Source organism: Bacillus sp. BS3(2021) (assembly GCF_021043345.1).
GTDB lineage: Bacteria > Bacillota > Bacilli > Bacillales > Bacillaceae > Bacillus > Bacillus paralicheniformis.
Window position 1 is genome coordinate 114690 of sequence record NZ_JAJNDM010000002.1, and the last position, 57671, is coordinate 172360.

The following is a 57671-nucleotide window of genomic DNA, read 5'->3' on the forward strand; positions in this document are numbered from 1 at the left end:
TCTTCAAGCGCGCCTGCTACCGTTTGACGGACCTCCGGGTGATGAATGGCGTCTTTTATCGTCTTCAAACCTTTCTTATAGCCGGCATACGCCGCCATGGCATGTCCGGTATTGACCGTAAACAGCTTTCTTTCGATGAATGGCGCGAGATCCGGTACATATGTCACACCTTCAATATCCGGCACTTTTCCGGCGAATTCCGTTTGATCGACGGCCCATTCGAAAAAAGGCTCCACCGTTACTTTCAACAGATCATCATGATGCTGGATCGGCACAATTCTGTCGACTGCCGAGTTCGGAAAACCAACTGAATCGCTGATTGCGGCGCGATCTGTTTCAGTTAAGCGGGCAAAAATCTCCTCGCGAAGATGAGCGCTGCCTCCGATCATATTCTCGCAAGCTATGATATTTAAAGGCTGTGTATTTAGTTTCATACGGCGCTTCAAACCTTCTGCAATCGGCTCTGCGATCAGCTTAAGAACCGCAGGGCCCACCGCTGTAGTGACAAGGTCGGCTTTCGCTATGAAATCATACAATTCGTCAAGCTGGGTCGCACTGTTGATCGCCCGAACCGGGCCAATCGTTTCCTGCTTCCTTCCGGCATCGGCCAATTCGACGATATAGCGGCCCTTGTCGTTCAGTTCCTTGATCACGGCATCGTTTACATCGGCGAACACGACATCATACCCCGATTTGCAGAGCAAGGCTCCGATAAATCCCCGGCCGATGTTCCCCGCACCGAAATGCAGTGCAATCATATTTGGTCACCTTCTTCAAAAACCGCCATTAACTCGTCTTCATTTTTCGCATTGATGATCCGTTCGACGTTGTCCGCTTCTGAGCAGACGATCGCAATCTTTGATAAAATGTCCAAATGCTCATCATTTTTCCCGGCAATGCCAAAGATCACTTTAGCGATATTGCCATCGCCGTATTCGACACCTTCCGGAAGCTGGATCACGGATATTCCGGAGTGAAGAACATCCCGCTTGCTGTCTTCCGTACCATGCGGAATAGCGATTGCGTTCCCCATGTAAGTGGAAGTGAGGCCTTCCCTCTCCAACATTTTCTCGATATAATCCGCGGTCACATAGCCGGCGTCAACCAGCGCCTTTCCGGCCAGCCTGATCGCTTCTTCCTGCGTTGCGGCAGATTGATTGAGATGAATGTTTTCTTTTGCAAGTACTGGTTTCATTGGGAAATCACTCTCTTTCATACATGTTGTGTGAGCCTGATTGACAGGCTCACGGATTCTCAAACTTTACTTTTTAAGCTGATTGATCAGTTCATCGTATTTTGGACTGTTAAGGAAATTTTCCACTGATATGTGTCTAGCGTTTGGAAGCTTCGCTTTTGCGCGTTCCGTTAAGTCTTTATGCGTAATGACGATGTCGGCATCTCCAGGCAGATTATTGATCGATGTATTGGATACGTCGATATCGAGTTCTGCTTTTTTGACTTTGTTTTTCAAAATCGATGCCCCCATCGCACTGGAGCCCATTCCGGCATCACACGCGAAAATGATCTTGCCGACATTTTCATAAGTTGCCTCTGATTCTTCCGCTTCATCAGCCGAAGTCAATGCAGAAACGGCTTGGCTCTTCTTACCTTTCATTTGCTGCATTTTTTCCGCTGCGGCCGTTAAATCTTCATCGCCGGCTTTAGACGTTTTCAAAATCAAAGAAGCTACAATGAATGAAACGGCTGCCGCGACGAGAACACCAAGGATCACACCGATGTGGTTGCCTTTCGGCGTCATCGCCAGCACCGCAATAATGCTTCCCGGTGAAGGAACAGCCGCCAGCCCCGCATTAAAGATGGAGAATGTCAGCACACCGCTCGCTCCGCCCGCTATTGCAGCCAGGATTAACAGCGGTTTCATCAGAATGTAAGGGAAATAAATTTCGTGAATCCCGCCAAGGAAGTGAATCACTGCAGCGCCAGGGGCGGTCTGCTTTGATGTGCCTTTTCCAAAAATCATGTAAGCTAAAAGAATCCCGAGACCCGGACCTGGGTTCGCCTCCAAAAGGAATAAAATCGATTTTCCTGTCTGGGCGGCCTGTTCAATACCAATCGGGCTCAAAATACCGTGGTTAATCGCATTGTTAAGGAAAAGAACTTTCGCAGGCTCTACAAAAATACTTGCCAATGGAAGCAGATTCGCATTGACGATCACTTCCACGCCGGCCGCCAATGTTTTGTTCAAGCCGAGCACCACCGGACCGATCGCAAGAAAGCCGAGCACTGCCAAAATGAAACCGAGAATTCCGGCTGTAAAGTTGTTGATCAGCATTTCAAATCCGGAACGGACCTTATCTTTGAAAAGCCTGTCCGTCAATTTCATCAGGAAGCCGCCCAGCGGCCCCATGATCATCGCGCCGAGGAACATCGGAATGTCCGCACCGACAATAACACCCATCGCTGCAGTCGCACCGACGACGCCTCCGCGGTGGTCGTACACCATCTTACCGCCCGTGTATCCGATCAAGAGCGGCAGCAGAAATTTGATCATCGGATCAACCAATGAAGCAAGCGCCTCGTTCGGCATCCATCCCGTCGGAATAAACAGGGCGGTAATGATCCCCCATGCGATAAATGCACCGATATTCGGCATGATCATTCCGCTCAAATAGCTTCCGAAACGTTGAATCTTTACTTTGAAATCTGGATTTTGTCTTTCTTCCATTTCATAACCCTCCTTTGTTGTCCTTTAAAGCCTGTGATAAAATAATGATGTCGAATAATGTCGGCTCCTTGTCTTTATATTAAAACGCTTACAGATGACTGCTCAATTGAAAGAAAACGGCACTTTGGCAGGAGCCGTGTGACAAAATTTAATAGTTTCATTTTTTAGTCTGGTTTCGGCTGCCGCGGCCGACTCGAGGAAAATAAAGGCTCGCTGAAGAATTGCATAAAAAAAGACCATTCCTGATTGGAATGGTCTTTCCAGATTGTTGACAAAATCCTAAAACGGTTTTCAGTTTTAGGATTTTGTCACCCTTTCAGCGTGATTGAAAACCCTTGCAGTCTAGGAAGGCCGAGCATCGGAGCGCAGCGAATGTTGGAATTCGTGAGCACCGACGCGCAGGCCTGACAACGAATGCGAGGGTTTCTCGACACGCTGAAAAGACCATTCCTGATTGGAATGGTCTTTCTTCATCATATTCAGCTTTTCAGCAGCCCGTAGCCCGCCGCTCGCAAATTTTCCGCCATCGCTTCATACCCTCTGCTGTTTGGATGTACGCGGTCAATTGACAAATATTCTTGTTCGTGTCCTTTAAAGACAGCATAAGTATCGATCACCTTGATTTGCGGAGCGGACTCGAGCTGTTTTAAATGCCTGTTAAAGCCGGAAATCCATTTGTCCGCTAATTCGATCGACGGAAAAGGGTTGTATAAATTGAGAAGACGGACGAGGTAACGCGTATCTTTGTCTCCCTTTATGTCTCCGATTTTCTCAAGCATGCCTGAGTAGTTTTTCTGACAGTGTGAGGAAGCTTCCAAAAAGACGTGTTCATCCTTTTCTTTTTCATATATCTCCAGCGATTGCAGAAGGTCATTGCCGCAGCCCGTTATCGTGATGACGTCCGCTTTTTTGACCTGTTCCATGATGAACGGCTCGTTCAGCATCGCCAGAATGTCCGACGTTTCAAGACCCGATTTCGCAAATACAAGCAAAGAAACGCATTCGTTCAAATCCTCTTCCATTTTCCTTTTATAGCGCTGGACAAACCCCGGCTTAAACAAACCTGCACCGACCCCGACGGTTAGAGAATCGCCGAGAGCCGTATATTGAAGCGTCATATCCTTTCCCCCTCCGGTATGCCGTTTTTTCGCGGCAGCTACCATATATGTACTCGGGAGAGGCTCGAAAGGATACTTTTCTTTTTTCCTAAAAACCTAACTTTCTCGAAATGTCAAGCGCCGCCTTTTTCACTCTTTCGGTCAAATAAGGAAGACGGTCTTTCTGAAAGCGGGCTTCAAACCCGGCGATGCTGATCCCCGCCGCGACTTCGCGCTTATGATTGAAAATCGGCGCGGCGATCGCAGAGGTATAATCTTCGAGCTCCGAATGACTGACCGTGCAGCCGCTCCGGTACGACTCATTCAAAATACGGATCAGCTCGTTCTTATCCCGGATCGTACCGGAAGCGATCGGCACCAGCTCTGTTTTCTTGATATAGGCATCCCGCTCTTCTTCAGGCAAAAATGTCAGAATGCTTCTTGCGCAGGCTCCGGCATATAAAGGGGACCGCCTCCCGATCGCTGTATAGAGGCGAACGGTCTGCGTGCCCTCAATTTTTTCTATATACATCGCTTCATTTCCCTGCCTCACGATCAAATGGACGGCTTCATCCACGTCATCGCGGAGTTCTTCCATGATAGGCAGAGCGATTTTTCGGATATCAAGCCTTTCTGAAACAAGGTGGCCGTATTGCAAAAACAGCAGTCCTAAAGCATACATCCCGTTCTCGTCACGGTCGAGAAAACCCATTTCTTCGAGAGAACAAACCATGCGGTAGACAGATGTTTTCGGCATGCCTGTCAGCTCAATCATGTCGCCCAGTGAGAGCCTTTCTCTCGTCAGGAACAGATTGAGCAGGGTCATAGCTTTGACAACTGTTTTGTTTTTATGTTCCATGCCTTCCCCCTCCTGATACACATCACACCTATCATAACATGTATTCAAGCTTCAATCGGGCGGAAAGTTCGCTGATTTTCGTCTCCCGTTCGATGTAAATGCGCTCTGCTTCCTGAAGGCTGACAAGCTGAAACTGTACCTGCTCGCCCGGCATCATCTGCGTCACCTGTGAAAAATCGGCGGATACGATATGGGCGATTCTCGGATATCCGCCCGCTGTCTGTCTGTCTGCGAGAAGAACGATCGGATTGCCGTCAGGCGGCACCTGAATCGTTCCGAACGATACCGCTTCAGAGATCATTTCCAGCGGCTGAGTGAGTTCGAGCGCTTCTCCTTGAAGACGGTACCCCATCCGGTCGGATTTGGCCGTCACCCGGAATGTATCCGCGAAAAAGCGTTCTTGCGATGATGAGGTGAAGCAAGCGAACTGATCGCCTTTGATGACACGAATGACCGGATTCTTTTTTAACGGGAGAAAATATTTGCGGTCGACAGCCCACTTCGGAGCCCCAAAGCCTAAGCCATCGCCATGGTCTGCAAGCTTTCTGTACATCGCTTCCGACAACGGCGTCGGGCTGCCTAGCGATAACACGTCTCCCTTTTGAAGCGCCCTTCCTTGAAAGCCGCCGAGCCCTGCTCTGACATATGTGCTTTTGCTTTCCATCACAGGCGGCACATCAATCCCTCCGGCCACCGCCATGTATGCACGGCTTCCGCGCTTGCACATGCCGAATGTCAACACACTGCCTTCTTTGATGAAAACCGGACGCCAAAGCGGGACTTCTTCGTCATTTACCATCAGTGAAAAGTCAGCGCCCGTCACCGCTATAAGAGCCGGTTTTTGAAAGCGGAGAGACGGCCCCGGTCCCATCAGCGTCACTTCAAGTGCAGCTTCGTTCTGGCTGTTCCCCGCGAGGAGATTGGCAATCCGCAAAGAATCGGCATCCATGGCCCCGCTGACAAGCACGCCGTATTTTTGAAAACCTGCGCGGCCCAAGTCTTGAACCGTCGTCATCAGACCCGGCTTTAACACTTCTATGCTCAAGATTTTCCCTCCTTCAGCGCGTGATACTCCTCTTCTGTCACGCTGACAAATTTCACGATATCCCCTGCTCTCAGAAGGCTCGGAGGCTGTTCATAAGGCTTGAATAATTCAAGCGGCGTATTGCCGATCAGCTGCCAGCCGCCCGGCGTTGAAAGGGGATAGACGCCTGTTTGCATGCCGGCGATTCCCACGGAGCCGGCAGGAATCGAAGTCCGCGGAGAGGACCGCCGCGGCGCGGCTATCTTTTCAGACATTCCGCCTAAGTAAGGGAAGCCCGGCGCAAAGCCGATCATATAAACGAGGTACTCACCCGAGGTGTGAATATCGATGACTTCCTGTGCAGTCAGTCCGTTGATGTCGGCCACTTCCTCCAAATCAGGGCCGAAACGGCCGCCGTAACAAACCGGAATTTCCACCGTACGCTGATTTGTTTCTTCTTCCATTGTGAGCTCTTGGAGATGATGTTCGATGAGGGCTTTTACCTTTTCATACGGAGAATCAACAGCCTTGCCGCTCTCCATCTTGCGGTATACTTCAAACGGCTGATAGAAAACGGTCACACTCGTGAAAGCCGGCACACACTCAATAAAACCGGGAAACGGATCGTTTTCAATCCGCTTTGTCAGTGCACTGACGACACGATGCGTCTGTTCGCTTATCCCCTCTCCGAGCTGAATGATAACCGCGGAGTCGCCGAGCGGGGACATTGTCACATTCGATAGATTTTTCATTCTGTTTCACCTTGCCTTTCATCCCCTTAAATCAAAAATCAATACAGATAAACCACTCTGTATTGATTTTGAGATCCTATAACACGCCAAATTGTTCGTCCCGAACATCGGTAACCAGCATATGGCCGGGCGAATGCGTGATCATCAGCTCCGGCTTTACGTGCATGGCGACGGCCTGAGGGGTGACGCCGCATGCCCAAAATACCGGAACTTCTCCTTTTTTTATCGTGACCGCATCGCCGAAATCGGGTTTTGCGATGTCTGTTATACCGATGGCTTCAGGACTGCCGATATGGACAGGTCCTCCGTGAACAGCGGGAAACCTTGATGTAACCTGAACGGCACGCACCGCCTGCTCTTCCGGAACCGGCCTCATACTGACAACCATCGGCCCTTGAAAACGGCCTGCCGGGACACAAGGAATATTCGTTTGATACATCGGAACATTTCGCTTTTCTTCAATGTGTCTGACAGGGATTCCGTTATTGATTAACGCTTGTTCAAACGTAAAGCTGCAGCCGATTAAAAAACCGACCATGTCGTTTTCCCATAAAGAATGGATATCGGTCACTTCATCCGCCAATTCGCCGCGCCTGTATACGCGGTATTTCGGAAAATCGGTGCGGATATCGGCATCCGGCGCCGTGATGGACGGAACCGGAGATCCGGGATCTGTGACATCGAGAATCGGACACGGCTTTTGATTGCGCTGGCAAAACAGCAAAAACTCAAAAGCGAGCTCTTTTTTCAAAATCACCAGGTTTGCCTGGGTAAAACCCCCGGCCATCCCGGCTGTCGGACCCGTTATTTCGCCTTTTCGAATCAGGGCCCTGACTTCGTCAGGGCGCATTTCATTTACATGACGCAACGATATCATCCCCATAACTTAGGAATTTCTTTGATTAACGTATAGCCTCCCATGACCGCCATGACAATAACGACCAGAATACCTGGAATTGTAAGCCAGATCGGATGCCTGTAGTCGCCGACGATATTCTTCTTATACGCGCCGATCAAAAGGGATCCGAGTGCGATCGGTAAGATTAAACCGTTTAATGCGCCGGCAAGCACGAGAAGGTTGACCGGCTTACCAATTGTTACAAAGCAAATCGTTGATACGATAATAAAGACAATAATAATGCCGCGTGAATTCTTTTCAATTTTCGGAGAAAACGTTTTAAAGAAAGATACGGACGTATAAGCAGCGCCGATTACAGATGTAACAGCAGCTCCCCACATGACGAGACCGAAGATTTTGTAGCCGATATTTCCCGCAGCAAGCTGGAAGACAGAAGCCGGCGGGTTATCCGGATTAATGTGCAGGCCTTTTGAGACGACTCCAAGTACAGCAAGGAAAAGCGCAATTCTCATGACAGATGTGATCAAAATGCCGGAAACAGAGCTTTTCGTTACTTCAGGAATCGCAGCCCTCCCTTTAACACCCGCATCAAGCAAACGGTGTCCGCCGGCAAATGTAATGTATCCGCCGACCGTGCCGCCGACAAGCGTCACAATCGCAAGAATGTCGATATTATCAGGCATGATCGTTTTTGTTACTGCTTCTCCAACCGGAGGACCGGTCGTAATCGCAACGTACACCACTAATAAAATCATGACAAAGCCCGCGATCAGCGTAAACCGGTCCATCGCTTTTCCCGCTTCTTTAATGACAAAGATCAAAACCGCGATCGCGGCGCTGATGATCGCACCCGTCTGCGGTGTAATGCCGAATAAAACCTGGAGGCCGAGACCGGCGCCTCCGATATTGCCGATGTTGAAAGCAAGCCCGCCCAGAACGACGAGAAATGCGATGACATAGCCGAGTCCCGGAAAGACGAGGTTGGCGATTTCCTGCCCTCTTTTTTCAGAAACCGCAATGATTCTCCATACATTGGTTTGAACGAAGATATCTAAAATGATGGAAACGAGGATGACAAAGCCGAAGCTTGCAGCCAAGCTCTGTGTAAAGACTGTGGTTTGCGTTAAAAATCCCGGCCCGATTGAGGATGTGGCCATTAAAAAAGCGGCGCCCAAAAGCAACGTCCAGTTGCTTGATGACGCTTTTGTTTTTTTATTTTGTTTCAAATGGTATTCCTCCTTTTGTCAACATCATGTAGAAAAAGCTTGTATTTTAATATCTGCTGCTCTGAGTTCACGGCGGATTTTTTTCGCAAACTGAAGCGCGTGTGCACCATCTCCGTGAATGCACACCGTATCTGCTTTAAGGCTGACATCCGTTCCTTGCAGGCTGCGGACTTTGCCTTCTTTGACCATGCGGATCACCTGACCGACGGCTTCATCATCATCATGAATCAGCGCATCATTCTGGCGGCGGGAAGTCAGCGTTCCGTCTTCCTGATATGTACGGTCGGCGAACACTTCGTGAGCCGTTTTCAAACCGGCTCTTTCACCGGCAAGCACAAGTTCGCTTCCCGCCAAACCGAATAAAATCAGTTCCGGGTCTGTTTGATAAACTGCACGCGCGATCGCATCCGACAGTTCCCGGCTTTGCGCCGCCATATTATACAGTGCGCCATGGGGTTTCACATGCTGCATGGTCACACCTTCGGCCTTTAAAAATCCTGAAAGCGCACCAATTTGATACACGACAAGATCGTATGCTTCTTCAGGCGTAATCGCCATATTGCGGCGCCCGAATCCCGCTAAATCGGGAAGTCCCGGATGCGCGCCGATTTTCACGCCTTTTTCCGCCGCCATTTTGACGGTTTTGCGCATGACGCCAGGGTCTCCGGCATGAAATCCGCAAGCGATGTTGGCTGATGTAACAAATTCGAGAATCTCCTCATCGAGCCCGATTTTATAAGCGCCGAAGCTTTCTCCAAGATCGCAGTTTAAATCAACTTGATTCATCAAATCCCCCCTATATATTGATGCACATTCGGTCGAATTTTAGTATATCCCTCATTTTGTTCCGATTTTCGGAACCTTAATTCCGAATAATCAAACTTGAATAGATTATATCAAGGATTTGCCCGCTTGGCATCATATTGTTAGAAAACCTCACATAAAATAAATCATTTTTCCTAAAAAGTTTTAGCTGAAAAACCTGATTTCACAAGGTTTTTTCAACTTGCTTCAGTCCATGAATATTTTTTATTTTGCACAAAAAAAAGAGCCGTAAATCGGCTCTTTTTTCGGCTAGGACAATACCCAATGCCTGATCGCTTTTGCGACTCCGTGTTCGATATTGGAATCCGTGATCCAGTCTGCGGTTTCTTTGACGATTTCCTGGGCGTTCCCCATGGCAACGCCTAAACCCGCTTCTTTGATCATGGCGATATCATTTAAACTGTCTCCGACCGCCATCACGTGTTCCATCGTAAAGCCGAGGCGCTCGCATACTTTTGCCAAAGCGGCCGCTTTATTGATCCCGATGGCGTTGACTTCAATATTGGTCGGGCTTGAATTGCTGACTTCCAATTCTTTGTTCTTTTTCAGCTCTTCCAGGACCCGGTTTCTGACGTCGTCATCCGGAATATCAAAGCCGAATTTCAGCCATTCATACGCCTGAATATCCTCAGGAAACTCGCCTCTCCACACTTTATCGACGCTGGCGGCCCAGAAATCGGTGTTGTGCAGATTGCGCAAATCCCACATCATTTGGACATGATCGGGATGAAGCAGCTGACGCTCGACCAGGTTGAAAGACGAATCCCAAATTTCACTGCCGTTTGCCGTGATCAAAAAAGAAGACAGTTCGAGCGACTCCGCCAACTCCCGGCACGTCATCAGCGTGCGGCCGGTACTGAGCACGACATAAATCCCTTTTTCCTCTGCTTCTTTAATCGCATTTCTGTTTTCATCAGAAATGGTCTGTTCATCATTTAATAGTGTTCCATCCATATCCAGAGCTACTAGCTTCACATCGATTCGATCTCTTTGACTGACTGACACGATATTTAAGATACCTCACTTTTTTTAGGCTTTTATCTATTCTAATATAAAAATCGGCCAGGACAAAGAAATCTTAAACGAGCTGTTCCGCCGCCCGTGCGATATGCTCTGCGGTCAAACGGTAATATTTTTTCAAATAATCGATCGTCCCGACCTGTCCGAAGGCTTCATGAACCCCGATTCTCTTGAGCGGAGCGGGATGATGTTCACTCAGCACTTCCGCGACTGCGCTTCCCAATCCGCCTATGACATTATGGTTTTCTGCCGTGACAATCGCATTCGTTTTTTGTGCATAGCGAATCACGGTTTCTTGATCGATCGGCTTGATGCAATACATATCGATGACCGCTGCATCGATCCCTTTTTCTTTTAGCAGTTCTGCCGCCCGCAAAGCTTCTGCGACCATGATGCCGCTGGCAAACAGCGCCGCATCGCTGCCGTCTTTGAGAACTTTTGCTTTTCCGTCTGCAAATGTTTCATGTTCATCATAAAGTCTGACCGCCTTTTTTCTGATCGTCCTGATATAGTGAATGCCGTACTCTGCCGCAGCCTTTTTGATCAAAAATTGGAGCATTGCTGCATCGCTCGCTTCATAAACAAAGGCATTCGGGATTAGCCGGGCGAGTCCCAAATCTTCAAAGGCCATGTGTGTTCCGCCGTTATGTTCAGCCGTAATTCCCGAATCTGAACCGAGAATCTTGATGTTTGTTTTGGCATAGGCACCTGAAACAAACAGCTGATCAAAGCAGCGTCTTGTCGCAAACTGGGCGAACGTGTGAACAAACGGGATTCTTCCGGTTAACGAAAGCCCGGCCGCAATCCCTATCATATTGGCTTCCATAACCCCGCAATTGATCACTCGCTCGGGAATGCGCCGTTTAATTTTGTCCATGGAAATCGAGCTCATCAAATCCGCTTCCAACGCCACGATGTCCGCGTTTTCCTGAGCCAGTTCATAAACGGCCGAGCTGTATGCCTGCCTCATTTCGACAGCATCCAGCTTGATATTTGCTGCCGCCTCATTCATGCCCTCACTCCCTTTTCTTCAAGCGTTATCATGATCTTTTCGATTATGCGATTTTGTTCATCATTCGCTCTAATGTGGTGGCTGTTCTCCATATTTTCAAAATAAGGGATGCCCTTCCCCTTCACCGTATCAAGGATGACGGCAACCGGCCTTTCCCGCTGGGCTTCTCCTCTTTTGATCGCTTGATAAATCGCATCCGGTTCATGTCCGTTTACCCTTTCGGAATAAAAACCGAAGGCTGAAAATTTGCTGACAAAATCCAGCGGATCAATAATATCTTTAGTCGGACCGTCCAGCTGTTGTTTATTATCATCCACAAACACATAAAAATTGTGGAGCTTATGGTGTGCCGCGAATTGGATCGCTTCCCAACATTGACCTTCATTCAGCTCCCCGTCGCCGACAATGACAAAGGTCCGGTTAGTGCGTCCTGAAAGCTTGTGCGACAGTGCGACTCCTGCCGCAGCCGAGATCCCCTGGCCAAGCGACCCGGTCGTCATATCGACTCCCGGTGTTAAATTCCGGTCAGGATGCGACGGAAGAGCCGTGCCGTTTTGGTTTAGCGTATAGAGCACATCTTCTTCAAAATAGCCGGTAAGATGAAGCGCTGCATACAAGGCGGGGCCGCCGTGCCCTTTTGAAAGAATAAAAAAGTCACGATCTTCCCACGACGGATTGGCGGGATCTATTTTCATCACCTTTCCATATAAAACGGCCAACACATCGGCGATTGACAAGCTGCCTCCATAATGCCCAAAACCGAGGTGATGAAGCTGTTTCAGTGTCAGCAGCCTGATTTGGTCACGAAAACGTTCCATATTGATTTCCTTCACTGACATCATTGCCCACTCCTTTATGCTTCAGCTTTATGATCGGACTTCCCCGCCTTTCCGCGTTTAAAGCCCAGTAAGACCGCACCGGCCACTACCGTTGCAATTCCAATTACAACTCCTCCTGCCCCCAGCAGTTTCAACGCATGCCCAAGCACGATTCCTGTCGCGGCAAAGTCGGTATCGGAAAATGTCGTATTGGCAAAGCCTAAATCACCCATGACCGGCAGCAGAAACACAGGGAAAAACGTAATGATCAGACCGTTGACAAAAGACCCCAAGACCGCTCCCCGTATCCCCCCTGCAGCGTTTCCGAAGACGCCGGCCGAGGCCCCTGTGAAAAAGTGGGGAACCACTCCGGGAAGAACGATGACGGCTCCGGCTGCTCCGAGAATCAACATGCCGGTGATGCCGCCAATGAAGCTGCAAAAAAAGCCGATTAGTACGGCGTTTGGTGCGTACGGAAAAATGATCGGACAATCCAGTGCCGGCTTGGAATCCGGCACAAGTTTGTCAGATATGCCTTTAAAAGCCGGAACGATCTCTGCGAGCACGAGTCTGACTCCCGAAAGAATAATAAACACCCCTGCCGCAAATGTGACCGCTTGAATAACGGAGAAGACAAGGTAATGTGTACCGCCGCTCAACTCGCGCTCCACATAGCCCGCCCCTGCAAATAAGGCAATCAAAACGTACAAGATGGTCATGGTGAGCGCAATGCTGACAGAACTGTCCCTTAAAAATCCGAGGCCCTTCGGAAACCCGATTTTTTCAGTCGAGCGCGAGCCCTTGCCTGCTGCTTTGCCGATTAACCCGGACACAGCGTAACCGATTGAAGAAAAGTGGCCGAACGCGACCTTATCATTGCCGGTTATCTTTTTCATAAAAGGCTGAACCATCGCCGGAAACACACTCATTGTCAAGCCGAGCGAAACCGCTCCGACGCCGATCAAAAACGGACCCTTCAAACCCGCCACCGCCAGTATGACGGCGATTAAACAAGCCATATACAATGTGTGATGCCCCGTCAAAAAAATGTATTTTAATCTGGTAAAACGGGCGATTAAGATGTTGGACAGCATCCCGAAAAACATAATCAGCGCTGTCGCCGTCCCGTATTCGTTGAGCGCCATCGCGACAATCGCTTCATTGTTCGGAACGACGCCGTTCACATGAAAGGCGGCTTGAAACATCTTTCCGAACGGCTCAAGCGAACCAACAAGAATACCCGCCCCGGCTGAAATCACGATAAAACCTAAAAACGATTTCGTCGTCCCTTTCACGATTTCATTGGCCGGCTTTTTTTGAAGCAGAAGACCGATAAAAGAAATGGCTGCAATTAATACAGCCGGCTGGCTTAACACATCCATCATCAGCTTTAGCGCTCTTTCACCCATTTGCAGTTCCTCCTTTTCTGTGATTAAAGCACTCCTTTTTCCTGCAATGTTTTAACCAGTTTTGTTTTCAGTTCATCCATGTCTATAATGCTTTCAAGCACGACGATATCCCGCAGGTGGGCTGCTCCTTCCGCGATATCTTTGGCAACGACAAACAAATCCGCTTGATCAGGAGACGCTGAGCTCAAATCCGAATGATCCACCTCGATCTCCATTAACCCCATTTCCTGCAAAATATCTTTAATATTCATTTCCAGCATAAAACTGCTTCCAAGTCCTGATCCACAAACTGCCAATATCTTCATGTTATCCCTCCTGTTTTTAATTGGATGAATAGGCTTCGATTAAACGTTTGATATGATCCAACGACTCGGTTTCCTTTAAGGAGTCCTGATTTTCTTTATTGCTGAGAAGCCGGGTCAGTTGGGAAAGCGCCTTCAGATGTGTCGTATGGTCAACCGCCGCAATGCAAAACAAAAGCCTTACCGGATACTGTTCATCATCCAAAAAATAGACCGGCTCCTTCAGTTTCAGGAGACTCATTCCCACCTTTCGGACGCCTTTTTCAGGTCTTGCATGAGGAACGGCAATCTCGGGGCCGATGATCATATAAGGTCCCATCTTTTTGACATTGTCGATCATGGCATCTGTGTATTCCTTCAAGATCACCTCCTTATCAAGCAAAGGCTTTGCCGCTGTTTGAATCGCTTCTTCCCAGCTTTTGATTTGGTCAGCCATTTGAATGGTTTCATCTGTCAGCAGATCTTTCAGCACTGGTCGTTTCCCCCTTGTTTCCGTCACTTTTTGAATAAATATAATATTTTTCAATGCTTCTCTTAGGCCTTTTTCGTCTATGATTTTGGCGTGCTTCTTGAGGATGTGAAGAAATTCGTCTGTCAAAAGCTCCTTTTGCTTCACGCCGAACAGTTCCTGATACACTTCATTGACAAGCCTGCTTTTTTCAGCGGGCGTCATCAGCGGCCCGACCATGTAGTATCGTTTTTTGGTTTTAAGCTCAACGGTGGAAAACACGGCATCATAACGGTCAAAGACGTCAGGTGTGAATGCCTGCAAAGACATCGCCTTCTCAACGACAATCTCTGAAAATAGCGATTCAAGCTGGCGCCTGACCATCAAGGATGAGCTGACACCGCTCGGACAAATGACGACAGCTGTCTTTTTCGATGATCCGGACTGTACCGGCTGCTCAAGCAATGCACCAAAGTGAATCGTGATAAAGCCGATTTCTTCTTCTGGAACCGGTTTGTTCAGCAGCGCTTCAAGGTGCCGCATCAGCTTTTGAACGATGGTAAACAGTTCTTTGTGCTCTTTCTTAATCTTGCTGAGCAGGGGATTGTGAATCGGAATGCGGTATTTCATTCTGAAATATGCCGGCTTCAAGTGCCGATAAAGAGATTCCGCCACCTCGCGCCTCCTCGGAAATGTGATGCATGCTCTTGATTCAAATTCAAACACAAGCTTTTCACACAGCTGATAAAGCGGATCATGCGCCGGCTGTTGTCCAAATGAAAGCCCGAGCAGCTGGATCAAAATGTAGCAAAGTTCGGTTTCATAGACGGGAATCCGAAGTTCATTCACAAGCCTTACGGCTGCGTTTTTCAGCGGACTTTGCTTTAAAAGCTCCCCCTCCTCCTGGTGAAAACGAACAATTTTTCCTTCGGCCACTCTGATCGAATACATCATCAGAAAGTAAACAAATTCATTGAGCCTTTCTTCAACGAGTTGAATCCTGTATTCTTTCGAGACAAGTTCAACCGCTCTTTTCGTTTCTTGTTGTGTGTGATCGCACGAGCCGGAAACTTTTAAAATATAATGAAGGATTTCTTTGCCGTAAGGCTTTTGCAGAAAATAAGAAAGGTGGTGCATGACAGGAACTCTTTTATCAAACTCGCTTCCTATTAAATGATAGCCGCGCTGTCTTGTATATCTGATCGCCACCAAAAACGGAGCCAGCGTCTCATTCGCTTTTTTCACATCATTCATGACCGTATTTTTGCTGACCTGCAATAACTGTGTGAGATGAGCGGATGAAATCGGCTCCCTGCGGACAAACAGGAACATGTACAAGGCTTTGATCCGCTCTTCCTGTGTAAAAATAAACGAGCGGCCGATGTCTGAACAGGCTTCGGAGAACCGCAATTCAAGCAATTTTTCCGGAACGGCCAGCCGGTTTTTTCTTTTATATTCGATTTCAGGCAGCTGCTTGCCGGTCAGCCAATGATTGATTTTGTCCAGGTCATAGCAGATTTGCCGTTTTGATAATTGAAAATGATCAATCAGCTGATGCATGGTCGCTTCTCTGACACGCAGCAAATATTGAAGCAATTGAGCCGGACGTTTCTCGTTGATCATTTTTGCGCCCCCCCTTATTGCCATCATATAATAAAGCGTTTTCATTTTGTTTGCCGATTGGGTACAATTCATGGGACTTCCGATCTTCAAGATTGGTCTGATATCCTTCTTTTTATCGTACAAGCATGAAAAAACCTCTCAAAAGGTGTTGAGAGGTTTTTTTCTATCAATCAGCTGTCATGCCAATATACTTTCATCAAATCTTCCGACCACTTCGGCTGTATGATTTGCCCTTTCGGAAGAAACTCTTTCATTACCGGTTTGATATCGATTACAGGTGTTCCGTCAATCGCATCCAACCCTTTCACTACAAGCTTGCTCCCGGATTTTTCAAGGAGTGTCACAACGGTTGCGCCGAGCCTGTTGGGTCTGTTTTTTCCCCGTTGGGCGAAAATGCCTGTCTCAGGATAGTTTTGATTGTTTCTCGGGCGCCTCGCCTGATATTGTATTTGATCCTCTTTTACTTGATGAAAGTAAAAGATAATGTCCAAATGAGAAAATGCTTCGATCCCTTTTAAAGCGTCCGGATGAATATCTTCAGCCAAATTAATTTCAGAAATCACATCGCCCCAATGATCATCCTGCGGCACAGTCCGCAAGTTTTTCACAAACGCGACAGGCTTTAATTCTATCAATTTTATCCCCCGCTTTCACTTCGCTTCCATAAAAATCCCGATCTCCGCTTTCGCTGCCGGTTTTCCGTTTACTGAGGCGGTTCCGTTGCCGAATAAAAACCCTCTTTTAAAGCGGGAAACTTCAAAATAAAGATCAAGTTTGTCTCCCACAAAGACCTTGCCGGTGTATTCAGCTTTTTTCACCGAAGACAGAAAGCCGATCTCAGCCGGGTCTTTGAGCGCAGTAAATGCAGCGGTTTGAGCCAGCGCTTCAATGATAATAGAAAATGGCATTTCCTTTTGGTTTTCCGTGATAAACCAGTCGTTTTCCGTTATGAATTTATATCCTTTCACCCATTTTCCCGGCTCGCTCTCAACAACACGGTCAATGAATAGAAACGGGTATCGATGCGGCAGTAGAGAATTGTTCACGCTGATCATCCTTTTTTACATGATTATACCGCAGTTTCATTTTTTTCTCTTTTATTTAACGCGATGACACAGAATGAAGCTGCTGAACGCTCAAACATTCCACCATGACAAAAAGCCGGGGTCTAAGCCCCCGGCTTTGCTTCATCAATTCGATTTCAGATTGTCCGGGAAGACGGTCAGATCCACTCCCCATAAATTCGGCAGAATGTAGAACACAGCTCCGACGATTAAAATCAGTGTGAAAATATTAATAACAAAGCCGGTTCGAACCATCTCGCTGATCTTCAATTTGCCCGATGCGAAAATAATTGCATTCGGCGGCGTGCCGACCGGCAACATGAAGGCGCAGTTTGCCGCCATTGCAGCAGGCACCATTAATGCGTACGGGTGAACATTCAGCGCTAAAGCGAGCGAGGCCAGTACAGGCAGAATCATAGTCGCCGTAGCCGTATTCGACGTAATCTCCGTCAAAAAGAGAACCAATGCCGCTGAGATAACAACAATGACCACAAAGTTAAATCCATCCAATACCGTAAGCCTTCCGCCGATCCACTCGGCGAGACCCGTTTCTTTAAAACCGGTCGCGAGCGCCAAGCCTCCTCCGAATAAAAGGAGAATCCCCCACGGCAAGTCCTTCGAAACCGACCAGTCCAATACCCTGCCCCCTTTATTGAGCGAAGGGATCAAGAAGAGCAATGAAGCTGCGAATATCGCAATCATTGTATCGTCAATACCGGGTATTTTGTCATCCCATAAAAATGTCCTCGTCACCCACATAAACGCGGCAAACCCGAAGACAAGCAGAACCATTGTTTCTTCAAAGCTCATCTTTCCGAGCTTTCTTTTTTCTTCGAGAATCAATTCTTTTCCGCCCGGAAGCTCCTTCATCTTGATCGGATGCGCCACTTTCGTCAAGTACAGCCATACCGCTACAAGCAAAATGACAACGACCGGAACGGCAAAAGCCATCCAACCACCGAAAGACACTTCAACTCCGTACAGCTTCTTAATATTGGCCGCCAAAATAATGTTTGGCGGTGTGCCGATTAGCGTACCGAGTCCGCCGATCGTCCCCGCATACCCGATGCTGAAGATCAGCGCTTTTGAAAATTTCGCTTCTTCTCCGGCTAAATCTTTTCTTTCAGATTTCATGACGGCTGATACCTGATGAATGATAGCGGTTCCAATCGGAAGCATCATCATGACAGCGGCCGTATTTGAGACCCACATGGACAAAAACCCTGTGGCCGCCATAAACCCGAGGACGATCCTTGACGTGCTCGTTCCCACTACAGAAATGATATTAAGCGCGATCCGTTTATGAAGATTCCAGCGCTCCATCGCAAGTGCAATCAAAAAGCCTCCTAAAAATAAAAAAACGATTGGATCGCCGTAGCTTGACGTGACAGCTGCCCCTTCCAGCGCCCCGGTCAGCGGAAGCAGCACGATCGGCAGCAATGATGCAGCCGGAATCGGAACAGCTTCCGTAATCCACCATACCGCAACCCACAACGTGGTCGCCAATACCATTCTTCCTTCATGGCTCAGACCCTCGGGAAAAAAGAACAAAAGGACGGCGAAAAACAATGCAGGACCTAGCAGCAGTCCGATTTTCTGAGGCGTTTTATAGCTCGGCGGCTTTTCTTCCTTCATGGTTTGCTCCGACTTGATCTTTAAATCAGCATCTTTTCCCGCCCTGACAGGCATGGCGAACAAAAGCAGCCTCTTTGCTTCCCGGTGTGATCTCCAAAGCATATCCCATGCTGACACAACGCTTGATTTCATCAAAAATCCCCCTTCCCCTCTATCGATAAAGCGCTTACAATAGTAAATAAAAAGTAAGCTGCCGACTGTCGACAGTTATAACTTAATTATAACGGACAGCTAATGGCAGTCAACACTTTTTTGTCACAAAATACTCAATATTATGGTAATTTTAGGTTGATGGTATTTCTCTCTTTTTGCTAGACTATTAGTGATTTCCGCAGTGAAAAATAAACGAGGTGAACAGCGTGAAGTTTTCCATACAACGTGCAGTCTCTTATCATGATCAAGTCCATCATTATTTAAAAGATATGATTATTAAAGGAGGATATCGACCCGGCGAACGGATCTACGAATCCAAAATCGCCAAGGAGCTGCAAGTGAGCCGCAGCCCCGTCAGGGAGGCGATTCGGACACTTGAACAAGAAGGATTATTATCGATAGATGATAAATCAAAAATTACAGTTTATGAACCGACAATCAAAGACCTTGAAGAAATATACCAATGCCGCCAGGCGCTCGAATCCCTGGCCGTTTCATTGGCAACCCGCCTTGCTTCAAATGCAACACTGGAGCTCATTTCCGAAACGCTCTCTGAAGCGCGTAAGCACCAGGAAACCCAAAGTCCGGAGTCGGCCAATGCACTTCTTCGCCTAAATACGCAATTTCATGATGTCATCATCGAAACGAGCGAAAACGAACGCCTGCAAAAACAGCTGCTTGATTTGCGGTCGCTGACCTTTTTCTATCGGAGCAAAAACCTTGAAAAACCGGCGCGCACCCTTGACATCATCAATCAGCACGAGGAGATTCTGCGTCACATGCAGGACAGAAATGACGCCAAGGCTGCCGAATCAATGAGGAAGCATATAGAGGCAGACCTTTGCTATTTAAAAGAGGTGTTGTTCGGAAGCAGTTCCGCACGCTAAAAAAGCAGGGTTACCCCTGCTTTTTTCAGCTCTGGCAGACAAATTCGGCTGTGCGGTTGATCCCTTTGATGATATCAGGAAGGCGGTCGCGTTCATTCACAATATGAACGCGCTGAAACCCGGCGGCTCCAGCCTTCTTCCCCGCTTCTTCCGTGAGGCAGACCGCCTGCAGACGGGCAGCCGTTTTTTCCGGATGGAGGCCGATTGTCTCAGCCTCGTTTACGAACAGCTCGACGCATGTTCGATTGGCAAAGATCACGATATCAACAGGAAACTCCTCGATCTCCCGTTTAATGATCGATGTAAAGCGGCTGTCGATCATCCTGTCATGTGTAATCAATACCTCACACCCGGAGTGCGGTTGATTTTGCACGGCTTCCCGGCTGCCGATCAGCAAACAGCTGTCCGAAACCGGCATTTCCGCCTGCAGAAAAGCGGAAAATCCCCGTTCTTCAAGAGCTGCTTTTACATGCAGATCTGAAGCGTAGAGCCGGCCGCGCATTTCCCTGACATCGATCTTCAAAGCGGCAAGCCGGCTGAAAAATCTGCGCAGTGACGCACTTGAGGTGAACAGCAGGCTGTCAAAAGAAGCAATTCGATCTAAAACTGTATCGTCAGGCACCGTTTCGAGTGATTTCCATTTCGGCCATTCAACAACTTCAGCGCCTTGTTCACGAAGCGTCTCCACCGGGACTCGTTCTTCTTCACAGCTTTTGACCGCCATCATGTTCAGCCCGATCAAAGGCTTTTCTTCAAACCAGCTGTTCTGCCTGAATGATACGATGTCGCCGATGACGATGATCGCGGGATTTTTAATTTGTTGCTCGGTTATTTTTTCCCTGATATTCTGCAATGTCCCTTTAACGCTCCGCTGCCGGCCCCATGTGCCCCATTGGATGACCATCGCGGGAACAAGGGGAGACTTGCCGTGTTTCATCAGCTGCTCGCATATATAACCAAGGTTTTTGATCCCCATGTAAAAGACGAGGGTTTGGACGCCTTTGGCCAGCCCTTCCCAATTCATTTCCGGTTTGCCCGATTTATCATGGGCGGTGACAACGGCAAAGGATGAAGCGAAATCGCGGTGGGTCACAGGCAGTCCGGCATAAAGAGGCGCGGCGATTCCCGATGTAATGCCGGGCACCATTTCGTACAGGATGCCGTGTTCGCTGACGGCTGCCGCTTCTTCTCCGACTCTGCCGAACACGCTCGGGTCTCCTCCTTTCAGCCGGACCACTTTGAGGCCTTTCAGCCCCTTTTCAATGAGCAGTGCATTGATTTCACTTTGTTTCATATAATGGCGGTCCGGGAGCTTGCCGCAGTAGACAAATTCACATGATGCTTTTGCATGCTCAAGCAGCCGGGAATTGACGAGCCTGTCATACAATATGACATCCGCCGCCTCGATCAGCTTTCTTCCTTTTAATGTGATCAATCCTGAATCGCCCGGTCCGGCCCCGACAAAATATACTTTCCCATTCCCCATCAACTGTCATCCTTCCATCTGCCGATTCTGTGAACGCGTGTTTTTTTAATAAAGAGGGAGCACATTCAGCGACCCTTGAGGCTTTTGACAATACATGTCTTTGAGCCGTTTAATAAACGATATACAAATCTTCGCCTTCAACGACCGTTTCGTATGTCTGAACACATCCTGTATCAGGCTCTTGGACTTTGCCATCTTCAAGGCTGATCTTCCAGTCGTGCATCGGACAGAAGACGAATTTGCCGCTTACCATTCCTTCGGCAAGAACGCCCCCTTTGTGGGGGCAGCGGTTTTCAATCGCGCGGACATTGCCGTTTGAAAGCTTGAATACCGCGATTTCCTTGTCCTCGATAAGCACTGTCTTTCCAAGCTGATTCGGCAAATCCCCGATCTTCGAAACAAACACCTTTGTTAAGTTCTTGTTCACCATGTGAATTCCTCCTCAAGTTGATTTCTCATTTTAAGAAGTGACAACATTTTCGAATAGCTGTTTTGTTGTCTTTTCGTCTTCCAAAAAGTCTTTCCACGGGTCTTTATGGACAGACAGCGCTTGATTGATGCGGTCATTCAGCTCTTTGCGTTTTTCTTTATCATTCAATACGGATTGGACGTGGGACAAGCCGACACGTTCGATCCAAGCAGATGTCCGTTCTAAATAGTTGGCTGTTTCACGATAGTATTGGAGATACGCGCCTGTGATTTCGATGACTTCTTCAGCCGTTTTGACTTTCATTAACAGATCGCCTGCGCGCAAATGCGTGCCTCCGTTTCCGCCGACGTAAATTTCCCAGCCACCGTCGATGCCGACGACACCGATATCTTTAATGCCGGATTCGGCGCAGTTTCTCGGACAAGCGGAAACCGCCATTTTAATTTTGTGAGGCGTGTAGAGCCCTTCAAATTTTTTCTCAAGGTCAATTCCGAGGGCCATTGAGTCTTGCGTGCCGAAGCGGCAGAACTGTTCGCCGACACACGTTTTTACGGTTCTGAGCGTTTTTCCGTAAGCAAATCCTGAAGGCATGTCAAGATCAGCCCATACTTTCGGAAGATCTTCTTTTTTGACGCCGATCAGGTCGATCCGCTGGCCGCCGGTCATTTTCACTAGCGGAATTTCATATTTGTCGACGACATCAGCGATGCGCCGCAAATCATTCGAATTGGTAACCCCGCCGTACATCCGCGGTACAACTGAATATGTGCCGTCTTTTTGAATGTTGGCGTGCATCCGTTCATTGACGAAGCGGGATTCTCTTTCATCTTCATATTCCTTCGGATTGATCATGCCGAGGTAGTAGTTAAGCGCAGGGCGGCATTTGGAACAGCCTTCCGCCGTTTTCCAGCCGAGCACGTTCATGACTTCTTTCGTATGGGTCAGCCCTTTTTCTCTGATTTCGGCCACGATTTCGTCTCTTGACAGGTCCGTACATCCGCAAATCGCTTCTTTTTGTGCTGAAGCATCAAACTCTGAGCCGAGCGTATGCTGAAGAATCTCAGCGACAAGCGGCTTACATCCTCCGCAAGAACGTGATGCGCCTGTGCAGGCTTTAATTTCATCCGTCGATGTGCAGCCCTGCTCTTTGATCGCCTGAATGATCATTCCTTTCGAAACGCCGTTACAGCCGCATACGATCTCATCGTCGCTCATCGCAGCGGTCAAGCTCATGCCTTCTTCCTGATTCAAAGGCTGCAAGATTGAAATTTTAGAAGTATCTGAAATATCTGCTCCTTTTTGAATCATGGAAAACAGCCTGTTACCTTCGCTGCTGTCTCCGAACAGTACGGCGCCGATCACCTGATTGCCGCGCAGAACGATTTTCTTGTAGATTCCGTCCTGTTCGTCAAACACTTTAAGCGCTTTTTTGTCTTCTCCGTCATCCTCATTAAAATCACCGGCAGAAAAGACCTCAACACCGGAAACCTTCAGCTGGGTTGATAAAACAGACCCTTCATACGGAGCTGTTTCAACGCCGCAGATTTTTTTGGCAAGCACTTTCGCCTGTTCATAAAGAGGCGCGACAAGTCCGTAGGCAATGCCTCTATGTTCCGCACATTCTCCGACAGCATAAATGTTGGGAACTTCGGTTTCCATGTAATCATTGACGACGATTCCTCTGTTTACCGGAAGGCCGCAGTCTTTGCCGAGCTGAACGTTCGGCTTGATTCCGACCGCCATGACGACCAAATCGGCTTCAAGCATTGAGCCGTCTTTGAATTTTAAGCCTTCGACACGTGTTTCTCCGTAAATTTCTTCTGTCTGCTTTTCCAGCAAAAATTTCATGCCCTGCTTCTCCAGCTCTTTTTGCAAAAGCCGTCCTGCGGTTGCATCAAGCTGACGCTCCATCAAATATGGCGCGAGGTGGATAACGGTAACGTCCATGCCAAGGTTAAGAAGTCCGCGCGCTGCTTCCAGTCCCAGCAATCCGCCGCCGATAACGGCTGCTTTTTTGTACGTTTTGGAAGCTTCGAGCATGATATCCGTATCCTTGATATCACGGAATGCTGTTACACCTTCTTTATCCGCTCCGGGCAATGGCAGAATAAAAGGGAGAGAACCTGTCGCCAAAATCAGTTCATCATACGGCTGGACTCTTCCCGCATCCGTGATGACGGTTTTGGACTCCGGATCAACTTTAACGACTTCTTCCCCCGTATACAGCTGAATCCCGTTTTCTTCATACCAATCCCAATCATTCAGTGTAATGTCCTTAACATCCGTATCTCCTTGAAGCACTTTGGAAAGAAGAATCCGGTTATAGTTTGGGTGCGGTTCGTTTCCAAAAATCGTGATCTGAAACTCTTCGCTTGAAATTTTAAGAATTTCTTCAACGGCCCTGACCCCGGCCATACCGTTCCCTACCAGGACTAGCTGCTTTTTTTTCACTATGATCCTCCCCTTTTTCAAAACAATTCACTATACGCCCTAAACAAGTATTCTGTTTACATCTTTAAAACTATCACAAATTATAGTTAATTTTGTAAACTTTTTATGACTTTTTATGACAATTTATTCACATAATTGTCAACTGACGGACGAATTTTTACGGAGCAAACCTTAAATCCCGGCATTCTGCAAGACGGATCGAGCGTTTCCGCTATCAAATCGTTCACATTTTGCGAATCTGCCCAATGCATCGGCACAAAAATGGTATCCGGCCTGATTGCTTCCGATAATTTGCTCCTGACAATGATGCTGCCTCTTTTTGACTCCACCCTGACCAGCACCCTGTCGCTAATGTTGTATTTTTCCGCCGTTTTCGGATGAATTTCCATAAATGATTCAAAGTGTCTGGCCTTGAGTGCAGCGCTCCTTCTCGTCTGTACTCCGGTTAAATAATGAGACATCACCCTTCCGGTCGTCAGATAAAGGGGATACTCTTCAGTCGGTTCATCTTTTTTGATCATTGGTTCGTTCGGGACGACGCACATTTTCGCTTTTTTGTCCGGGTGGGCAAAGGATGATTCAAACAGGCGCTGTGTCCCGGGGTGTCCCTGTTCGGGACAAGGCCATAAAATGCCGCCTTCCTTTCTCAGACGTTCATAAGTGATGCCCGAATAGTCGGCAATTCCGCCGCGGCTCGCTTTTCTTAATTCATTAAAAACATCCTCTGCCGATCGATATGAGAAATAACGGCCTTTTCCAAGCGCAGCAGCAATATCGCAAATCATTTGCCAGTCATGCCTCGTTTCACCGGGGCACGGTTTTGAGGCTTCCCTTAATGTCACTCTGCCTTCCAGATTGGTCATCGTTCCTTCGTCCTCGAGATAGGATGATGCGGGGAGAATGACGTCCGCGAGTCTAGCCGTTTCAGAAAGAAACAAATCAACGGCGGCAAAAAACTTTAATTTTCCCAAAGCGGATTTGACAAAGCCTGCGTTCGGACTGGATACAACAGGGTTTGAACACATTAAAAACATCCCGGTAATTTCGCCTTCATGAACTTTCTCCATCATTTCATAGGCGGATACACCTTTTCCTGGAAGGTCTTCAGCTTTTATGCCCCAAACATCCGCAATATAAGCGCGGTCAGCTTCGTTTTCAATCGACCGGTACCCTGGCAGCTGATCTGCTTTCTGGCCGTGCTCCCGCGCCCCCTGCCCATTTCCTTGTCCGGTGACGGCGCCGTAGCCGCAAGCAAATTTGCCGATTTTCCCAGTTGATATTAGAATATTCAGTAAATTTCTGACGGCAGCCGTTCCGTCCGTTTGCTGTTCAACCCCTCTTGCCGTGAACAGCATTCCCGTCTCCTCACGGGCAAATTTTACTGCAGCTTTTTTAATCTGCTCGATTTGTATCCCGGTTTTGGCCGAAATGTCTTCAAGTGATAAAGACGCCACATGGCGCTTGACCTCTTCAAAACCTTCAGCTCTCTCTCTGAGAAAAGCTCCGTCTGTCAGCTGTCCTTCAATGATGACTTTCAGCATACCGTTTGCGAGCGCGGCGTCTGTCCCCGGCTTGATTTTCAAATGCAGATCGGCGATCTTGGCCGTTGCCGTTTCGCGGGGATCGATGACAATGATGTAGGCCCCGTTTTGCTTCGCTTCTTCAAAATACGGCATGATCGTCGGCTGGCACTCTGCGATATTCGTACCTGCGAGGATGATGACCCTTGCATGGGGGATCTCGGAAAGGGCATTTGTCAGCCCCCGGTCCATTCCAAAGGTTTGATTTGCAGCTGTAGCGGCCGCCGACATGCAAAGCCTGCCGTTGTAGTCAATATGCTTCGTCTTCAAGGCGACGCGGGCGAACTTCCCCAGCAAATACGCTTCTTCGTTTGTAATGGACGCGCTGCCGTATACACCCAAAGCATCGCGGCCATCTTCATGCTGGATCGCTGTTACTTGCTCTTTGATGTACTGAAGCGCTTCATCCCATGTCACACGGACGAAGTCGCCGTTTTTTTTGATCAGCGGATGGGTGATCCTCTCCGAATGAAAGGCATGCTGGTGGGCGTTCATCCCTTTCATGCACAGCCGTCCTTTTGTCGTCGGATTGTCTTTTCCGACCGCCGTGTATTTTTTTCTTGTCACAATTGTCTGTTCAATGAGCTGCATTTTGCACTGCATGCTGCAAAATGGACATTGGGTGTCATACGTTTTTTCGGATTGCACTTCTTTTTGCTTCGTGCGAAAGTACTTTAGCAATCGTTCTGTCAATTCACATCAGCCCTTTTATCGTTTCTTGCTGAGCCAGCCGCTTCTCTTTTTCAAGCCGTTCGATCAGCTGGCCGCGAAGTCCGTTGTCAAATAAAACTTCCCGGATATGAATGATGCCGGCGCGTTCAATCCAATGCCCGACCTTCTCGAGATAATTTGCTGTTTCACGGTAATATTGAAGCAGGCCTTTCATGAATTCCCCCGCTTCCTCCGCCGAGTCGGCTACTGAAAGCAGCTCTCCCGGAGAAGCATGCTGGCCTCCTTGGCCGCCCGCATAAATCTCCCAGCCCCCGTTTACTTTGAGAAGTCCGATGTCATGAACTGAAGCGTACACGCAATCATCCAAACAGCCCGACACCCCGATCGAGACCTTGGCCGGAATGAGGAGGGATTCTGCTGCTTTTTCCAAGTCTGCCGCCAATGTTTGTATCTGTGGTTCGCCTCGTGAACCGCATGTGCACGTTTTAACCGCGGCGATCCCATGCTGAGGCGGCGGGCAATGCGGCATGCCGAGTTCTTCTTTCACGCGCTCTATATACTCCGGCTTGATACCAGCAAGCTTTAATCTCTGATGGTGTGTCATGTACACCTCTTGTATTTGATACTTTTCAATCACTTCTGCAATGCGCTTCAGCTCTTCGGCATTCGTTCGGCCTCCGTACATTTGCGGAATCATTATATCCGTCTCCTTGTCGCGCTCCTCATAGATGATGTCCGGACGGATCATTTTTAAATAGTAGTGAATCGCGGGCACGCAAATCCGGCAGCCGCTGCTGTTTTTCCAGCCGAGCGCCGAGATGACTTCGTGAACGGAAGAAAGATTTCTTATCTGTATTTCGTTCACGACTTCATCTTCCGTGAATGAAGTGCAGGCGCACATCGGCTGTTCCGCCGCAGATACATAATCATCCTGTTCAGCGGTATGGAGCAGCAGTTCTTCGACTAACGGCCTGCAGCCGCCGCATGATCCGGAAGCATTTGTACAGCCTTTGACCTCCTCGGCCGTCTTTAAACCGTGCGTCTGTATGGCTTCCATGATCGCGCCTTTTGAAACCGCGTTGCATTGACAAATCGTTTCACTAAGCGCCATAGAAACGACTGCACTGTCTTCTTCAGATTGAAACAGCTCTTTTTTGACAACGGTAATATCTCTTTGTTTGATCATGCTTTCCAACAGCCGTTGGCTGCCGCTCGTGTCTCCGTATAAAATCACGCCGGCCATTTTATCCCCTTGAAAGACGGCTTTCTTATAGACTCCTGACACTTCATCTAAAAGTTTAATAGCCGTTGTCGAGTCGTCTTCTGTGATTTTCCCTGCGGAAAAGACGTCGATGCCGGACATTTTTAAAGCTGCGGACTGGACGGAACCCTGATAACCGGCACATTCGAGCCCGCAAATATGTCTGGCCAGCACTTTCCCCTGTTCAAACAATGGCTTGACTAGACCATAGACCGTTCCGTTATGCTCCGCGCATTCACCGACGGCGTAGACATTTGGAACATTTGTCTCCATATAGTCGCTGACGATGATCGCCCGGTTTGTTGCAATACCGCTCGCCTTGGCCAGTTCGATATTCGGTCTGACACCGGCAGCCATGACGATGAGATCGGCGCTGATCTTCGTCCCGTCTTTAAACCGCACACCCTTGGCGCGGGATCTTCCTAAAATCGCCTCTGTATCTTTATCCAAATGAAAATGAATCCCTTGGTGCTCCAGCTCTTTCTGGAGCATGGCAGATGCCGGCGGATCAAGCTGGTTCTGCATGATGCAGGAAGAGTGGTGAATCACATCAACCTTCATCCCGAGGTTTGCCAACCCTCGCGCCGCCTCAAGGCCCAAAATTCCCCCGCCGATAACGGCCGCTTTTTTAAACCGCTTTGATGCCTTTATCAATGCCCGGCAATCGTCTATTGTTCTAAAACCATATACCCCTTCTTTGTCTGCACCATGAACCGGGAGAATAAACGGGGAAGAGCCCGTCGCAATAATCAGTTTGTCATAAGAGATTTCGCGGTTTTGATCTGTCGCCACCGTCTGTTTAACCGTATGGATTGCGACAGCCGTTTCCCCTGTATAAAGGGTAATCCCGTTTTCTTCATACCAGCTCCGGCTTTTTGTCATCACATCGTTCCAATCCGTTTCTCCCTGAAGGACAGAAGACAGCAGAATCCGATTATAGCTGAGGTGTGGTTCGCTGCCGATGATGACGATCTCAAACTGGTTCCCGCCGTGTTGTAAAATTTCTTCGGCCGTGCGAACTCCGGCCATGCCGTTTCCTATTAAAACCAGCCTTTGTTTCCCCATTTTCTCCCCTCCTCTCTGCAGCTTTGCTCTGGATTATTATTTCACATTGCATCGCTAAAGCGTTCAAACCTGTTACATTTCCTGACAAAAAATTTTAGAAACAGGACGGTTTGACCAGTACTCATTGATGACGATTTAACGGCTTTGGCCGCCGATGTTAAAGTTCAACATTTTATCACATTTTTTATCACGTTCTGCTTGTTTCTTTTCCTGCAATCTACTAGGCTTATAAGTAAAGAACATAAGGAATGGAGGAGGAGAATGCTACCGATTAAAAGAAGACAGCAGATATTGGCGTGGGTCAAAGAAGAAGAATCTCTGCGCATTTCAGAAATTTCGAAAAGGCTGAACGTCTCTGAAATGACCGTTTACCGCGACATTAAACCGCTTGTTGAAAACGGACAGGTCATCAAGACGGCAGGCGGAATCACGCTAAACAAGCCGAAGCAGCAGCTTGGGCAGCTTTGCGTCGTGTGCGGAAAAGGGGCAGGCTCGAGGCTTTCCGTGCAAATTGTAAAAAACGACAGTCAAATTGAACAATTTTGTTGTGCCCATTGCGCAATGCTTCGCTATGAGAAAGTGAAAGATGACGTCTCACAGATAATCTGCAGGGATTTTTTGCTAGATACGACGATCAGCGCCAAAGCCGCCGTCTTTTTGCTGGATACGAATCTTCATTTGAACTGCTGCGAGCCGCAGGCGATCCCTTTCGCTTCTGAAGCGGATGCACGGAAATTCAAAAAAGGCTTTGGCGGGCAGCTGTTATCGTTTGACGATGCCGCGCTTCTCGTCCAGAAAACGATGAAGAACAGCTGCTGCAGCCTGAAGACGTGAAATTTTGTTAAAAGATTGGATGAATGTGATGAAAAGAGCAACACTCTGGACAGTTCTCGCTGTTCTTTGTATCATTCTGCTGCCAAAAGCCGCTTTTGCTCACGCATATATCGTAAAATCAACTCCCGCTGAAAATCAGGAGCTGAAAAAAGCGCCTGCAGAAATCAAGATCGAATTCAATGAAGCGATTCAGAACGGGTTTCATTCGATAACGGTCAGAAATTCGTCGGGTGAGCGCGTTGATTCCGGCAAAACGGAAATCGATCCGCAAAACGCCAAAATCATGACCGTCATGCTGAAACCGAAATTGAAGGATGATATCTACTCGGCCGAATGGAGAGCTGTATCCGCAGACGGGCATCCCGTATCAGGCACGATTCCTTTCAGCATCGGAAACATTCAAGGCGGGCTGCCGAAAGATCAGCAAAAACAAGCATCAGGCCTGCCGGCAGCCGATACCGTCATGGAACGCGTCCTTTTGTATACCGGTTTCTCCCTGTTCATGGGGGCCGCTCTCTTTCAGCTCGTATGGTACCGCCCTGAAAACGGCTGGCCGGGTGGCAAACGGCGCCGTCTGAAGCGGATCAAGAATGCGGCGCTCTTATTGACAGGGGCCGCCATCATCATTCAGCTGCCCCTGCAAACCAAAGTAAACGCGGGCGTTTCCTGGATCGGGGCTTTCCAGCCTTCGCTTTTGCAAGAAACGCTTCTGAATACGACGGGCGGAATGCTGTGGCTGATCAACATCGCCATCATCGCCTTGCTTGTTTTTTGTTCGAACAGAAAAGGTCTGAAGAGCGCGATCTTGAGCCTGTTCCTTTTTGCCGGACTTTTGTTCGTCAAATCGCTCGACGGCCATGCCGCTTCGACGAGCGCCGGCTATATGACAATCGCGATGAACTTCATCCATCTGAATACCGCTTCCATTTGGACGGGCGGACTCGCGATGTTTGTGCTGTTTTTCGGAAAAGACTGGCTGAAGCCTGACAAAAGTTTAATATGGGAAACCATTCGGCGCTTCTCGCCATGGGCGCTCGCTTCTGCAGGGCTTCTGATATTCTCGGGCCTTTTCAACAGCTTCTTCATTGTTCACACACTGGATAACCTGCTAGGGACGGCTTACGGAAAAGCGCTCCTTGTAAAAGCGGCCCTCGTTCTTCTCATGATCGGACTCGGGGCATTACACTATTTCCGTTTTAGAAAAGCGCCGAAACAGCAGGGCGCCCGTTCGCTGAAGGCTGAATGGGCGGTCGGACTTCTCATCCTGGTGACCACGGCTGTTTTCACCAATATTCCAAGTCCGCCCGCGCCGCTGCCGCAGCCTTTCAGTGAGACGAAGCAATTGACGGAAGGAAACACGCTGTCGCTCCGAATCAGCCCGAACATGCCGGGCTCAAATGCGTTTGAAGTCACAGTCAGAAACAGAAAAGGAGACGTCGTCAAAGATATTCAAAAAATCGAATTAACCGTTGAGAAAACCGGGCTTTTCGGGGATGACAAGGAGAGCACGTTCAGCCTCAGCAAAAATAAAGACGGCGTTTTTCAAACGAAAAATTTAAATTTAAGCGAAGACGGCATCTGGAAAATCCGCGTTCACGGGTTAACGGCGTCATTTGAGGAGATCAGAACGGTTTTCAATGCAAAAATTAATAAAAAGGAGTTTTGATTATGTTTAAAAAAACATTATGGCTGGGTGCAATCCTAGCATCATTTTTGCTTTTCTCCGTGCCTGTCAGCGCACATGTCACGGTAAAACCGGCAGAATCAGCAGCAGGCTCATGGGAAACATACACCGTCAAAGTACCGGTTGAAAAAGACAACGCCACAACCAAGGTCGTTCTCAGCATGCCAGACGGTGTTGAATTTCAGCAGTATGAACCGGTGCCAGGCTGGAAAACAAGCACTGAAACCGGTAAAAACGAGAAAGTGACAAGGGTGACGTGGGAAGCCGAAAACGGCGGCATTCAGCCTGGTGAATTCCAACAGTTTACTTTCACCGCCAAAAACCCTGACAAAGAACAAAAGGCCGCCTGGAACGCTTACCAATATTATAAAGACGACACGATTGTCGAGTGGACCGGCGATGAAAACGCCGATACCCCGCATGCGATCACAAGCATTGTCGATGCTGCAAAGCTCGGGCACGAAACGGTTGACGCACACGGCGCTTCAACGAAACAAAACACAGCCGCAGAAAACGAAGACGGTCAAGCCGGACAAGGGATTCAAACCGCTTCCCTCATCCTGTCGATCCTCGCCGTGCTTCTTGGGGGTGCTGCGCTGCTCTTGACAGTGCGCAAAAAGAAAGCGTAAAAATGAAAAGCTGTCGGGAATATCCCGACAGCCTTTTTGTGCCCATTTCAGTTCGAATCCCGCACGATCTGATAATACATGCCCGTTTTTTGGTCGACCACCGCCTCTAAATGAAGCCCGTCATCAGTCTCAAATGTTCCATTCAGGCGAGCGGCATCCCCTGTATATAACGTGTACTTGCTTCCCTTAGGCGTTGTGAACGGTGAAGAAGCTTCCGCACTCTCCGTTTTCGGGTGATCCGATTTTACAATTGCGTAATTTAAGTCGCGGTACCATTGATATTTGCCGTTTTCCCGTTTGATGTGAGCGAGGCAAATTCCCTCTCCCTCCGAATCGCCGAATCGAAAAACGACGACTTGTTCGCCGTTTAAATCGATTTTGTCTATAATATCGTCTTTTGTGATGTTCTCGTAACGAATACCGTCCTCAATCGCTTCCTGTTCGCTGTTCACCCATTTGGTTTGTTCATCATTTTCTTGGGCGCTCGCACAACCCGCAACCAAGATCGCCAAAAATAATAAAACTGTTCGTTTTTTCATCCGCTTCCTCCGACTTTAATTGTTTTAGGGCATTATATGAATTCGGCCAGCGTTGAAAATATCCTCTTTGCAGGAAAATTTCCAATACGGTGATTCAAAAATTAACAAACTTATCTTACAATAGAAAAAGTTCTGAATGATTGAGTAGGGAGAGATCGGAGTATGAAAGTATCGATTCTGTTTGTCTTGCTTGCGGCCATTTTATGGGGAACGACGGGAACAACCCAGGCGTTCGCGCCTGAAGAAGCGGCGCCTCTTATGTTCGGCGCTGTCAGAATGGCGGTCGGCGGCATCACCCTGCTCTTGTTCGCGGCTTTGCGCGGTCAATTAAAACGCAGCGGCTGGCCCGTTAAAACGCTGATTATCGCAGCATTGAGCATGGCATTTTATCAGCCTTTCTTTTTTTCAGCTGTCAGTCTCTCAGGGATCGCCGTCGGAACGGTCGTCGCCATCGGCAGCGCTCCGATTATCGCCGGCTGCCTCGAATGGCTCGTGTTCAAAAAAGTACCCCAAGCGAAATGGTGGATCGCAACGGCTGCAGCGATAGCAGGCGTATCCTTGTTATTCATCCCTTCCGCCTCATCGGGAGGGAGCTTTCTCGGCATATTGCTCGCACTCGGCGCCGGTCTTTCCTTTGCCGTCTATACGCTGACAAGCAAAAAGCTCCTGCAACAGCAGAAGCCGGAGGCTGTCACAGGCACCGTGTTCTTTTTAAGCGCTGTATTGCTTGCCCCGTTGTTGTTTCTGTACGATTTGAGCTGGATCTTATCGGTTCAGGGATCGGCTGTCAGCCTCTATATCGGCGTCATTGCAACCGGTGCCGCGTACCTGTTATTTACGACAGGATTGGCAAAAGTACCCGCCTCAACAGCGGTGACCCTGTCGCTGGCTGAACCGCTCACGGCGTCGCTTTTAGGAACCGTGCTTGTCAAGGAATCGCTGCCTCTTGTTTCCTGGGCCGGAATCGCATTGCTTCTGCTGGGCATTTTTTATATTTCCTATCAGCCCAAAAAGAATAAAATGAACGCTGAACAAGTGAAAGCGTAAAAAAACCGCCCGTGGATATGCGGGCGGGTTTTCATGTTGTCTTGTTATTCATCCAAACCGATAGACAAATATTTTGTTTCCAAATACGGCTCGATGCCTTCCTGTCCGCCTTCGCGTCCGATGCCGCTTTCCTTCATGCCGCCGAAAGGCGCCTGAACGGTTGACGGTCCGCCATCATTCCAGCCGAGAATGCCGTAATCAAGATTTTCGGATAAATAGATGCCGCGGCGGTAGTTTTCCGTAAAGAAGTATGCCGCTAAACCGTAAGGCGTATCATTGGCGAGCTTGACTGCTTCGTCCAGCGTTTTAAAAGTCGTAATCGGCGCAACGGGACCGAATGTTTCCTCATGCATGATCGTCATTGAAGGATCAACATCCGTCAGCACTGTCGGGTGGACAAAGTAGCATGATTTCTCATCATCGCTTTCATATTCGGCGCCGATGAGAACTTTTGCCCCTTTATTCACCGCGTCATTAATTTGGTCAACTATTTTTTGGAAGCCGTTTTTATTGATGACCGGGCCGATTGATACACCTTCTTCAAGTCCGTTTCCGACTTTCAGCTTGGCGACTTCCGCGCGGAGTTTTTCTGCAAATTCATCCTTAACCGATTCATGAACGATCAGACGGTTTGCACAGACGCACGTTTGTCCGGCATTCCTGTATTTCGACAGCATCGTCTGTTTAACGGCGAGGTCGATGTTGGCATCTTCATCAACGATCAGCGGAGCATGGCCGCCGAGCTCCATTGACACATGCTTCACCGTCTCGGCGCTGTTTTTCATTAAATGTTTGCCGACAGGCGTTGACCCGGTAAACGTAATCTTGCGGATCAGCGGATGGCTTGTAAAAATAGAACCGATCTCTTTTCCGTCGCCGATCACACACTGAAGGACGTCTTTCGGAATGCCCGCTTCGTGGCCGAGGCGAACGAGCTCAAGCGCCGTTAAAGGCGTGTCAGGCGCCGGCTTGATGATAAAAGTACAGCCCGCCGCCAAGGCTGGCGCCGCTTTTCTCGTGATCATCGCCGCCGGAAAGTTCCACGGGGTAATCGCCGCAACAGGACCGACCCCTTGGCGCGTGACGATGATGCGCTTGTTCGTCACAGATGCGGGAACCGTTCTTCCGTAGATGCGTTTTGCTTCCTCCGCATACCATTCGATATAGCCTGCGCTATATATGACTTCTCCCTGTGCTTCAGCGTACGGCTTGCCGTTTTCAAGCGTAATTAATTTTGCCAGCTCGTCCTTCTGCTCCACAATCAAATCGAACCATTTTTTCAGTAAGCCCGCTCGTTCTGAAGCCGATGTTTTCGACCATTTTTGAAATGCTTCATGCGAGCGTACGACTGCCTCTTCGACTTCCTTTGCAGATTGCTGGGGAACCGATTTGATTTTTTCTCCAGTCGCAGGATTATATACTTCTAGCATGCTGGTCATGTTGAATCTCCTCCCCTTTACGTTTTGAACTGCTGTTGTATAAAAGAAAACCGATCAATGTCCATCCTGCCAAGATCAGCCACTCATACGGCCATGTGAGCGCGGCCGGCATGCCTGGCAAATAAAAGGCAAGAAAGATAACACTTAAGAGGATAGCAGATATACCCGTCGTTTTCCACTTATTGATTTTATACGGCCTGTTTAAATCCGGCTCTGTCTTTCTCAGCTTCATGAATGCAATCGACACGATCAAATATCCGACTATAATACCTGTTCCCCCTGCATTGACGATCCAAACAAGGGCAGGGCGCCCGAGCAGCGGTGCAAAAAATGCCAGCGCTCCCAGAAACAAAATCGCGTTCGTCGGCGTTTTATACTTCGGATGGATGAAACCGAACCATTTCGGCACCATGCCTTTTTCAGACATGGCAAACAGAATGCGGCTCGCACCGATAATAAATGCGTTCCAGCTTGTAATGATGCCGGCGACTCCGCCGAGGACAAGCACCGTGCCGAACAGCTGGTTCCCGAGCAGATTGACCATGGCATCCGCGGTCGCCAAAGAAGTCGTTGCAAGCTCGCTTTCTGACAGTCCCATCGTCACGCCGAAAACAATCAGCAAATAAAACACGACCGCACTGACGATCGAAATAATCAAAATTTTGCCGATGATTTTTTTCGGGGCATTAATTTCAGCCGCAACCTGAGGGATGACGTCAAATCCGACAAACAGAAACGGAATCATGACGAGGACGGACATCATCCCGGAGAATCCGTCTTTAAAAAGGGGCTGCATATGTTCAACATTACCGTTTACCAAAGCGCCTCCCAAAAGGAGAAAGCCCGTGGCGATAATCGCGATCGTAAAAACCGACTGAAAAATCGCGGCCGGCTTGACGCCGAAGTAATTGAGCGCGGTCAGGACGACCGCACCCCCTGAACCGATCAACACCCAAGTGACATACACGTCCCAGCCGCTAAGCGACCAGAGAAACCCTTGATGTTCGACAGGCAGGACGTAATCGATGACAGTCGGCAATGCGACCGCCTCAAATGTGATCACCGAAACATAGCCGAAAAGCACACCCCAAGCGGCGACAAAAGCCGTTTTCCGGCCAAACGCCCTGTAGACGAAAATCAAGCCGCCCCCCGTTTCAGGGATGGCAGAAGACAGCTCCGCGTATGTTAACCCGATTAAGATGACCAGTATGCCGCCGATGATAAATGCGATGGTGCTGCCCAAAAAACCGGCTGTCGAAATCCAGTCGCCGGAAAGGACGACCCAGCCCCAGCCGAGCATAGCCCCGATTGCTAAAAATAGCACATCCGTCTGCGACATCGTTTTTTTCATTTGCTGTTTACCCATCTATATCCGCCCCTTCCTTTAGAAGATGTCAAACTAGAGCTGTTTCAGCGCTTCTTCGATGATGCCGAACCCTTCCTCAAGCAATTCATCAGTAATAACAAGCGGAGACAGAAAACGGATAATGTTGCCATTGATACCTGCCGTCAACAAGAGCAGGCCGTGTTCATTGGCGTACTTGGCAATCTTGGCCGCAGCGGCTTTGTCCGGCTCCCGTGTCTTTTCGTCCCGGACAATTTCAAGCGCCGCCATCGCGCCAAGTCTGCGAACTTCCCCAATCTGCGGATATTTCACCTTCCATTCATGCGCTCGCTCTTCAATGGCTTTGCCGATTTCTTCAGAGCGTTTGTTGAGCAGTTCCGATTCGATAATATCGAGCACTGCCAAAGCGGCTACGCATCCAAGCGGACTTCCGGCGTATGTGCCCCCGAGTTCCCCCGGATCCGCCGCATCAAGCATTTCCGCCCGGCCGATGACACCGCTGAGCGGAACACCGGCAGCCAGCGATTTTGACACCGTCACAAGATCAGGAACGACATCAAAATGCTCAATCGCAAAATATTTGCCTGTTCTGGAAAAGCCTGTTTGGATCTCATCGGCGACAAAAACGATGCCGTGTTTTTGACAGAAGGCTGCGACATGCTGCACAAACCGTTTGGAAGGAATAATAAATCCTCCTTCTCCCTGCACCGGCTCCATGACAACGCAAGCGACCGTCTCCGGAGCAACAGACGAGACGAAGAAATCGTCAAATGCCTGAATAACCATGTCATCGTAGCTTTCATCAGTCATCCCTTCAGGTTTTCTATAGTAGTAAGGAAACGGCGCCTGATATACTTCAGGTGCAAAAGGGCCGAATCCGAATTTGTATGGTTTTACCTTGCTCGTCATGCTCATCGTCATGTTTGTGCGCCCGTGGAATCCGCGGGTAAAAGAAACGACTGCTTGACGCTTCGTATATTTTCTGGATATTTTCACGGCGTTTTCTACGGCTTCCGCCCCCGAGTTCAGGAAAATCGCTTTTTTCTCGTGTGAGCCCGGTGCAAGCCGGCAAAGTTTTTCCGCCAATTCGATATAGGCCTGATACATCATGACGTTAAAACCCGGATGAATGAGCTGTTCGGCCTGTTGCTTGACAGCTTCTACAACTTTCGGATGTGAATGCCCGACATTTAATGTACCGATCGCCCCGGCAAAATCGATAAAACGGCGCCCGTCAATATCGTATAAAACGGCCCCTTCCCCTTTAGCGGCCAGATGACGGTTTCCGTTGGAGACACCCCTTGCCACAAATTGATCCCGTTTGGCCTGCCAATCTTCCGTTGTGAATGCTTTTGTGTTCAGACTCATAAAAAATCTCTCCCCCACTCTTATTTCTTATAATTCTGAATATTTTTTGGTATGATGAAAAGTACCAATCATTAATTTTCAATGGTACCAGGGGGGAGGCGCTATGATTACGATACCGATTGACCGCTCCAAGGATGCGGATTATATTTATCACCAAATCTATCAACGGATTAAAGAAGAAATTTTCAGCCGCAATCTTTTGCCGGGAAAAAAACTCCCTTCCAAGCGCGAGCTCGCCGAAGCATTGAACGTCAGCATTAATTCGGTCAACGCTGCCTACCAGCAGCTTCTGGCAGAAGGTTATCTTTATTCACGTGAAAGAAAAGGCTTTTTTGTAGAGCAGATCGAAACGTTCCATGCCAGCCGCCATCCCGGCCCTTTTCAATTGGAAAAAGAACTGGTTGAAAAGCCGGCAAGCAAAGACGGCTGGATATCGTTTTCCCATATGAGCGTCGATACGGCGCATTTTCCATTTAAAACATGGCTTCGCTGTGAACAGAAAGCGGTTTCTTCTCATGTAAACGAACTTGGAGAAATGACGCATCCGCAAGGTGTCTACGAAGTGCGCCAAACGATCGCACGGTTTATCGCTTTAACGAGAGGCGTCAAGTGTCACCCCGAACAAATCGTGATCAGCGCAGGCACGCAGTCCTTAATTCATACGCTTCAGGATCTTCTCCCCGCCTCAGCCGTCTATGCGATGGAGGAGCCGGGATACAGCCGCATTTATCGACTGCTGAAAAATGAAGGGAAAGAAGTGGCCACGATTCAGCTCGATCATAAAGGAATGCGGATCAGCGAGATTCACCGTCTGAATCCGGATGTTTTATTTGTCACGCCTTCACACCAGTTTCCAACAGGAATCATTATGCCGGTATCGAGAAGGATTCAGCTTTTAAATTGGGTTTCCGACGGGGAAAACCGCTATATTGTGGAAGACGATTATGACAGCGAATTCAAATACGGGAGCGATACGATCCCCGCCCTGCAAAGCCTTGACCGCTCTGAAAAAGTCATCTATATCGGCACGTTTTCAAAATCGCTTCTTCCGGGTCTGAGAATCAGCTATATGGTACTGCCGCAAAAGCTGCTGAAGCGATACAGAAAAAGGCACCATTTCTCGATTCAATCGAGCAGCGTTTTAACACAGCTCGCCTTGCAGGAATTGATCGAATCGGGGGAATACCAAAAGCACATCAAGAAAATGAACCAGATTTACGAAGAAAAGCGGACAAGGCTGATCGGAAGCCTTGTCAAAACCTTTAACGGCCGGGTGAAAATTAAAGGCGAAAGCGCAGGCCTTCACTTTGTGGCCGATTTTGAAACAGATAGAAGTGAAGAAGAGGTTTTATCAAGAGCAAAGGATAGACGGGTCGAGGTTTACGGCATGAACCGGTTTACGTTAAAGAAAGAGCAGACAAAACATGAAGGAACAGTATCGCTCGTGCTTGGATTTGCTAAAATCGCTGCCGATCAGATCGACAAAGGGACTGCCAAGCTTTATGAAGCGGTATGCGGTGATGAGAAGTTTTAAAAAATACCGGCAGGTTCGCTCCTGCCGGTATCAACTTGGCTTTAGAAAGCCAACGTCTGCCCGTTTACCACCGTTCCTTTTCTACCTGGAGAACCGCCTCAATCAGTCCCGGAAACTGCTCCTCCAATTCCCGTTTGCAGAGGGAGTAATAATGATGCTTCCCTTCAATGCGGACTTTGAGCAGCCCCGCTTCTCTCAGCACCTTGAAATGGTGGGACAGCGTAGACTTTGCGATATTGAGATTTGTGCATGTACCGCACGTTTTCTCGGCTGTGTCAGCCAGGGCTTTGACAATCTCAAGCCTGTATGGATCACTCAAGGCATGGAGAACAGATATTAACTTCATTTCATTTGTTTTCATGGGTTAAATGTATCATAATCCTAACTTCAAGACAATTCGTCAAGAAGGCAAATAGGTTGCCGCCAAAGCAAAGACATGTTACGATGCAATTGTTCGATGATTTTCGAACAATCAATTCAATGTGTATACAACGTACACGCAAAGGAATTCTAAATGACATGACGGAGGTTTGAACCGATGATCGTATTGCAAGCCTATATGAAAGTAAAACCAGAAAAACGCGACGCCTTTCTCGAAAGCGTACAACCGCTGCTTAAACATTCAAGAGCTGAAGCCGGCAATGCCCAATACCAGCTGTTTGAAGATACCGAACATGCCAATACATTTGTCATGCTTGAGCAATGGAAAGATCAAAACGCAATTGACGCCCATAATCAGACAGAGCACTTTCAAGCTTTCGTTCAAGCCGCGGGCGACCTTTTATCAGAACCGCTGAATGTGGTTAAAACGCACACACCGGATTAAAGAAAGGATGACGTTTAAATGAATGAAGTATTGAAATCATTGACAGACCATAGATCGATTCGCAGCTATACAGATGAGTCCGTGAACCCTGAACAGCTGGACAAGATCATTCAAGCCGTTCAAGCCGCACCGACTTCAATCAACGGCCAGCAGGTCACCGTGATTACGGTTCAAGATGAAGAACGGAAAAAGAAAATCGCCGAATTGGCCGGCGGACAGGTCTGGATCGAGCAGGCCCCCGTTTTCCTTTTGTTCTGCGCGGACTTCAACCGTGCGAAAATCGCCCTTGAGAAAAACGGCGAAACGCTTGCGATCACAGACGGAATGGAATCCGTGCTTGTCGGAGCTGTCGACGCAGGCATCGCTCTCGGTACGGCCACAGCGGCCGCTGAATCGATGGGGCTTGGCACTGTGCCGATCGGCGCTGTCCGCGGTCGTGCAGAAGAGCTGATCGAGCTACTCAATATTCCCGAATACGTCTTCCCTGTCGCAGGGCTTGTCGTCGGCCATCCGGCGGACCGCTCCGCGAAAAAGCCGCGACTTCCTGAACAAGCGGTAAGGCACAGCGAAACCTATCAACCTGACTTAAAACCGCTGATCGACGCGTACGATGAAGAAATATCCGAATACATGACAAAACGGACAAACGGACAGGAAACAAGAAACTGGTCTCAGGGCATATCCGCTTATTACAATAAAGTGTATTATCCTCACATCCGTGAGATGCTTGAGAAACAAGGATTTAAACTCAAATAGATACTTTAGGCTATCGGTGATCGATAGCCTTTTTTCATGCGTTCCATTCCACATTTCGATGAGCATCGAAGGTCTTTACCTTTACACTATGTAAAAAAGGAGTGGAACACATGAAACCATTTGCAAAATATAAAGCATTTCTAGACCTCCATCATCAGTCAGGCCCGTTCGTTCTGCCGAATGCCTGGGATGCGGCCAGCGCCAAAGCGTTTCAAAACTGCGGTTTTAAAGCAGTCGGCACAACCAGCGCCGGAATTGCCATGTCCCTCGGCTATCCCGACGGCGAACATCTCCCTTTTGAAACATTGCTTTCCGTCCTGAAAACCATCACGGATGCCGTCGATATTCCCGTCAGCGCAGATCTTGAAGCGGGTTACGGCCAATCACCGGAAGCAGTTGCTGAAAACGCAAAAAAAGCCGCAGCGGCCGGCGTTGTCGGTATGAATATTGAAGACGGAACGAAAGACCCCTGCCGGCCGCTTTGTGATGCAACATTAATGGAAGAAAAAATTGCGGCTGTCAAAAAACTGAACCTTCCTGTTTTGATCAATGCCCGCACGGATGTATACTGGTTCAATGCAGACGCTCCCGGTTCCCGGCTTCAAACAGCCGTCCGGCGGGCAAATCGGTACAGACAAGCAGGCGCGGACTGCATATTTATCCCCGGAGCCAATGATACAGGCACCATTGCCGGGCTGAGAAAAGATATACCCGGACCACTCAACGTACTGGCCGGCTCACACACTCCCTCTTTACAAATTCTTTCCGAACTGGGGATCGAAAGAATCAGCTGCGGATCCGCCCCGTTCAGAGCCGCCCTGTCACTGGTGAAAAAGATCGGTGAAGACATCATCACCCGCGGCTCCTTCAGTCATATGACGGACGGAGTCCTTTCATACGGCGAAGCTGCCGATTGGATCAGCCTTCATCGTAACCCAAAACAAAATCGTTGACCTAAACAGTTCGGTCTGTTAATATTTCATTTATGAAAACTCATGGGTTTTTTCGTAACCCATGAGTTTTATCATTGCGAAAGAAGGAGCCGGAATGAACGAAAAAAGAGCAGCAGTCTTAAGGGCCGCCAAAAAGCTGTTTGCCCAAAAAGGCTATCATAACGTTGCAATGCAAGCGATCGCTGAAGAATGCAAAATGTCAAAAGCATCTATTTATAAACTGTTTCAATCTAAAGAAGATCTTCTGCTGGCATTGATCAAGTTCAGAAAGCATGAAATGCTGAACAAAAGCGCCATCATCAATACGGAAACCTCGCTGACGCCAAAAGAAAGACTCGCTAAAAAAATCGCTTTGGAGATTACGGAATTCAGGGAAAACCGCCAATTTATCAATTTCCTCTCCAATGAGGGATCGTCTCCCGATACCGCGGTATTTAAAAAGCATCTGAAAGAAACAAAATCGCTGATCATCAGCTGGCATAAAGACTCTATCATTCAAGCGTACGGCGAAGAGGTGGAACCGTTTATATGGGATATCGTCATCATTTTCCACGGTTTGATGAGAGAATTCCTGTTTTTAGTCGGCACTGGAAAAGCACAGCCCGACGTTAAAACGATTCCGCCATTCATTATGTCGGTTCTGGATCTCTTCATAGAGAAAAAGCTGAACGAAGATCAGAAAAGTTCATTAAATGAAGACATTATTGCCTCCTATACGAATTTCTCATCATGCTGGGCACCGCCCAAAAAAGAGGAATTGCTTGAAGACCTTTTGCAAAAACTGAAAAACAAGATTTCCTCGCTGCCACAAGACGACGTTTCCGTGACAGAATTGCTGTCTGCCGCAGATTTGCTGAGCGAGGAGCTTTTCGCCAATGAGCCCCGCACGTATTTAATTAAGGCTCTCCTTGATTACCTTGGAAAAATCGAGGCGCTCCAATGCGATGTTTCACAAATACAAACAATTAGTATCAAAGAATAAGAGGGATTGATATGAACACAGGAACTGAACAACAGACATACAACAGAAATATCATCGTAGGTTTGCTCATTGCAGGGGCGTTTATCGCGATCTTGAACCAAACGCTTCTGGTTACGGCACTGCCGCATATTATGGCAGACTTAAACATAGACGCTACAAAAGCTCAATGGCTGACAACGGCGTTCATGCTGACAAACGGGATTCTCATTCCGATTACCGCCTTTTTAATCGAAAAATTTTCGAGCCGCGCGCTCGTCATCGCCGCGATGAGCATCTTTGTGGCGGGAACGGTCGTCGGCGCAGTTGCGCCTAACTTCCCGGTTCTCCTTGCGGCGCGAATCATCCAGGCCGCGGGTGCGGGAATTATGATGCCGCTCATGCAGACGATCTTTTTAACGATTTTCCCGGTTGAAAAACGCGGGGCTGCAATGGGTATGGTCGGTTTGGTCATCGCATTTGCACCGGCCATCGGACCGACATTGTCAGGCTGGATCGTCGACAGCTTTACATGGAGATACTTATTTTATATTATTCTGCCAATTGCCCTGATTGATCTTGTGCTTGTCATCTTACTGATGAAAAACGTTACGAAATTGAGAGAAACATCAGTCGACATCTTATCTATTATCCTGTCCAGCCTGGGTTTCGGCGGTTTATTGTACGGCTTCAGCAACGCCGGATCAGAAGGCTGGGGAAGCAATACCGTTTTAATTTCCTTTGCAGTCGGTGCGGTCGCTCTGTTCTTCTTTATCTCTAGACAATTAAGAATCAAAAGGCCGATACTCGAGTTTCGCGTTTTCCAATCGTGGACTTTTACGATAACAACGCTCCTCGGTATGATCGTTTTTGCATTAATGATCGGTACTGAAACCATTTTGCCGCTGTATACGCAAAACGTCAGAGACGTGACAGCTTTCGATTCCGGTCTGATGCTTCTGCCGGGCGCGATAGCAATGGGTATCATGTCGCCGATCATCGGCCGGATTTTTGACAAGATCGGTGGAAAAGGTCTTGCGATTATCGGTTTTGCCATCTTGCTGCTGACGTCGATCCCGTTTGCGGATCTGCAAATGGATACTTCGCTGACATTTATTATCGTCATTTATACGCTGCGGATGATGGGCACTTCCATGATTATGATGCCTCTCACAACCGCTGGCATCAATGCACTTCCGATGCATCTCATCCCGCACGGAACAGCGATGAACAATACGATGCGCCAGATCGGCGGTTCAATCGGCACGGCCGTTTTGATTTCCGTCATGAGCAATTCAGCCAAAAACGCTGCCGCATCTAACCCGTTAAATGCGCTCATTCACGGCATGAATTCCGCCTTTATCGTGGCCGCTGTCTTGGCGCTGATCGGATTTATCCTTTCGTTCACATTGAAAAAGAAGCCGCAGGCCGACAAACAAGGCCAGCCGGCGCGCTGATCCTGACACGCCAGTTCAATCAAACTGGCGTGTTTTTATATGGTTTGATATATTTGATCCCTTGCAGCGTAAGAAGCATGAAGACCTGCTCTGCGTCTCCTTTCATATGAAATGAATATCATTCGAGTTCTTCTCCTGAACAGACAAAAAGGCTGCCGGATACACCGGCAGCCTCGCTCTTTTATTTTAATCCATTTTCAACTTCTGTCACCATTTCAGATACGGACTCAAGACCTCCGCCTGACAGGTACCAGTAACCTGGATCAAGATATGTGATATGGCTCTTTTTATAAGCTTTTGTTGATTTTACAATTTCATTTTCAATGACTTCTTTTGCTGTTCCTTTTTCGCCGATGGCAGCGCTTCGGTCGATGACAAACAGGTAATCAGGGTTCTTTTCAGAAATATACTCGGAAGAGACGCTTTGGCCGTGAAGGGAAGCCTCGATGTTTTTGTCGACAGGTTCAACGCCGAGCACATCATGGATCAAACCGAATCTTGAGCCGCTTCCATACGCGCTGATTTGTTTATCGCTTGTTAAGACGACCAATCCTTTGCCGCCTTTTTCTTTCGCAAGCTTGTTGGCTTTCTCTACTTTATCATCGATTTTCGCAAGAGCTTCTTTGACAGCATCTTCTTTACCGAAGATTTTTCCAATATTTTCGGTATTTTCTTTAAAACTGTTCATGTAGTTCTTCTGGTCAAGCTCGATGTCGATCGTCGGTGCGATCCTTTTAAACTCGTCATACTGCTCAGACTGTCTGCCTTCGATGATGATCAAATCGGGGTCAAGCTCTGCAATTTTTTCAAAATCAGGCTCTTTTAGTCCGCCGACGCTTTCGTATTTACTGTCTTTGTATTTTTTCAAGTAAGACGGGAGGGTTTGTTTCGGAAGGCCGACAACGCGATCGCTCAAGCCAAGCTCGTCAAGCGTGTCAAGCATTCCGAAGTTGAAGACAACGACTTTTTTCGGGTTTTTCGGTACATCTGTTGTACCGCTGTTATGTTTAATTGTGACGGTTTCTTTTTTAGAGGAAGATTTTGCATCTGTATCAGCAGCTTTGTTTCCGCAGGCGGATACGACAAGAACGGTTATCAATGCCATAATCAATAAAGATAGTTTTTTCAATTCAAGTCACCTCATCATTTAAAATATACACAGATTTTTTGGTCTCCGATTTGTTGGATCGGAATGTCCATATCATAGATGTCTTTCAGCACCGGCGTTTGGATAATGTCTTCCGCCGGCCCCTCTTTTACAATCCGCCCGTTTTTCAGGGCTGCGATTCTGTCTGAATAAACCGAGGCAAAATTAATGTCATGAATGACAATGACGATCGTTTTACCGCGATTTTCGACAAGGTCTTTCAAGAGCTTCATTATCTCTACTGAATGTTTCATATCGAGGTTATTTAATGGTTCATCAAGCAATATATAGTCGGTATCCTGAGCGATGACCATTGCGATAAAAGCACGCTGGCACTGGCCGCCGCTCAACTGATCGAGGTGTTTATGCTCAATCTCTCTCAGCTTCATATAATCAATCGCTTCGTCGACATATGCCCAGTCCTCTTTCGAGAGCCTTCCCTGTGAATAAGGAAATCTGCCGAAACTGACGAGCTCCCTGACAGTCAGCCTGATGTTGATCTGGTTGGACTGCTTTAAAATGCTGATTTTTTTGGCTAAATCATTGCTTTTGTAAGCGCTGATTTCCTTGCCGTCAATCAGCACTTTTCCGGCGTCCATTCCGATCAGCCTGCTGATGATGGACAAAAGCGTGCTTTTCCCCGCTCCGTTCGGTCCGATGAAGGACGTGATCATTCCTTTTTTTATCGTTAAAGTCGTGGGATGAACAACGGTCTGCTCTCCGAATTGTTTCATGATATCTCGTACTTCTATCATCATTTACGCTCCTTCAGCAACAGGTAAATAAAATAAATCCCGCCGATAAAATCAATGATCACAACAAGCGTCACCGTTAAACCAAACAGTTTTTCAACAATGAACTGGCCCCCGACAAGCGCAATGATGCTGAACAAAACCGCTCCGGGAATCAGGACGCTGTGCTTATACGTTTTAAATACTTCCCGCGCCACATTGACGACGAGCAGCCCCAAAAATGTGATCGGCCCTACAAGTGCAGTAGACACGGAGACGAGAACGGCGACGACGATCAGCATTTTCTTCACCGTCCGGTCGTAATCGATTCCGAGGTTGACGGCTTGATCCCTGCCGAGCGAAATGACATCAAAGTACGGATTATACCGCCAAGCGTAAACGAGAATCGCCAGAATGATGAGCGAAGCAAGCATTAAAATGTCCGTGTTCAAATTGTTGAAGCTGGCAAACATCTTGTTTTGAACAACTTGAAACTCGTTCGGATCGATCAGCATTTGCATAAAGGATGACAGGCTTCTGAACAATGTGCCGCATACGATTCCAACTAACAGCAGCAAGAAGATGTGCCTTCCCCCGCGGCGAAACATCAGGAAAAACAACACAAATGAAAAACAGACCATCAAACCGGTTGACAATAAAAAATTGCCGTTTTTACCAAGATCGGCAAGTTTGGCTGCACCGAAAAAGTAAATAATCCCGGTTTGCAGCAGAACATAGAGAGAATCGAGTCCGAGAATGCTCGGCGTCAAAATTCTGTTGTTTGTGATCGTTTGGAAAATCATCGACGAATACGCAATGGCTGTACCGACAACGATGATCGCAAAAACTTTGGCAAACCTCCGCGGAAGCGCATATTCCCATACAGACGGCAATCCGTAGAACAGAAACAAGCCGATGCAGGCTGCCGCTATCACGATGAGTATAAGCATTTTCTGTTTATGACGCATAGGCTTTTCTCCTTAAAAGCAAGTAAAGAAAAACGCCGCTCCCGATGATGCCGACCATCAAACCAACCGAAATTTCGTACGGGTAAATGACGAGACGTCCCGCTATATCGCAAAACAAGACGAAAACGGCTCCGAGAACCGCCGTATGAGGCAGGCTGTTTTTCAAATGATCTCCCCTGTAGATGGACACGATGTTCGGGATGATCAATCCCAAAAAGGGAAGCGTGCCGACCGTCAGGATGACCACGGACGAAATAATAGATACGATGATCAATCCGATATTGACCACCCGCTTATAATTCAATCCAAGATTGATGGAAAAAGACTCCCCCATCCCGGCCAACGTAAATTTATTGGCGAACAGATAGGCAATGATAACGAGCGGTATACTCAGAAATAAGAGCTCATACCTCCCCTTCATGACCAGCGAAAAATTCCCTTCAAACCATGCATTGACGTTTTGAATGATATTGTACTGATAAGCCATGAAAGTGGAGATGGCGCTGACAACACTTCCGAGCATCATACCGACGAGAGGGATGAAGATCGCATCTTTGAACTTGATTCTGTCCAAAATTTTGACGAACAAAAAACTGCCAAACAGTGCAAAAACAAAGGCAAACAGTATTTTAACCACAATTCCTGCAGACGAAAAAAGCACGATCGCAATGATCACACCGAGCCTCGCCCAATCCATCGTTCCAGCGGTGGTCGGTGAAACAAATTTATTGCGCGTCAGCTGCTGCATGATCAGCCCGCAAATGCTCAAGCTCATTCCCGCAAGCACGATGCTAATCAAGCGCGGAATTCTACTTATGTAAAGCGTTTGAATTTCGTCCTCGTTAAAGCGGAAAAGATCAAGAGGCGAAAGCTCCTTAACGCCGATGAAAATCGAGCTGATTGAAAGAATGATGAGCATTAGCAATAAGTATCGTAATTTCATGCTGCAGTAGCCTCCTTGCACAACAAAGCAAACCCCTCCGCCGACGTTAATGATTATCATTATCAATAAGAGTCTTCATATATCTTACCATTTTTTCTGACATAGTCAATAAGATTAATAGATACAAAGGTTGAAACCATGCGATTTCCCCATCTTTAGTCCTCCTCAAAAATACATTTGTTCATTCCCGAAAGAAAAACCTTGATTCTTCTTGTAAAAAGCGCAATAATTAAGATTAAATTTATTTCGAAAATTTAAACTTTGGGAGATGTAACAAATGAAAGTCGTTAAATTTGGGGGCAGCTCGCTCGCTTCAGGGGCTCAGCTAGAGAAAGTATTTCAAATTGTCACTTCTGATCCGAAAAGGAAGGCCGTCGTTGTATCAGCACCCGGAAAACGGCACCCCGAGGATACGAAAGTAACGGACCTTTTAATCGAATGCGCCGAACAGTACTTATCATCAAAAAAAGCGCCCGATCTGGTTGAGGCGATTGTCGGACGATATGCCGATATCGCGCTTGAGCTCGGACTTGACGATGTCGTGATCGACCGGATCCGGGCCGACCTGCTTCAGCTGCTCGAAGGTGATAAAACAAATCCGGAACGGTTTATCGATGCGGTCAAAGCAAGCGGCGAAGATAACAATGCCAAATTGGTAGCGGCTTACTTCAGGCACCAGGGAGTTGAAGCGCACTATGTCAGTCCAAAAGACGCCGGGCTGTTTGTGACGAGCGAGCCAGGCAACGCACAAGTCCTGCCCGAGTCGTATGACAATCTGTTTCAGCTGAGACAGCAAAAGGGCATCATCATCTTTCCCGGCTTCTTCGGATTCAGCCGGGAAGGCGAAGTCATGACGTTTTCGCGGAGCGGCTCTGACATTACAGGTTCCATTTTAGCGAATGGATTGAAAGCCGAGCTGTATGAAAACTTCACTGACGTTGACGCCGTTTATTCTGTCAGCCCGGCGATCGTATCCAACCCGAAAGAAATCCGCGAGCTGACATACCGGGAAATGAGGGAGTTGTCGTATGCAGGCTTTTCCGTCTTTCATGATGAAGCATTGATCCCTGCTTTCCGGGCGCGCATACCGGTTCAGATCAAAAATACAAACAATCCGGACGCGGAGGGGACAAGAGTTGTCACCACACGCGACAATACGAACGGACCTGTCGTCGGGATCGCCAGCGACAGCGGATTTTGCAGCATTTACATCAGCAAATATTTAATGAACCGCGAAATCGGCTTCGGACGCCGCGTTCTGCAAATCCTTGAAGATGACGGACTGACGTATGAACACATTCCATCCGGCATTGATGATATTACGATCATTTTAAGGCAGGATCAAATGGATCAAGCAGCAGAAAAACGGATAATCAAACGGATTAAGGAAGAACTGGATGCCGATGAAGTGACGATTGAACACAATATTGCCCTGATTATGGTCGTCGGCGAAGCCATGCGCCATAACGTCGGAACGACGGCAAGAGCGTCAAAAGCATTGTCCGATGCGCGTGTCAACATCGAAATGATCAACCAGGGCTCCTCGGAAGTCAGCATGATGTTCGGCGTTAAGGAAGCTCAGGAAAAACAAGCGGTTCGCGCGTTATACCAGGAATTTTTCGCAAAAGTTCTCGTTTAAAAAAACCCCTTTTTTTATGGGGTTTTTTTGCTGTCAGAAAATATACCCTTCCCTAAAATTGCCTGCCTTAAATTCATTCACAAAACCGTTTTGAAAGCCGATATGTAAAGTAAATAAACTGATGGGAGAACACTTATGAATCTGTTGAAAAATATAAAAATCAGAAGCAAACTATTTGTCATCATTATCATTTCAGCGCTGGCTTTGTCGATTGTCGGCATCCAGGGGATAGGCGGGCTGAACAAGCTTTCCAAAGGTTCAGAGATCATCTATCAAGATCAATTGGTTCCCAACCAGTTGTTTGCAAATTTAAAAGCGAACAACCTTGATATTGATACGTACAAATTCGAGCTGATGGTGACGAAAGACAACGATCGAAATGAAACATTGCAAAAACACATTAAGGAAAAAAACGAAGAAAACAGCACCTTAATGGAAAAAATCGATCAGCTGAAATTAATGGACAACGTCTCTAAAAAATACGAAAATTTCAAAACCGAATACAAGAAATTGCAAGATATCAGCAGCGAGATGCTCAGCTTGGCGGTGAAGAACGAAAATGATAAAGCATATGACGTCTATCTAAAAAAGATGGAGCCTCAAAGAGAAACGGTCAACCAGCTCATTGAAGACATTCAAACCTTAAATGCTGATAACGCCAAAACAATCTATCAGCAGGATTCTAAAGAAGCCGGTTCAATCATCACGCTTCTCATCATTGTCATTGCTGCAGCGCTTGTTTTATCCATCTCGATCGGCCTCTTAATGACAAGGCTGATCACAAAGCCGATCAAAGACATTCAGGCGCTGTTCGCAGAAACCGAGCAAGGCGATTTTACTGTCAAAGGAACATATCAATCGAAAGATGAATTGGGATTGCTGACATCATCATTTAACAAAATGGTAGGAGGCGTCCGTTCGATCATTGAAACGGTCGGCGAAACGTCGCACCAAGTTGCTTCTTCATCACAAGAGCTGAGCGCCAGTGCGGATGAAAGCACAAAGGCGAGCGAATACATCTCAACAACGATCCAGGAGCTTGCAGTAGGCTCCGATCAGCAGGTGGAAAGCGTTGAAAACAGCAGAACCGTTATTATGGGAATGACCGAGTTTGCCGGAAGAATTTCTTCAAATGCCGAAAAAGCGGCCGCCACCGCTGACCAGACGGCGAAGATGTCGCTTGAAGGCACGAAAGCCATTGATAAAGTGAGCACTCAAATGAAGTCTATTAATGAAACGGTCGTCTCTCTCTCAGAAGCATTTAAACATTTAACAGAGCGTTCCAATGAGATCGGAAATATTACCGAAGTGATTACGAGCATCGCTGAACAAACGAACCTGCTTGCTTTAAACGCGGCCATTGAAGCAGCCCGGGCGGGAGAACAAGGAAAAGGCTTTGCCGTCGTCGCGGATGAAGTCAGGAAATTAGCCGAGCAATCGGCCCGCTCAGCAGAACAGATTACAAGATTGATTACGATCATTCAAAACGATACGAAGCAGACGATGAACTCGGTCATTTCGGCAACCGGCGAAGTCAAAGAAGGACTTGTCGTCGTTCATGAAGCGGGAGGCGCGTTCCAAAAAATCGAAAACTCGATTACGGAGGTCGTCACACAGATCAATGACGTGACAAACTTGGTGAAAAACCTGACAGCCGGCGCAAGCGAAATCGAAACCGCCATTTCCGGCGTCAAAGAAGTAGCCGAAACAGCAGCGGGAGGCACGCAAACGGTTAGTGCGGCAACTCAGGAGCAGCTTGCTTCAATGGAAGAAATCGCCGCCGCATCACAGATCCTCGCGCAAAACGCCGAAGAGCTGCAGCACCTGATCCAGAAATTCAAAATTAAAGATTAACAAAACCCGCCAGACGCTGTCTGGCGGGTTTCTATTCATCATCATCTCTCGCTGTCAGCGGCAGACGGATGATAAATTTTGTTCCTTTGTTTTTCTCACTTTCAATCTCTACCGTACCGTTGTGCAGGGCGACGAGCTGTCTGACGATCGACAGCCCCAGCCCGTATTCTCCGTAAGGGGTGTTCGTCCGTGATAAATCTGCTTTATAAAAACGATCCCAAATGTTTTCAATATCCTTTTCATCAATGCCGATTCCGGTATCCTCTATTTCGATCACCGTCTCCTTATAGTCTTCCCGGCCTCTCAGCCAAACGGTTCCGTTCGTTGTGAATTGAATACTGTTTTTCGTAATATTGACGAGTATCTGGATGAGCCGGTCGTAATCGGCATTGACCATCACATGATCCTCCACATCGAGGATCAGCTGATTCTGTTTCTCCTCAGCCTGAAGCGCCAGCTGCTCTTTAATGATTTCAAACACTTCGATCAGCGGATAATGCAGTTTTTGCAGTGTAATCTGATTGGAACGGATTTTTTCATAATCAAGGTTTTCGTTGACGAGGCGAATCAGCCTTTTTGTCTCCTCCGTAATCAGCTTCATACATTTATCCTGCTGATCTTCGGGTATCGTCTGGCTGTTCATCCCTTCCACTAAACCGCTGATCGTCGTCAGCGGCGTCTTCAGCTCATGTGAGACGTCAGTGATAAACTGCCTTCTTCGCTTTTCAAGCCGGTCGATTTCTTCGCTTGAGCTTTTTAACTTGCGGGCCATAATGTTAAAATCGTCACCCAAATCACCGATCTCATCCTTATTGCGGTTTTCGATATGGATGTCATAATCTCCGGCGGCGACTTTTTTCGTTGCATCGCGGAGCTTCTGAATGCGGGCGACATGGAATTTGGACGTCAGCCAGCTTAGAAGAATAGCGACTAAGATAACACCCGCCGCCGTAAAGAGCATAAAGCGGTTCATGTCGCTGATCATTTCCTCGGTCCCGCTGATCGGAGCGGTCAGCAGAATGCCTCCCTGAAATTCATTGTTGACGATGTTGGGCAGCGCCACAACCGATACTTCCTCATTAAAACGGTTAAAATCGGTTTTGACGACTACGGCCTTTCCATCTTTAAGCTCTTTCCATTCTTCATCACTGAGCAACAGCTTTCGCGGCCGCAAATCGGCCGGCGTCATCAAGACCTCTTTCTTTTCATTAAAAAGAAAGAAGCTGATCTTCCTGCTTCGCAAAATTTCCTCAAACGGCTTCATAATGGCCGGCGCGCCTTTTGGCCGCATCTCCATTTCGCCCATGATGCGATAGCCGTAAGAAGACAGCTCATCGACTTTGCTTTCGTATGCAAAGTCTTTGACAAAGTGGGAAAACAGCGCCCCGGTAATGAGAAAAGCCATGATTAATATAGTGATGTGACTGGCCAGCAGCTGATAGAGATACTTAATCTTCATCGAACTTGTACCCTACTCCCCATACGGTATAAAGAAACGGCCGCGAGTCGCTGCCAAGCTTTTTTCTCAGCCTTTTAATATGAACATCAACCGTCCGCTCGTCTCCGTAGAATTGATATCCCCAAACCTGCTCAAGCAGCTGCTCCCTTGAGAAAACCTGTTTTGGACTTTGCACCAGGTAATACAATAAATCGAACTCCTTAGGCGTCAAATTTTGAATTTGAACGCCGTCCAAAAACACTTCTCTCGTTTTTTTATTGATTTTAAAATGTTCCGTTTCAAGCGAGTCGCTGTCAGCGGAATCCTGCCGGCCGGCGCTTTGATACCTCCGGCTCACCGCTTTGATTCTCGCCACAAGCGCCAAAGGGCTGAACGGCTTTGTCACATAATCATCAGCTCCGAGCTCAAAACCGAGCACCTGGTCTGATTCCGTATCTTTTGCCGTCAGCATTATAATCGGAACCGTGCTCTCTTCCCTGACCTTTTTGCAGATCGTGACCCCGTCCATGGACGGCAGCATGATATCGATGATCAACAAATCCCAATCATCCGATTTAAAACGGTTATATCCTTCAAGTCCGTCATGGACGAACTCTGTTTCAAATCCTTCTTTTGCAAAAAACATTTCTGTCATTGTACATACGCTTAAATTATCCTCAATCATTAATATTTTCATCGTCAATATGCCTCCGCTAGACAAACGTTAGATTCATTTTACACAGGGCTCAGCCATTTCTCAATTCCATTATGAACATTTAAAGGACTGGCAACAGTTTGGTCATAATTTATTCATAAGTAGCGGCTAAGATGAAATCAAGCATAAGGCAAAAGTCCTGTTGCCGTTTGACTTCGCAGCCATAATAAATGAAATAGATACGGAGGAATCACGCGTTATGAATTTTTTCAAACGAGCCTTTTGGAGCATGAAAGCGAAAAAAGGAAAAACACTTTTACAATTGTTTGTTTTCACGATGATTTGCGTGCTCGTGCTGACAGGAATTACGATCCAGTCGGCGGCCGTGAAATCGAGCGAACTGGCAAGGGAGCAGCTTGGAGGCAGCGTCACGCTCAAAGTTGACAGGGAAAAAATGATGAAAGAACAGCAGGAATCAGGAGAACGGAAAAGGTTTGAATCGACCCCCGTTTCTGTTAAATCAGCCGAGAAGCTTGCGGGCCTTGACCATGTCAAAAGCGATAACTACATCTCCTCTACGTCTGCTTTAGCGGACAATTTCGATCCGATCGAAAGCGGTGACGAGGATTCTTCGGCCTCAAACAGCGAGCAGCCGGCCGGACCGGGCGGCAATGAACAGGGCGACCGGCAAATGATGCAGGCTGACGTATCAATCGAAGGTGTGACAAGCACAGCCCTTGTCGACGAATTTTCCAACGGGACGTCCAAGATCACGGAAGGCCGTGCTTTAACAAAGGATGATGTGAATAAAAAAGTCGCCGTGATTGAAGAAACGCTTGCCGAAGAAAACGCTCTGAAAGTCGGCGATACGATCAAAGTCAAAGCGAGCAGCGATGAAGCTACAACGATCAATTTGAAAATCGTCGGAATCTATCAAACGACTTCATCCGGAGACAATCAAGCGCAAAACTTCGCCTTTTTAAACCCTTATAACAAAATCTACACACCATATACGGCGGCATCGGCCTTAAAAGGCGACGATTATAAAAACGCGATTGATGAAGCGGTCTACAATATGGACGACGCCTCCAACATCGACACTTTCATTGCGGCTGCCAAGAAAACAGGCATTGATTTGGATACATTCACATTGGATGCCAATGATCAGTTGTACCAGCAGATGGTCGGCCCGATTGAAAATGTCGCGTCCTTCTCGAAAAATGTCGTCTATCTCGTCACGATCGCCGGAGCGGTGATCCTCGGACTGATCGTCATGATGTCAATCAGGGAGAGAAAATACGAAATGGGCGTTCTGATGGCGATCGGTGAAAAACGCTGGAAACTCATCGGACAGTTTTTGACCGAAATCTTAATGATCGCAGTGCTTGCCATCGGCATCTCAGCATTAACCGGCAGCTTGATTGCCGGGCAAATCGGGAACCAGCTCTTGAGCCAGCAAATCGAACAAACGTCAGCTAGCCAGTCTGCAGGCGGAATGATGGGCCTTGGCGGCGGAGGCTTCTTCGGACAAAGGACCGCCCAAGTCTCGGCCATTGATCAGCTTGACATTCAAGTATCCTTCGGGGACTTGATGGCACTCGGCGGCATCGGCCTTTTAATCGCGCTGTTCGCGACGCTCCTTCCGTCAATATCTGTTTTAAGGCTCCATCCGAAAACGATTTTAACAAAACAAGAATAGAAAGAAGTGAAGATCATGGGCACTATTTTAGAATTTCAGAATGTCGGCTATTGGTATAAAAATCAGGATCAGCCTCTTTTCGAAGAGATCAGCATTCAATTCAGCCAAGGGCTTTTGTATACGATTGTCGGGACTTCCGGCTCCGGCAAAACCACCTTTTTATCGCTGGCAGGCGGACTTGATGTACCAAAAGAGGGAGACATCCTGTATAAAGGAGAAAACATTTCAAAAATCGGGCTGACCAGCTTCCGCAATCAATATGTATCGATCGTCTTTCAGTCCTATAACCTGCTCCCGTATATGACGGCTCTCCAAAATATCACGTCAGCCATGGAAATTACCGGATCTCAGGTCAAAAACAAAGAACAATACGCTTTGGAGATGCTCGAAAAAGTCGGCATCGGCGAAAAGCAGGCAAGACAGAAAGTATTGACATTAAGCGGCGGGCAGCAGCAGCGTGTCTCCATCATCAGAGCGTTCTGCTGTGACACGGACTTAATCGTCGCCGATGAACCGACCGGCAACTTGGATGAAAATACATCAAAGGACATCGTCCGGCTCTTCCAAAACCTTGCCCACCAAGAAAACAAATGCGTCATCATGGTCACCCATGACGAACAGATCGCAAAGGTATCCGATGTCAACATCCGGCTTTCAAGAGGCGGCTTTACCGTCAAAGACCGCAGATCAGCAGGATAAGGGGAACGGCATGAGCCGTTCCCTCAGATTGTTGACAAAATCCCAAAACGACCTTTTGTTTTGGGATTTTGTCATCCTTTCAGCGTGATTGAAAACCCTTGCAGTCTAGGAAGGCCGAGCATCGGAAGCTGACTTTCACAGGATGTGATGACGGCGGCGTTCAGGCAGGACGCCTGAGCGGTTAGCCGCCGATCCTTCTCCTATTCGTGAGCACCGACGCGCAGGCCTGACAACGAATGCGAGGGTTTGTCGACACGCTGGGGGAACGGCATGAGCCGTTCCCCTTCTTTTATGATGAAGCAAAAGCTTCTGCAGCCGCCGCCAAATAATACGATAGGCCGGTTTGCTGATTTTCAAGCATCCCGCGATGAAAATCATCTTCGATAAAAAAGCGTGTCTGCGTCTGAAAATCGCCGGGCGTGATCCCCAAAAACTTAAGGTGCCGTTTAATGGCAGTCTTTACTTGTTCATGGTCGTGTTTGACTCCATCTCTGAGCGCTTCGGCCATTCCATTCATAAAACGGGCTGCCTCTTCAGCTTTTTCATTCATTTCTTCCGCGATGACCGGTTCTCCTCTCAGCAAATCGACATCATATGCCTCCTTCAAATAGCGGTTTTGTTCAGCGAGTGCGTCCTCCCATTCCCTGCTGCTTGAAAACCCTTTAAACATGCTTGATTGATCCATTGCTTCTCCTTTCCCGGCCTGCTGAATCGAGAGATCGATCGTAGAAATAAGCTGTTTTATCCTGTCCAAACGGGCAGTAAAAAGACGTTTCTGCTCAGATAAAATCGTCAGTCGATCAGCTTCGCCGTCCAGTATTTGCTTAATTTCCTTGAGCGGAAATTCGAGCTCCCGATAAAACAAGATATGCTGCAGCCGTTCCAGCTCTTTTACCCCGTAAAGGCGGTAGCCGGCATCCGTCACCTCCGCGGGGCATAAAAGGCCGATCTTATGGTAGTGGTATAGCGTTTTGATCGTGATATTCGCCACCCCGGCCACTTCTTTTACCGTATAGAGCATCAAACTTCACCTCGTCTGTCATGTTAAAGGGTGCCCTAAGGGCGGGGTCAATCCATTACACGGTCTTTTTTTTATTTTTTTTCATTTTCGCATAAGCGACCAGGCAAATAAAAGCAGGAAGGATCACCTGCATCGGCAAATGGACATATAAAGGAACAAACTCGATTCCTTCTTTTACATGCTCCGAAATATTGCTGGCAATGGAGACAGATAAAATCAAAATGATAATGCCGATGACATGAACGATTTTGGAGGGTTTTTTAAGCTTGAATAAGACGGTCACGCCTTCGGTTACGGCATACATGAAAATGCTCATCTTAAAAAAACCGCCAATCACCAACACGAGCATGAAAAATACATCAAGCCTGTCCAGAAATTCGGCGACTTGAATCGTCTGGATCGTACTCAGCAATGGGAAGCGCGACCTCATATTGAGGTCGACGCCAAGCACGCTGATGTTCAATGCCACATTAAAAGCCAGGATGATGCCGCTGATGGCGATTCCCAACAGCCCCGCTTTTTTTGCCTGTTTCTTTTCTTTTAAATACGGCAGGATCAATGTAAAGACGATAATTTCTCCAAACGGAAAATACAGCGTTTGCGTGAACACGGCATGGAACATCGGACCGGGCCCATTTCCAAAAATAGGCAAAAGCTCTTTCGGTTTAATCAAGCCTGACGAAACAATTAAGATGAGGCCTATGACAGCGAGCCAAAACATGATGCCAAACAGCAGCTCGCCTGAACGGGCCAGGACCTCGATTCCTTTCCTCACGGTAAAAATACAAACTGCAATCAACAAACCATTCGCGAAGATAATCGGCGTGTTCGGATAAGCCGACGTCAGCAGCATTTCGCCAAAAT

Annotated in this window: 52 protein-coding genes and 1 pseudogene (2 of these 53 cut by a window edge); 16 read left to right on the forward strand and 37 right to left on the reverse strand. The window is 47.8% G+C overall.

The window, feature by feature from the left end:
* The 19 genes from LQ247_RS05930 to LQ247_RS06020 form a co-directional block, all read right to left on the reverse strand.
* Positions 1-758: the 5' portion of a mannitol-1-phosphate 5-dehydrogenase gene (locus tag LQ247_RS05930; protein ID WP_231005705.1), read on the reverse strand. Its footprint begins 382 nt before the window's first position; the window shows 758 of its 1140 coding nt (coding positions 1-758); it begins with the start codon at positions 756-758; the stop codon falls past the left edge of the window.
* The gene (locus tag LQ247_RS05935) at positions 755-1195 is read right to left on the reverse strand and encodes a PTS sugar transporter subunit IIA (protein WP_023857905.1); all 441 of its coding nucleotides are present in this window, start codon (positions 1193-1195) and stop codon (positions 755-757) included. Before LQ247_RS05935 ends, LQ247_RS05930 begins: the two co-directional genes overlap by 4 nt.
* A 66-nt stretch (positions 1196-1261) precedes the next feature.
* Positions 1262-2686, reverse strand: a complete 1425-nt coding sequence (locus tag LQ247_RS05940; protein WP_231005707.1) for a PTS mannitol transporter subunit IICB — start codon at positions 2684-2686, stop codon at positions 1262-1264.
* A 479-nt stretch (positions 2687-3165) separates the two neighbouring features.
* Entirely contained in the window at positions 3166-3804 is a 639-nt protein-coding gene (locus tag LQ247_RS05945) for a GDSL-type esterase/lipase family protein (protein ID WP_231005710.1), read from the reverse strand.
* 88 nt (positions 3805-3892) lie between these two features.
* Positions 3893-4642, reverse strand: a complete 750-nt coding sequence (locus LQ247_RS05950; RefSeq protein WP_023857908.1) for an IclR family transcriptional regulator — start codon at positions 4640-4642, stop codon at positions 3893-3895.
* A 31-nt stretch (positions 4643-4673) separates the two neighbouring features.
* Positions 4674-5687, reverse strand: coding sequence for a biotin-dependent carboxyltransferase family protein (locus LQ247_RS05955; protein WP_025810102.1), 1014 nt, complete (start codon positions 5685-5687; stop codon positions 4674-4676).
* A complete protein-coding gene (gene pxpB, locus LQ247_RS05960; RefSeq protein WP_020450206.1) occupies positions 5684-6418 on the reverse strand; it encodes a 5-oxoprolinase subunit PxpB in 735 nt (244 codons plus the stop codon). The genes LQ247_RS05955 and pxpB overlap by 4 nt, the downstream gene beginning before the upstream one ends.
* Before the next feature lie 76 nt (positions 6419-6494).
* Positions 6495-7295 (reverse strand): putative hydro-lyase, encoded by an 801-nt coding sequence (locus LQ247_RS05965; RefSeq protein WP_257419528.1) that lies wholly within the window; start codon positions 7293-7295, stop codon positions 6495-6497.
* Positions 7292-8503, reverse strand: a complete 1212-nt coding sequence (locus tag LQ247_RS05970) for an NRAMP family divalent metal transporter (RefSeq protein WP_231005712.1) — start codon at positions 8501-8503, stop codon at positions 7292-7294. The genes LQ247_RS05965 and LQ247_RS05970 overlap by 4 nt, the downstream gene beginning before the upstream one ends.
* Positions 8504-8527: 24 nt before the next feature.
* On the reverse strand, positions 8528-9289 hold the full coding sequence (gene pxpA / locus LQ247_RS05975) for a 5-oxoprolinase subunit PxpA (RefSeq protein WP_023857912.1): 762 nt from the start codon (positions 9287-9289) through the stop codon (positions 8528-8530).
* Between the two features lie 288 nt (positions 9290-9577).
* The gene (locus LQ247_RS05980) at positions 9578-10333 is read right to left on the reverse strand and encodes a Cof-type HAD-IIB family hydrolase (RefSeq protein WP_020450202.1); all 756 of its coding nucleotides are present in this window, start codon (positions 10331-10333) and stop codon (positions 9578-9580) included.
* Positions 10334-10406: 73 nt separating this feature from the next.
* A complete protein-coding gene (locus LQ247_RS05985) occupies positions 10407-11360 on the reverse strand; it encodes a transketolase family protein (RefSeq protein WP_026580567.1) in 954 nt (317 codons plus the stop codon).
* On the reverse strand, positions 11357-12199 hold the full coding sequence (locus tag LQ247_RS05990) for a transketolase (protein ID WP_331000499.1): 843 nt from the start codon (positions 12197-12199) through the stop codon (positions 11357-11359). Before LQ247_RS05990 ends, LQ247_RS05985 begins: the two co-directional genes overlap by 4 nt.
* A gap of 14 nt (positions 12200-12213) precedes the next feature.
* Complete coding sequence (locus LQ247_RS05995; RefSeq protein ID WP_231005716.1) at positions 12214-13587, reverse strand: PTS ascorbate transporter subunit IIC; 1374 nt, start codon at positions 13585-13587, stop codon at positions 12214-12216.
* A 23-nt stretch (positions 13588-13610) separates the two neighbouring features.
* A complete protein-coding gene (locus LQ247_RS06000) occupies positions 13611-13892 on the reverse strand; it encodes a PTS sugar transporter subunit IIB (protein ID WP_003179002.1) in 282 nt (93 codons plus the stop codon).
* 16 nt (positions 13893-13908) lie between these two features.
* Entirely contained in the window at positions 13909-15960 is a 2052-nt protein-coding gene (locus tag LQ247_RS06005; RefSeq protein WP_035339231.1) for a BglG family transcription antiterminator, read from the reverse strand.
* Positions 15961-16130: 170 nt separating this feature from the next.
* Positions 16131-16595, reverse strand: coding sequence for a tRNA (N6-threonylcarbamoyladenosine(37)-N6)-methyltransferase TrmO (gene tsaA / locus LQ247_RS06010; protein WP_023857917.1), 465 nt, complete (start codon positions 16593-16595; stop codon positions 16131-16133).
* 15 nt (positions 16596-16610) lie between these two features.
* Positions 16611-17006, reverse strand: a complete 396-nt coding sequence (locus tag LQ247_RS06015; protein ID WP_023857918.1) for a 3-hydroxyacyl-ACP dehydratase FabZ family protein — start codon at positions 17004-17006, stop codon at positions 16611-16613.
* Positions 17007-17150: 144 nt separating this feature from the next.
* Positions 17151-18791 carry an SLC13 family permease gene (locus LQ247_RS06020; RefSeq protein WP_023857919.1) on the reverse strand — a complete coding sequence of 547 codons (1641 nt, stop codon included), beginning with the start codon at positions 18789-18791 and terminating at the stop codon, positions 17151-17153.
* 227 nt (positions 18792-19018) lie between these two features.
* On the opposite strand from LQ247_RS06020, the gene LQ247_RS06025 reads away from it, so the two are divergent.
* Positions 19019-19699 carry a GntR family transcriptional regulator gene (locus LQ247_RS06025; protein WP_023857920.1) on the forward strand — a complete coding sequence of 227 codons (681 nt, stop codon included), beginning with the start codon at positions 19019-19021 and terminating at the stop codon, positions 19697-19699.
* Between the two features lie 25 nt (positions 19700-19724).
* Here LQ247_RS06025 and cobA read toward each other — a convergent pair whose 3' ends face one another.
* The 5 genes from cobA to nirB (LQ247_RS06050) all read right to left on the reverse strand — a co-directional run bounded on the left by cobA (position 19725) and on the right by nirB (LQ247_RS06050) (position 28644).
* On the reverse strand, positions 19725-21185 hold the full coding sequence (gene cobA / locus LQ247_RS06030) for a uroporphyrinogen-III C-methyltransferase (RefSeq protein ID WP_231005718.1): 1461 nt from the start codon (positions 21183-21185) through the stop codon (positions 19725-19727).
* A 109-nt stretch (positions 21186-21294) separates the two neighbouring features.
* Positions 21295-21615 (reverse strand): nitrite reductase small subunit NirD, encoded by a 321-nt coding sequence (nirD, locus tag LQ247_RS06035; protein WP_020450192.1) that lies wholly within the window; start codon positions 21613-21615, stop codon positions 21295-21297.
* A gap of 30 nt (positions 21616-21645) precedes the next feature.
* Positions 21646-24066, reverse strand: a complete 2421-nt coding sequence (nirB, locus tag LQ247_RS06040; protein WP_023857922.1) for a nitrite reductase large subunit NirB — start codon at positions 24064-24066, stop codon at positions 21646-21648.
* 113 nt (positions 24067-24179) lie between these two features.
* The gene (gene nasC / locus LQ247_RS06045) at positions 24180-26339 is read right to left on the reverse strand and encodes an assimilatory nitrate reductase catalytic subunit NasC (RefSeq protein ID WP_231005720.1); all 2160 of its coding nucleotides are present in this window, start codon (positions 26337-26339) and stop codon (positions 24180-24182) included.
* A gap of 1 nt (position 26340) precedes the next feature.
* Positions 26341-28644, reverse strand: coding sequence for a nitrite reductase large subunit NirB (nirB, locus tag LQ247_RS06050; RefSeq protein WP_231005722.1), 2304 nt, complete (start codon positions 28642-28644; stop codon positions 26341-26343).
* Positions 28645-28905: 261 nt separating this feature from the next.
* Here nirB (LQ247_RS06050) and LQ247_RS06055 point away from each other — a divergent pair, with 261 nt between their 5' ends.
* From LQ247_RS06055 to LQ247_RS06065, 3 genes are read left to right on the forward strand one after another with little or no spacing between them, the layout of a single operon-like run.
* On the forward strand, positions 28906-29478 hold the full coding sequence (locus LQ247_RS06055; protein WP_039073212.1) for a DeoR family transcriptional regulator: 573 nt from the start codon (positions 28906-28908) through the stop codon (positions 29476-29478).
* A 19-nt stretch (positions 29479-29497) separates the two neighbouring features.
* Entirely contained in the window at positions 29498-31144 is a 1647-nt protein-coding gene (locus LQ247_RS06060) for a copper resistance protein CopC (protein WP_035339236.1), read from the forward strand.
* Between the two features lie 2 nt (positions 31145-31146).
* Positions 31147-31791, forward strand: a complete 645-nt coding sequence (locus tag LQ247_RS06065; RefSeq protein WP_231005724.1) for a YcnI family copper-binding membrane protein — start codon at positions 31147-31149, stop codon at positions 31789-31791.
* A 47-nt stretch (positions 31792-31838) separates the two neighbouring features.
* On the opposite strand, the gene LQ247_RS06070 is transcribed toward LQ247_RS06065, so the two are convergent.
* Entirely contained in the window at positions 31839-32330 is a 492-nt protein-coding gene (locus tag LQ247_RS06070; RefSeq protein WP_026580557.1) for a hypothetical protein, read from the reverse strand.
* A 162-nt stretch (positions 32331-32492) separates the two neighbouring features.
* On the opposite strand from LQ247_RS06070, the gene LQ247_RS06075 reads away from it, so the two are divergent.
* Entirely contained in the window at positions 32493-33377 is an 885-nt protein-coding gene (locus LQ247_RS06075; RefSeq protein ID WP_231005726.1) for a DMT family transporter, read from the forward strand.
* A 44-nt stretch (positions 33378-33421) separates the two neighbouring features.
* Here the strand turns inward: LQ247_RS06075 and gabD are convergent, their stop codons facing one another.
* From gabD to gabT, 3 genes are read right to left on the reverse strand one after another with little or no spacing between them, the layout of a single operon-like run.
* Entirely contained in the window at positions 33422-34816 is a 1395-nt protein-coding gene (gene gabD / locus LQ247_RS06080) for a succinate-semialdehyde dehydrogenase (protein WP_035337201.1), read from the reverse strand.
* Complete coding sequence (locus LQ247_RS06085) at positions 34791-36182, reverse strand: APC family permease (protein WP_101561616.1); 1392 nt, start codon at positions 36180-36182, stop codon at positions 34791-34793. The genes gabD and LQ247_RS06085 overlap by 26 nt, the downstream gene beginning before the upstream one ends.
* Before the next feature lie 33 nt (positions 36183-36215).
* Complete coding sequence (gene gabT / locus LQ247_RS06090) at positions 36216-37529, reverse strand: 4-aminobutyrate--2-oxoglutarate transaminase (RefSeq protein ID WP_144497707.1); 1314 nt, start codon at positions 37527-37529, stop codon at positions 36216-36218.
* Positions 37530-37632: 103 nt separating this feature from the next.
* Here gabT and gabR point away from each other — a divergent pair, with 103 nt between their 5' ends.
* Positions 37633-39063 (forward strand): MocR-like transcriptional regulator GabR, encoded by a 1431-nt coding sequence (gabR, locus tag LQ247_RS06095; protein ID WP_026580552.1) that lies wholly within the window; start codon positions 37633-37635, stop codon positions 39061-39063.
* A 64-nt stretch (positions 39064-39127) separates the two neighbouring features.
* Here gabR and LQ247_RS06100 read toward each other — a convergent pair whose 3' ends face one another.
* A complete protein-coding gene (locus tag LQ247_RS06100; protein WP_020450179.1) occupies positions 39128-39424 on the reverse strand; it encodes an ArsR/SmtB family transcription factor in 297 nt (98 codons plus the stop codon).
* 177 nt (positions 39425-39601) lie between these two features.
* Between LQ247_RS06100 and LQ247_RS06105 the strand changes: the two genes are divergently transcribed.
* The 5 genes from LQ247_RS06105 (at position 39602) to LQ247_RS06125 (ending at position 44013) form a co-directional block, all read left to right on the forward strand.
* Complete coding sequence (locus tag LQ247_RS06105; protein WP_026580550.1) at positions 39602-39889, forward strand: putative quinol monooxygenase; 288 nt, start codon at positions 39602-39604, stop codon at positions 39887-39889.
* A gap of 18 nt (positions 39890-39907) precedes the next feature.
* Positions 39908-40645, forward strand: coding sequence for an NADPH-dependent oxidoreductase (locus tag LQ247_RS06110; RefSeq protein WP_020450177.1), 738 nt, complete (start codon positions 39908-39910; stop codon positions 40643-40645).
* Positions 40646-40755: 110 nt separating this feature from the next.
* On the forward strand, positions 40756-41598 hold the full coding sequence (locus LQ247_RS06115; protein WP_231005728.1) for an isocitrate lyase/PEP mutase family protein: 843 nt from the start codon (positions 40756-40758) through the stop codon (positions 41596-41598).
* Between the two features lie 94 nt (positions 41599-41692).
* The gene (locus LQ247_RS06120) at positions 41693-42580 is read left to right on the forward strand and encodes a TetR/AcrR family transcriptional regulator (RefSeq protein WP_020450175.1); all 888 of its coding nucleotides are present in this window, start codon (positions 41693-41695) and stop codon (positions 42578-42580) included.
* 11 nt (positions 42581-42591) lie between these two features.
* On the forward strand, positions 42592-44013 hold the full coding sequence (locus LQ247_RS06125) for an MDR family MFS transporter (protein WP_026580547.1): 1422 nt from the start codon (positions 42592-42594) through the stop codon (positions 44011-44013).
* 181 nt (positions 44014-44194) lie between these two features.
* Here the strand turns inward: LQ247_RS06125 and LQ247_RS06130 are convergent, their stop codons facing one another.
* Genes LQ247_RS06130 through LQ247_RS06145 form a run of 4 tightly spaced genes read right to left on the reverse strand, consistent with a single transcriptional unit; the run spans position 44195 to position 47802 of the window.
* On the reverse strand, positions 44195-45142 hold the full coding sequence (locus LQ247_RS06130) for a siderophore ABC transporter substrate-binding protein (RefSeq protein ID WP_023855630.1): 948 nt from the start codon (positions 45140-45142) through the stop codon (positions 44195-44197).
* 14 nt (positions 45143-45156) lie between these two features.
* Complete coding sequence (locus LQ247_RS06135) at positions 45157-45915, reverse strand: iron ABC transporter ATP-binding protein (protein WP_020450172.1); 759 nt, start codon at positions 45913-45915, stop codon at positions 45157-45159.
* A complete protein-coding gene (locus LQ247_RS06140; RefSeq protein ID WP_020450171.1) occupies positions 45915-46859 on the reverse strand; it encodes an iron chelate uptake ABC transporter family permease subunit in 945 nt (314 codons plus the stop codon). The genes LQ247_RS06135 and LQ247_RS06140 overlap by 1 nt, the downstream gene beginning before the upstream one ends.
* Positions 46849-47802, reverse strand: a complete 954-nt coding sequence (locus tag LQ247_RS06145; protein ID WP_026580546.1) for an ABC transporter permease — start codon at positions 47800-47802, stop codon at positions 46849-46851. The genes LQ247_RS06140 and LQ247_RS06145 overlap by 11 nt, the downstream gene beginning before the upstream one ends.
* Before the next feature lie 277 nt (positions 47803-48079).
* On the opposite strand from LQ247_RS06145, the gene LQ247_RS06150 reads away from it, so the two are divergent.
* The 3 genes and pseudogenes from LQ247_RS06150 (at position 48080) to LQ247_RS22280 (ending at position 51295) form a co-directional block, all read left to right on the forward strand.
* Complete coding sequence (locus LQ247_RS06150; protein WP_231005730.1) at positions 48080-49441, forward strand: aspartate kinase; 1362 nt, start codon at positions 48080-48082, stop codon at positions 49439-49441.
* A gap of 135 nt (positions 49442-49576) precedes the next feature.
* Positions 49577-50341: pseudogene (locus tag LQ247_RS22275) on the forward strand (MCP four helix bundle domain-containing protein); the annotation flags it as partial.
* Positions 50342-51295 (forward strand): methyl-accepting chemotaxis protein, encoded by a 954-nt coding sequence (locus LQ247_RS22280; protein ID WP_373367326.1) that lies wholly within the window; start codon positions 50342-50344, stop codon positions 51293-51295.
* 31 nt (positions 51296-51326) lie between these two features.
* Here the strand turns inward: LQ247_RS22280 and LQ247_RS06160 are convergent, their stop codons facing one another.
* A complete protein-coding gene (locus tag LQ247_RS06160) occupies positions 51327-52754 on the reverse strand; it encodes a sensor histidine kinase (RefSeq protein ID WP_039073204.1) in 1428 nt (475 codons plus the stop codon).
* Positions 52744-53430, reverse strand: coding sequence for a response regulator transcription factor (locus LQ247_RS06165; protein ID WP_026580542.1), 687 nt, complete (start codon positions 53428-53430; stop codon positions 52744-52746). The genes LQ247_RS06160 and LQ247_RS06165 overlap by 11 nt, the downstream gene beginning before the upstream one ends.
* Before the next feature lie 217 nt (positions 53431-53647).
* Between LQ247_RS06165 and LQ247_RS06170 the strand changes: the two genes are divergently transcribed.
* Together LQ247_RS06170 and LQ247_RS06175 are read left to right on the forward strand one after the other, a co-directional pair.
* A complete protein-coding gene (locus LQ247_RS06170; protein WP_231005732.1) occupies positions 53648-55087 on the forward strand; it encodes an ABC transporter permease in 1440 nt (479 codons plus the stop codon).
* Positions 55088-55102: 15 nt separating this feature from the next.
* On the forward strand, positions 55103-55786 hold the full coding sequence (locus tag LQ247_RS06175) for an ABC transporter ATP-binding protein (RefSeq protein ID WP_101561623.1): 684 nt from the start codon (positions 55103-55105) through the stop codon (positions 55784-55786).
* Positions 55787-56075: 289 nt separating this feature from the next.
* On the opposite strand, the gene LQ247_RS06180 is transcribed toward LQ247_RS06175, so the two are convergent.
* Positions 56076-56807, reverse strand: a complete 732-nt coding sequence (locus tag LQ247_RS06180) for a MerR family transcriptional regulator (protein ID WP_231005734.1) — start codon at positions 56805-56807, stop codon at positions 56076-56078.
* Positions 56808-56862: 55 nt separating this feature from the next.
* Positions 56863-57671 carry the 3' portion of a GerAB/ArcD/ProY family transporter gene (locus LQ247_RS06185; RefSeq protein ID WP_101561625.1) on the reverse strand. 298 nt of this gene lie beyond the right edge of the window, so 809 of the gene's 1107 nt are visible here — the last part of the coding sequence; its start codon lies off the right edge, out of view; it ends in the stop codon at positions 56863-56865.

Coding starts and splice junctions, on each gene's coding strand:
- LQ247_RS05935 (WP_023857905.1), bottom strand. CDS start 1,195: ATGAAACCAGTACTTGCAAAAGAAAACATTCATCTCAATCAATCTGCC.
- LQ247_RS05940 (WP_231005707.1), bottom strand. CDS start 2,686: ATGGAAGAAAGACAAAATCCAGATTTCAAAGTAAAGATTCAACGTTTC.
- LQ247_RS05945 (WP_231005710.1), bottom strand. CDS start 3,804: ATGACGCTTCAATATACGGCTCTCGGCGATTCTCTAACCGTCGGGGTC.
- LQ247_RS05950 (WP_023857908.1), bottom strand. CDS start 4,642: ATGGAACATAAAAACAAAACAGTTGTCAAAGCTATGACCCTGCTCAAT.
- pxpB (WP_020450206.1), bottom strand. CDS start 6,418: ATGAAAAATCTATCGAATGTGACAATGTCCCCGCTCGGCGACTCCGCG.
- LQ247_RS05965 (WP_257419528.1), bottom strand. CDS start 7,295: ATGATATCGTTGCGTCATGTAAATGAAATGCGCCCTGACGAAGTCAGG.
- pxpA (WP_023857912.1), bottom strand. CDS start 9,289: ATGAATCAAGTTGATTTAAACTGCGATCTTGGAGAAAGCTTCGGCGCT.
- LQ247_RS05985 (WP_026580567.1), bottom strand. CDS start 11,360: ATGAATGAGGCGGCAGCAAATATCAAGCTGGATGCTGTCGAAATGAGG.
- LQ247_RS05990 (WP_331000499.1), bottom strand. CDS start 12,199: ATGTCAGTGAAGGAAATCAATATGGAACGTTTTCGTGACCAAATCAGG.
- LQ247_RS05995 (WP_231005716.1), bottom strand. CDS start 13,587: ATGGGTGAAAGAGCGCTAAAGCTGATGATGGATGTGTTAAGCCAGCCG.
- LQ247_RS06000 (WP_003179002.1), bottom strand. CDS start 13,892: ATGAAGATATTGGCAGTTTGTGGATCAGGACTTGGAAGCAGTTTTATG.
- LQ247_RS06005 (WP_035339231.1), bottom strand. CDS start 15,960: ATGATCAACGAGAAACGTCCGGCTCAATTGCTTCAATATTTGCTGCGT.
- LQ247_RS06020 (WP_023857919.1), bottom strand. CDS start 18,791: ATGAAATCAAGCGTTGTGTCAGCATGGGATATGCTTTGGAGATCACAC.
- cobA (WP_231005718.1), bottom strand. CDS start 21,185: ATGGGGAATGGGAAAGTATATTTTGTCGGGGCCGGACCGGGCGATTCA.
- nirD (WP_020450192.1), bottom strand. CDS start 21,615: ATGGTGAACAAGAACTTAACAAAGGTGTTTGTTTCGAAGATCGGGGAT.
- nirB (WP_231005722.1), bottom strand. CDS start 28,644: ATGGGGAAACAAAGGCTGGTTTTAATAGGAAACGGCATGGCCGGAGTT.
- LQ247_RS06055 (WP_039073212.1), top strand. CDS start 28,906: ATGCTACCGATTAAAAGAAGACAGCAGATATTGGCGTGGGTCAAAGAA.
- LQ247_RS06060 (WP_035339236.1), top strand. CDS start 29,498: ATGAATGTGATGAAAAGAGCAACACTCTGGACAGTTCTCGCTGTTCTT.
- LQ247_RS06065 (WP_231005724.1), top strand. CDS start 31,147: ATGTTTAAAAAAACATTATGGCTGGGTGCAATCCTAGCATCATTTTTG.
- LQ247_RS06070 (WP_026580557.1), bottom strand. CDS start 32,330: ATGAAAAAACGAACAGTTTTATTATTTTTGGCGATCTTGGTTGCGGGT.
- LQ247_RS06075 (WP_231005726.1), top strand. CDS start 32,493: ATGAAAGTATCGATTCTGTTTGTCTTGCTTGCGGCCATTTTATGGGGA.
- gabD (WP_035337201.1), bottom strand. CDS start 34,816: ATGACCAGCATGCTAGAAGTATATAATCCTGCGACTGGAGAAAAAATC.
- LQ247_RS06085 (WP_101561616.1), bottom strand. CDS start 36,182: ATGGGTAAACAGCAAATGAAAAAAACGATGTCGCAGACGGATGTGCTA.
- gabT (WP_144497707.1), bottom strand. CDS start 37,529: ATGAGTCTGAACACAAAAGCATTCACAACGGAAGATTGGCAGGCCAAA.
- gabR (WP_026580552.1), top strand. CDS start 37,633: ATGATTACGATACCGATTGACCGCTCCAAGGATGCGGATTATATTTAT.
- LQ247_RS06100 (WP_020450179.1), bottom strand. CDS start 39,424: ATGAAAACAAATGAAATGAAGTTAATATCTGTTCTCCATGCCTTGAGT.
- LQ247_RS06105 (WP_026580550.1), top strand. CDS start 39,602: ATGATCGTATTGCAAGCCTATATGAAAGTAAAACCAGAAAAACGCGAC.
- LQ247_RS06110 (WP_020450177.1), top strand. CDS start 39,908: ATGAATGAAGTATTGAAATCATTGACAGACCATAGATCGATTCGCAGC.
- LQ247_RS06115 (WP_231005728.1), top strand. CDS start 40,756: ATGAAACCATTTGCAAAATATAAAGCATTTCTAGACCTCCATCATCAG.
- LQ247_RS06120 (WP_020450175.1), top strand. CDS start 41,693: ATGAACGAAAAAAGAGCAGCAGTCTTAAGGGCCGCCAAAAAGCTGTTT.
- LQ247_RS06125 (WP_026580547.1), top strand. CDS start 42,592: ATGAACACAGGAACTGAACAACAGACATACAACAGAAATATCATCGTA.
- LQ247_RS06135 (WP_020450172.1), bottom strand. CDS start 45,915: ATGATAGAAGTACGAGATATCATGAAACAATTCGGAGAGCAGACCGTT.
- LQ247_RS06140 (WP_020450171.1), bottom strand. CDS start 46,859: ATGCGTCATAAACAGAAAATGCTTATACTCATCGTGATAGCGGCAGCC.
- LQ247_RS06145 (WP_026580546.1), bottom strand. CDS start 47,802: ATGAAATTACGATACTTATTGCTAATGCTCATCATTCTTTCAATCAGC.
- LQ247_RS06150 (WP_231005730.1), top strand. CDS start 48,080: ATGAAAGTCGTTAAATTTGGGGGCAGCTCGCTCGCTTCAGGGGCTCAG.
- LQ247_RS22280 (WP_373367326.1), top strand. CDS start 50,342: ATGGTAGGAGGCGTCCGTTCGATCATTGAAACGGTCGGCGAAACGTCG.
- LQ247_RS06160 (WP_039073204.1), bottom strand. CDS start 52,754: ATGAAGATTAAGTATCTCTATCAGCTGCTGGCCAGTCACATCACTATA.
- LQ247_RS06165 (WP_026580542.1), bottom strand. CDS start 53,430: ATGAAAATATTAATGATTGAGGATAATTTAAGCGTATGTACAATGACA.
- LQ247_RS06170 (WP_231005732.1), top strand. CDS start 53,648: ATGAATTTTTTCAAACGAGCCTTTTGGAGCATGAAAGCGAAAAAAGGA.
- LQ247_RS06175 (WP_101561623.1), top strand. CDS start 55,103: ATGGGCACTATTTTAGAATTTCAGAATGTCGGCTATTGGTATAAAAAT.
- LQ247_RS06180 (WP_231005734.1), bottom strand. CDS start 56,807: ATGCTCTATACGGTAAAAGAAGTGGCCGGGGTGGCGAATATCACGATC.